Below are 56,794 nucleotides of genomic sequence, written 5' to 3' on the forward strand. Positions count from 1 at the left end.
CCCGCCCGGCCCGCGCCGACACTCCTCGAGCCCCTCGACACCTCCGGCTCACTGCCCCGCATCGACGACGACTCGGAGGATGACGACGCCGAGACGAACAGCCGCGTCTCGACGGGCATCATCGTCGGCCTACTCGCCATCGTGCTCGTCGTCGCCTACTTCGCGATCACCAACATCCTCCAACTCCTGGGCGTGCCCCTCGTGGAGAAGGAGGTGCCCGCCGCGCGCACGGTGCCATCCACCGCCGCCGCCCCCAGCAGTGACGGCCGGGGCGGGAACGCGCCCGGCTCCCAGGCGCCGATCACCATCACCGGCGCGAAGAGCCTGAGTGGCCAGCATCCCGAGCTCGAGGGTCGCCTCGTCGATGGGGACACCTCCAAGGACTGGCACACCCAGTGGGCGAACCAGCCCACGGGACTGGGCAATGTGAGCATCGCCGTCACCCTGAAGCAGGCCGCCCCCGTCTCCGGGATCAGCCTCCAGGGGACCGGCCAGGGCGGTCACGTCCAGATCCGCGCCACCAGCGCGCAGGACCCCCAGGGGGGCACCCTGCTGGCGGAGGGCCCCTTCACCTCGGGGGCCACGTCCTTCTCCTTCGGTGCCACCACGACGGACACGATCGTGATCGTCATCACCGAGTTGCCGGTGGCCCCCGACGACGGCAAGAACAAGGCCACTATCACCGAGATCACCCTTCGATAGGCGAGAGGTCGGGAACAAGCGGTTTTCATCGTTGGTTGCAACAACTACCGCTACTCGATTTCTCGCACACAGGAGAGTCATGATCCACGACGTCGTCATCGTCGGCTCCGGACCTGCCGGTTACACGGCCGCCATCTACACCGCGCGCGCGCAGCTGAGCCCCATCGTGCTCGCAGGCTCCGTGACGGCCGGGGGCGCCCTCATGAACACCACGGAGGTGGAGAACTACCCCGGGTACGACGAGGGCATCATGGGCCCCGAGCTCATGAGCCACATGCAGGAGCAGGCTGAGCGCTTCGGCGCGGACATCCGCTACGAGGACGTCACCGCGCTGGACCTGACCGGTGACATCAAGCGCATCACCACGGACGACGCCGTCTACGAGGCTCGCACCGTCATCATCTCCACGGGCTCGGAGTACCGCAAGCTCGGGATCGATGACGAGGACCGGCTCTCCGGCCACGGCGTCTCCTACTGCGCCACCTGCGACGGTTTCTTCTTCAAGGACAAGCCGATCGTCGTCGTCGGGGGTGGCGACTCCGCGATGGAGGAGGCCACGTTCCTCACCCGCTTCGGCTCCTCCGTCACCGTTGTCCACCGCCGCGACCAGCTGCGGGCGAGCGCCGCCATGGCCGCTCGCGCCGAGGCGGACCCGAAGATCTCCTTCGCCTGGAACTCCAAGGTCGTCGCGCTGGGCGGGCAGGATTCCCTCCAGTCCGTCACCCTGGAGGACACCGTCACCGGCGAGCGCCGCGAGATCCCCGCTGAGGGCCTGTTCGTCGCCATCGGCCAGATCCCGCGCTCCGAGCTCGTCAAGGACGTCCTCGAGCTCGACGACGCCGGCTACATCGTCGTTGACGCGCCCAGCCAGCGCACGGCCATCCCCGGGGTCTTCGCCTGTGGCGACGTCGCCGACGCCACCTACCAGCAGGCCATCACCGCCGCCGGCTCGGGCTGTCGCGCCGCGCTGGACGCTGAGCACTACATCGCTTCGCTCACCGCCTGACCACCTGTTTCCACTCCACTCTCATCGACCATTCATTAGGAGATCTCATGTCCAACGCACTCACCGTCACCGACGCCACCTACGAGGCCGAGGTCGCCTCCTCCGAGCTTCCCGTCCTCATTGACTTCTGGGCGCCCTGGTGCGGCCCTTGCCGCCAGATGGCCCCGGTGGTGGACAAGGTTGCCGATGAGCTCGGAGAGAAGGTCAAGGTCGTCAAGGTCGACATCGACGAGAACCCGTCAATCGCCCAGTCCTTCGGCATCACCTCCATCCCGACGTTCGTCGTCGTCAAGGGCGGTCAGACCGTCCACCAGTTCTCCGGCTCCCGTCCCAAGCCGGCGTTCCTCAAGGAGATCGAGAAGGCCCTCGGCTGACGACTGGCCGCGTAGGAGCGTTCGCCGCTCCGCCCGCGCTGCCTGAGCATCGCGTGATCCCCGTGCCCTCCGCCCCTCGTGGGGTGGGGGGCACGATTCTGCTATCTATACGGAATATCTTTCATCCGCCCAATATTAATCGGCGCCGCCTACTATTTTAAAAGCGTCCTCCTTTTATCGCGGCATGATGTTTCACGTGAAACAGCTTGTGCGCGATGGGCGCTGATACCTCGACGACCACCATCGTCCTACGATGGGAGCGACTCTCATCCCACTTCGACCAGCGAGGCGCAGCATGCAGTTCATCTCCACCCGTGGCCAGGCACCATCGGTCAGTTTCACCGAAGCGCTCCTCATGGGACTTGAACCCGATGGGGGGCTTGCTGTTCCCGCCACGATTCCCACGATCACCGTGGACGTCCTCGAGGACTGGCGCTCTCTTGACTACGCCGCACTGGCAGCGGCCGTCATCGGCCTCTTCGCGACCGACATCCCGAAAGCCGATCTGCGCGCGATCGTCTCGGCAGCCTATGGAGCCGACCGATTCCCGACTCCCGTGGTTCCACTGAAACCGCTCGACGGCGTCGTTCCTGGCCTCACGCTGGTCGGGCTGTCCGAGGGGCCCACGATGGCGTTCAAGGACCTCGCGATGCAGTTCCTGGGTCAGGCGATCCCATACGTGCTCGCGCGCGATGGGAAGGTCCTCAACATCCTCGGTGCGACCAGCGGCGACACCGGCTCGGCCGCCGAGCACGCCTTCCGCGGGCAGGAAGGGGTCTCGGTGTTCATGCTCTCGCCGGTTGGGAGGATGAGCGACGTGCAACGCGCGCAGATGTACTCCCTGGCTGATCCGAATATCCACAATATCGCGGTTGAGGGAGTCTTCGATGACTGTCAGGCGCTCGTCAAGGCCCTCAGCAACGATGCCGCCCTCAAGGCTGAGCACAGCCTCGGCGCTGTCAACTCCATCAACATCGGCCGCATCGTCGCCCAGGCGGTCTACTACGTTTGGGCATGGTTGCGAGCCTCCGACGGCGTTGCGGAAGAGGAGCGGGCACCGTTCCACGTGGACGTAGTAGTTCCGTCTGGAAACTTCGGCAATATCTACGCCGGTCACCTCGCCAAGAGCATGGGCCTCCCAATCCGCCGGCTCATCCTGGCGACGAACGAGAACAACGTCCTCGATGACCTCTTCACCTCCGGCGTCTACCGCCCGCGCTCAGCGGCCGAGACCTTAGCGACCTCAAGCCCCTCGATGGACATCTCACGCGCCTCCAACCTGGAGCGCTTCGTGTGGCAACTCCTCGGACCGGAAGAGTTCGTCTCCCGCTGGGCCTCGCTGGAGGAGACCGGCTCTCTCGATCTCACCGACCGCCTCCGGGACATGCATGAGGAATTCGGCTTCGTCTCCGGAACGTCAACACACAAGGATCGTCTTGCCTCGATCGCGCGCGTCCATGCGGAGGCCGGTGCGCTCATCGATCCTCATACCGCTGACGGCATCACCGTGGCCCTGCGCCACATGGAACAGGGATACCCAACACTCGTCATGGAGACGGCCCTGGCCGCCAAGTTCGCCGAGACCGTGGAGGAGGCTCTCGGTGATGCACCCGAACCACCGATGTTTGTGCGGGAGCTCCTCGGCAAGGAGCAGCACGTCATCGAGATCCCGAACAGCGAGGATGAGCTGCGCGCGCTGATCAGGCGCTCAGCCCTGCATCGGGGCTGAGCCAGGAGACCCCAACTCCAAGGGGCCGTGTTTCACGTGAAACAGCCCGAGGGTGTTTCACGTGAAACACAGCGATTCCGCCGAGTCGATTCGCTATCGAGTACTCAATCCATTGCTCTCTCACTCCGGGGCCGTGTTTCACGTGAAACACGGCCCCGCTGCTCACCCGGAGGAGAGGGGACGAGGCCAACACCGGACGTGGCAGACTTGGAACACAGCAGGGCTGCCCGCCCGGAAAGGACGATGACGTGACTGATCCGCAGCATGTGAAAGGGAACCGGCTCGATCCCTGGCTCGACAACTACGCAGCGCGCGCCCATGGTCTGCGCGCCTCAGAGACACGCTCCTTGTTCGCCGTGGCTGCCCGCCCCGAGGTCGTCTCGCTCGCCGGCGGCATGCCCAATCTGAAAGACCTGCCTCTGGAACGACTCGCTGAGGCCACCGCGACCATGCTGCGCAAAGATGGTGGAAAGGCACTGCAATACGGCAACGGGCAGGGACTGCCCCGTCTTCGGGAGCAGATCCCTGAGGTGATGGCGCTGGAGGGGATCGACGCTGATCCTGAAGACGTCATCATCACCACCGGATCCCAACAGGCCGTCGATATCATCACCGAGCTGTTCATCGATCCGGGAGATGTGGTGCTCGCGGAAGCGCCCACCTATGTCGGCTCCCTGTCCATCTTCTCCACCTACCAGGCGGACGTGCAACAGGTCCCCATCGATGCTGAGGGCGTCATCCCGGAGGCCCTGGAGGAGCGGATTGAGTCACTCAAGCGTCAGGGGCGGACCGTGAAGTTCTTCTACTGCCTCCCCAACTTCCACAACCCCGCGGGAGTCACGCTCTCAGAGGAGAGGCGTCCACAGATCATCGAGATCTGCCGCCGCCACCATGTGCTCATCGTCGAGGACAATCCTTATGGGCTTCTCGGCTTCGAGGGCCAGACCTATACGGCCTTGAAGACGCTCGCCCCGGATGATGTCGTCTACCTTGGCTCTTTCTCGAAGATCTTCGCCCCGGGCTATCGCGTCGGATGGGCGGTGGCCCCGCCAGCGGTCCGGGACAAGATGAAACTCGCCTCAGAGGCAGCGATCCTCTGCCCCTCTTCCATGGGCCAGTACTCGATCTCCACCTATCTCGAGCAGTTCGACTGGCGCGCCCAGATCTCCGAGTTCCGCGGCATGTATCGCCGCCGCAGGGACGCCATGATCTCCGCCCTGGAGGAATACCTTCCCGGTTGCACGTGGAACACTCCCGACGGCGGCTTCTACGTCTGGCTTGGTCTGCCCGAGGGCCTGGATGCGAAGGAGATGCTTCCCAGGGCCGTCACGAATCTCGTCGCCTATGTCTCCGGTACCGCGTTCTTCGCGGGAGGCCGAGCCGGCGAGGATCATCTCAGGCTCTCCTTCTGCTATCCCGAGCCGGAGGAGATCAGAGAGGGGGTCCGCCGGCTCTCGGAAGTCGTGGCCCGCGATCTTGAGCTTGTCCAGTTGTTCGGCCCGGCGCGCTCTGAGCCGCGCCCCGGCGTATCCGCTCCCGCCCCCGACCAGATCTGAGGTAGTTCCATGACAATCGCGACATCGCCCGAGCCCCTGCGCATCGCCGTCCTCGCCGGCGGCCTCAGCCATGAGAGGGACGTATCCCAGCGCTCAGGGAACCGCGTGGCACAAGTCCTCCGTCACCTCGGCCACAGCGTCATCGTCCTCGACGTGGATGCCCGAATGATCTCCTCACTCCGCGCCTTCAGCCCTGATGTTGTGTGGCCGCTGGTTCACGGTGGACACGGGGAGGACGGCGGCCTCCAAAACGTGCTCATCGGCCTTGAGCTTCCCTATGTCGGCACCCACTCCGACGGATGCCAGCGTGCCTCATTCAAACCGACAGCAAAGGCCACTGTCCGCACCGGAGGTGTTCTCACCCCTGACTCGCTCACCCTCCCCAAGGACTACTTCGCCCAGATGGGCGCCCAGGAGGTCCTTGGCATGGTCACCGATCACCTCGGGCTGCCAGTGGTGGTGAAGCCGAATCAGGGCGGCTCGGGGCTCGGCGTCTCCCTGGCCTCGAACGCGGATGATCTCCGCTCAGCGATGGTGGGGTGCTTCGCCTACGACGAGCGGGCGCTTATCGAGAAGTACGTCGCCGGTACGGAGGTCGCGGTATCCGTCGTCGACACCGGTTCAGGTCCACGTGCGCTCCCACCGGTGGAAGTCTTCTCCGAAGGGGCTTACGACTTCGACGCCCGCTACAACCCCGGTAGGTCGGAGTACTTCGTCCCCGCCCGTCTTTCAGAGGCCGCCATTGAGCGGCTCAAGGAGACCGCCATTGTCGTCCACACGACGTTGGGGCTCGGTCACGTCTCCAGGACCGACCTCATCCTCGATGAGACTGGAACCCCCTGGTTCATCGATGTCAATGTCACTCCGGGAATGACCGAGACGAGCCTTTTCCCACTCGCCGCCGAAGCGGATGGCGACCTCCCGAGCCTCTACGACGCACTCGTGCACGCACCGCTGCTCTGACGGCACCCATCTGACACCTGATCGCCCCGACGCGCTTCGACGCGCGTCGGGGCGATCATTTTGCTTCTGTCATCTCAACTCTCCCCGGACCGTTTCACGTGAAACACGTCAACGGCCGCCGCGGCGGCATGGGGCGAAGTGCTCGTGGATCGAGCGGTTTCACGTGAAACCGCCCCCTCCGCCCGTGAAATAGCGGTGTTTCACGTGAAACACCGCTGCTCGGATTCCGGGGTAATACACAATATTGCCCGCCTCGTCCGCTGTTTCACGTGAAACAGTCGCGCCGCCAATCGAGAGGATTGGCGGCGCGATGATTGGGCAGGTGAGGCGGGCGGCCCTTAGACCTCGTCCAGCGAGGTACCCGGCGCGAGGGCCTCGACCAGCCGGGCAAGATCATCCTCACCCGCGAACTCGATAGTGATCTTTCCCTTCTTGGCGCCTCGAACCACCTTCACCCGGGTGTCAAAGGCATCCGAGAGGCGGGTGGAGAGCGCGGGGAGGGGAAGTGAGCGACTGCGCTCAGAACTCGGCTTCGCAGTGGTGCCAGGTTCATCGTGAAGCGCGACGAGCTCCTCCGTGGCTCGCACGGAAAGCCCCTCGGAAACGATCCGCTCGGCGAGGGTCTCCATCGCATCATGGTCCGGCAGCCCAAGGAGGGAGCGGGCATGCCCTGCGCTGAGCACTCCGGCGGCGAGCCGACGCTGCACGGTGCCGGGCAACTTCATGAGGCGCAGGGTGTTGGAAATCTGAGAGCGTGAGCGCGCGATCCTCCGGGAGAGCTCAGCATGAGTGCAGCCAAAGTCCTCCAGGAGTGCCTGATACGCCGCGGCTTCTTCCAGGGGATTCAGTTGAACGCGGTGGAGGTTCTCCAGCAGGGCGTCACGGAGGAGGTCCTGATCGTCGGTGTAGCGGACGATCGCGGGAATCGTCTCGATGCCGGCATGCTTGGAGGCGCGCAGACGGCGCTCACCCATGATGAGCTCGTAGCGCGTGCCGTCCTCATCATCGATGCGTCGAACGACGATGGGCTGGAGGAGTCCGACCTCTTTGATGGATGAGGCGAGTTCCTCGATATCCTCCTCATCGAAGACCTGTCGCGGCTGCCTCGGGTTGGGTGAGATGAGTTCCACGGGAAGCTCCGCGAAGGTCGCCCCTGGGACCGGGACGAGTCCGCTGGGGTCCTCTCCCTGCCCATCACCATTCTCACCTGGCGTCGCCACCGAGCCACCATTCTCGACGGCGACCTCCTCGGTCACCACGTCCTGTGCCTCAGCGCCATGGACATCGCTGGGCTGGGCGTCCGCCACATCAGAGGCCTCGACGGTGGGAGCGCCGGTTTCACGTGAAACCGACTTCTTCCCAGGATCAGAGTCCTTCTGAGCGGTTTCACGTGAAACACCCTCGACGGCTTTCTCCGCCTTCTTCTCGATCTCGCTCGCCGGCCTCTTCGCCGCGACGCTCGCGACCCCCCTCGTGGTCTCCACGGGCTGCCGACTCCGATTACCAGAGCCCTTTCGCCCGTTCTTCGAAGCTCTCTTCGACGGAGCGAGAAGAGTGGCGGCGATATCCGCCGAGGTGTGTGCCGCCTGCCCGGATGCCGTGGCTTCCTCCGCCGCGCCGGGCTGCTTCTCCTCGTTGCCGATCTCCGCCTTCACGCCGTCGTCCGCCTTGGCGGCGCGAGCGGCGCGCCCCTCGGGGAAGAAGACGTCCGTGGGGCGCCTGACGGGGGCCTCCGCCTGGGCCTCCGGAATGAGGGCCTGCAGCCCACGACCGAGTCCGCGCTTCTTCTGCGCCATCTGTGCTCAGGCCTCCTTGGAGTTGTTGTCCGCCGTGCCGGCGTCGTTGCTGTTGACGTTTCCCGTGATCCCCGCGTCCTCGACCTGGGGGTTGTGGGAGCCCTCGGTGGCCTCACGAACCACGCGCCGCGTCTGCCATCCCGCGATGCCGCGGTCGGCGATCTCCCAAGCGAGTCTCTTGTAGGCGATGGCGCCTGAGGCACGTGGATCCCAGAACACCACGGGCGAGCCGAAGGAGGGGGCCTCCGCCACTCGGATCGAGCGCGGGATCTTCGTGTCGAGTGTGGCGTCGGGGAAGTAGGTCCGCACCTCCGCCTCCACGTCCCTGGCGAGGGTGGTGCGCCCATCGAACATGGTCAGGACGATCATGGAGACGGCGAGTGCGGGGTTGTGGATTTTCGCGATCCGCTCGATAGAGCGGCTGAGCAGCGCCAGGCCCTCCAGGGCGTAGTACTCGGCCTGCATCGGGATGAGCACCTCATTGGCGGCCACGAAGGCATTGATCGTCATGATGCCCAGGCTCGGGGGGCAGTCAATGATGATGTAGTCCATTCGGGGCTGCCCGTCCTCATACCGGGAGCGCAGGTAGTCCTCAAGGGCGAGGCGAAGCTTGGATTCACGTGACGAGGTGTTGATGAGCTCGATCTCGACGGCGGCCACGTCAATCGTGGCGGGCAGGCAGTAGAGGGTCGGGGCGAAGCGCGTCTGGACGACGACGTCGTTGAACGGCATGCCATCCACGAGCACGTCGTAGATCGAAGCGTGCTCCTCATCGTGGGGCACGCCGAGGGCGGTGGAGGCATTGCCCTGGGAATCGGCGTCAATGAGCAGCACGTGAAGCCCCGCCTCCGCGAGGGCTGCGGCCACGTTGACGGCGGTCGAGGTCTTTCCCACCCCGCCCTTCTGGTTGGCCACCGCGATCACCCGGGTCTGCTCGGGTGGCTGAAACCCGCCCTCGGCCAACTCGCTCAGTGTCGAGTGATCAGCTCGGACCTGATCGAAGATGGATCCCGGCACGCTGCCCTCCTCCAACGACGGCGCACGGCACCTCAAGGGGCACCGTCTGTCCCGTCAGTCTACGGCAGGAGTACCGCGAGCCACTGGTGGGCGCGAGGCGAACTCAGCGACGTGGGCGCTGAACCTGGACGACTTTCGTCACGTCGTCGCCAGCGGTGACGACTTCATGGACGACAGCGGGCAGGAGCTTCGCCTTCTTAATGACGTACTTGGCGTCGCGGACCTCATCGTCCGCCTTGGCGCCCTTGAGGGCGAGGAGGCTCGCCCCAGGGCGGAGCATTGGCGCCGTGAGCCGGACGAGCTTGGAGAGATTGGCGACGGCGCGCGCGGTCACAGCGTCGTACTTCTCTTTCATCTCCTCGGCCCGGGCGCGGTGAATCGTCACGTTGTCGAGGCCGAGCTCCTCGACGACATCTGATAACCAGACTACGCGGCGCTCCATAGTTTCAATAAGCGAAACTTCTAGATCTGGTCGGATGATCGCGATGATGATCCCGGGAAAACCCGCCCCGGATCCGACGTCGGCCACGGTCCCCCGGGAGGGCAGGAAAGGGCCGACAGCGGCGGAGTTGACGAGGTGGCGGGACCAGAGCCTGGGGAGCTCGCGAGGACCCAGAAGGCCCCGCAACTCGCCCTCGGCGACCAGCATCTGGGCGAAGCGCTCCGCCGCCGGGAAGCCGAGTCCGAAGATCTCGCGCATCTCCTCACTCGGCCGCTCAACCTCGGCGGACTGATCCTCCAGGGCGCTCCCGGCGTCCTCCTGATCCTGCCCCATGCTCAGTCCTGGGCCTGCTCGGCGCTCTCGGCACTGTCAGCGCTGCCGGCGTCGTCGATGCCAGGCTCGTCATCCTCCTCGGGCAGCATGATGACGACGTGGCGGTGCGGCTCGGCGCCCTCGGACTCGGAGACCAGCCCCGCCGCGGCGACGACGTCGTGGCAGACCTTCCGCTCGAAGGGGTTCATCGGCGCCAAGGACACGGTCTCGCCCGAGGCGTGGACCCGGGCGACGGCCTCGGCGGCGATCTTGGTGAGCTCCTCGCGCCGGCCCGCGCGATAGCCGTTGATGTCGAGCATGAGGCGCGAGCGGTTACCGGTGCGCGCCTGAACGGCGAGCCTGGTGAGCTCCTGAACGGCCTCAAGGACCTCGCCGTCGCGGCCAACGAGGTCGGCGAGCTCGCGCTCATCGCCCTCCTCCGAGGCGACGATGGCGATCGAGGCGCGACCGTGATCGACGTCGATGTCGATGTCCCCGCCGAGGTCGGCGATGTCGAGGAGTTCCTCGAGGTAGTCGGCGCCGATCTCACCCTCCTCCTCCAGGCGCTTGACGGTGTTGGAAACGGCCGGGGCCGCTACCGCGTTGTCAGTGTTGTCCGTCACGATCTGTCCGTTCCTTTGCTTCTGAGGGTTCAATGCTGGGTGGGCCGAGGCCTCGCTCAGCGGTTCTTGCGCTGATTCTTCGCCTGGGCCTTGCGCTTGGCGGCCGCCTGCTGGCGGGCGCGGGCCTTGCGCTCGTAACGGCGCCGGGCGATCTCCTGCTCGGTGAGCCCGCCGTGCCTGGCCGAGCCCGACGTCGTCGAAGCCCGCGAGTCATCATCCGACGCGCCTTCGTCGGAGCCCTGCGCGGCATAGGCCTCCTCGACGGTGGCCGGCAGGGACCTCTTCTGGCGGTTCTTACGCACGGGCTGGACGCGCTGCCCCCCGGTCCTGCCGGCGGCCTCGGCCTCGGCGACGCGCTTGGCAGCCTCCTCCTCTTCAAGGGAGGGCAGGCCCTTGGCGGCCCGCTTGGCGTTCTGCTTGGCCCGGTAGTTGCGCTCCGCCTCCGACCCGGGCGCCGGCATCCGGTGGATCGTGTAGAACTGCTGGCCCATGGTCCACAGGTTGGAGACCAGCCAATAAATGAGCACGCCGATCTGGAAGTTGATGCCCGTGATCGCGAACACGATGGGCATCACCGTCGTCATGATCTTCTGGGTCCGCATCATCGGGTTGTCGTCCGTCTTGGACGAGTCCGGCATGTTCTTGATGCTGATCTGCGCCATCGTGTACCACTGGCTCACGGACATGGCGACGATGAGGATCACGGAGACGATCTGGACCGTCAGGTTGCCGTTGGCCTGCATAAAGGACGAGGACAGCGGCGCCCCGAGGAGGGTAGAGTTCTGCACCTGCTCGGCCAGGTCAGCGGTCAGGGGGCCGATCGATCCGCGGGAGTAGGAGCCATCGGCCACCTTCTGCAGGGACGCGAGCACCCGTAACAGGGCAAAGAAGATCGGCATCTGCACGATGATGGGCAGGCAGGAGGCCATGGGGTTGGTCCCGTGCTTGCGGTAGAGGGCCGTCATCTCCTCCTGGAGCCGCTGACGGGAGGCCGGGTCCTTCTTGCCTTTGTACTTCTCCTGGAGGGCCTTGAGCTCGGGCTGCATGAGTTGCATGCCCCGTTGGGCGCGGATCTGCCGCACGAACAGCGGCATCATGAGCAGGCGGACCACGATCGTCAGGCCGACAATCGACAGCACCCAGGCGATGCCCGCCCCGTCGGGCAGGCCGATGGCGACCAGGGCCTTGTGGATGTAGACCATGACCCAGGCGATAGCCACCTTGATCGGCCACAGTATCGTGTCCATCTGCACTCCTTGTATGCGTCTGGCGGGAGGGAACCGCCTGCCGGATAATCCGGCGCTTCCCGCTCAGCCCTTCTCGAGCTCGAAGCGGGGGATGTCGTGTGGGTAGTGGTAGCGCCATCGACCCCGGTCAGGCACATGGTCGACGCCGCCCCTGCTCCAGGGATTGCACCTCAGGACCCGCCAGGCCGCCAGCGCGAGGCCCTTGAGAGCGCCATGCGCGCCCAGCGCCTCGACGGCGTAGGACGAGCAAGTCGGGTAGTAGCGGCACCTGGCGGGGATCGCCGGGGAGATCCAGTGCTGATAGGCGTGCACGCAGGCCGCCATGGCCCGCGCCGGGGGTGAGGGACGGGCACCGGGTGAGTCGATCATCGACGTCGTCCCCTCCCCGCCAGGTCACGGCAGCGGGCCAGCGCGCGATCGAGATCGACGCCGAGCTCAGCGCTCGTGGCGCCGTCGGCCTCGGCGAGCCCTCGGATGACGATCCGCGAGCCGGGCTCGACCCCCCCGATCCGCGCCCGCATGAGGGCCCGGATGCGACGCTTGATGCGATTGCGGTGCGTGGCCCTGGCCACCTGCTTCTTCGGCACCACGACGCCGACGAGTCCGGGAGTGGTGTCCCCGGCCCCGCCGGCGCGGTAGTGAACGACGAGCCTGCGGCTCCCGCTGCGCGCACCGGACTTCACCGCGATCGAGAAATCATCCGATCGCAGCATCCGATGCGCGGCCGGGATCACCTCAGGCGGCGAGACGCGCGCGGCCCTTGCGGCGGCGCGAGGCGAGAACGGCGCGGCCAGCGCGGGTGCTCATGCGCTTGCGGAAACCGTGCACCTTGGCGCGACGGCGGTTGTTCGGCTGGAAGGTCCGCTTGCTCACGGGGATACTCCTGGTCGGAAACTGTGGAACAGCGCGACGCGGATCGCGGCGCTGTCGCTCGCGGTGGCTGCCCCAGGATGGGGGGCGTGACTCCACGCGAACGTCCGCACCACAATACGTTTCGGCGCTCTGACGGGTCAAACCCCGGTGGCGCTCGAGGGTGAGAAACGGGCCACGTCGGCGGAAGGCGCCCCCGCGCGCTAGGCTCGTCGTCCAGATACGTTCATCATCACTCAGGAGAACCACGTGCTCGAGGACGCGGTCACCAAGTGGCACTCGGCTCTTGAGGTCCTCGCGGCCTCGGGCGAGCTCGGCCAGGGCAAGGTGTCCATCATCCGCATGACCGGGGTCATCGACGTCGATGGCACCCTGGTCCTCGTCGCAGGCTCCTCATTCGCCAAGGACATCATCGACAAGTCCCGCGGCCCCATCGGCCGCGCCCTCATGACGGCCTGGGGCAGGGAGGTCCCCTTCGAGGTCATGATCGATACCTCCGGGGACTCCGTGCCCCCGCCCCCGCCGTCGGCCCCGAGCGCCGAGCAGAGTCTTCCCGGCAGCCCCTTCATGCCCCCAGTCCCGCCAGCGCCCATCACGCCATCGGCGGTCCACCCCACCGCCGTGGCCGACCCCGGATCGGCGCCGTCGACCCTCTCCCCGCCGTCGGCGCCGTCGGGCGCCCCCCTTCCCCAGCCGGCGCCGTCGGCCCTCGTGACGGGGCGCGCCGACTTCGCGATAGGCGGGCGCGGGCCCTCGACAGGGGGCACCGGGGCCAATCCCTTCGCGGCCACGGCGCCCACGAGCCCCGACGGCTCCACCCTCAACCCGCGCTATACCTTCGACACCTACGTCACCGGCTCCTCCAACCGCTTCGCGCACGCGGCGTCTATCGCCGTCGCCGAGGCCCCGGCCCGCGCTTACAACCCCCTGTTCATCTACGGGGGCTCCGGGTTGGGCAAGACCCACCTCCTCCACGCCATCGGCCACTACGCGCGCACGCTCGACCCCACGACGCGCATCAAGTACGTCAACTCCGAGGAGTTCACGGCCGACTTCATCGCCGCCGTGCGCGACAACCGCGACAACGGCAGCCTCGACTCCTTCAAGCGCCGCTACCGCGACGTCGACATCCTGCTCGTCGACGACATCCAGTTCCTAGCGGACAAGGAGCAGACCCTCGAGGAGTTCTTCCACACCTTCAACGCCCTCCACTCCGCGGGCAAGCAGGTGGTCCTCACCTCGGACCAGCCGCCCAAGGCCATGAACAACCTCGACGAGCGCCTGCGCTCGCGCTTCGAGTGGGGCCTGCTCGCCGACGTCCAACCGCCGGACCTCGAGACCCGCATGGCGATCCTGTCGCTCAAGGCCCGGGCCGAGGGGCTCGACCTTCCCATGGACGTCCTGGAGTACATCGCCTCCCGGGTGACCACCAACATCCGCGAGCTCGAGGGCGCGCTCATCCGGGTGACCGCCTTCGCCTCGCTCAACCAGCAGACGATCGACCAGACCCTGGCCGAGATGGTCCTGCGGGACATCATCTCCGACCCCGCCGGCGAGGAGATCACCACCTCCCTCATCATGGCGCAGACGGCGGACTACTTCGGCATCACCGTCGACGACCTGTGCAGCGCCAACCGCTCGCGCCTCATCGTCCACGCGCGCCACATCGCCATGTACCTGTGCCGCGAGTTGACCGACCTCTCCCTGCCCAAGATCGGCCGAGAGTTCGGCGGGCGCGACCACACCACCGTCATGAGCGCGGACAAGAAGATCCGCCAGCAGATGGCCGAGCGCCGCTCCACCTTCAACCAGGTCACCGAGATGACCAGCCGCATCAAGCAGGCGGCCCTGGAACAGGCCTGACACCCCCTCGCCGAGACCGGTCGAAAATAGGAGCGAGACCGGTCCTCTATCCACAGGCTCACATGGGGACGAGGGCGCTGAGGCCGTTACCGCGCCCTCTGAACCGGTCTCGATCGTCATTTCGACCGGTCTCGGTTGTAGGGGCGGGCATGAGATTGCCTTGATTTAGCGGGGATTGACACGACTGTGGGGCCCGTGTGACTCATGTGATCCATGGGATGGTTGATTGTGATCCACGCCTGTGGACAAGCCTGTGGACACCGCCGTCGACGCGGTGGACGCCGTTGCCCGGTCTGTGGCGCCCGCCGGGCCAAGTTGTGATTCGGACCCGGGCGCCACTGCGCCTCTCCACCCCTGCCATGCCCCGGGGCACCGAACCACTCCCTTGTAGTTCCACATCCGCATCAAGCCGTGGCCAGCGGGTAATGCCGTTTCCCACAGGATCCACACCTCCTACTACACCTACCAACCCACTACACGAGCCCGAATCACAAGCCCGGCCAACGAGGCGCTCCGCCTCCTAGCCCGGGCGCCCGGAGGATCGACCCCATCGCCGCGCTCGGCTCACGAGGCGCATCGAGCGCAAACCGTCTACACTCGCCGATGTTGTCTGTCCGCACTCTCCTCAGGGGGCCATAGTGAAGCTCAGGGTCGACCGCGATGTCCTCGCGGAGGCTGTCACCTGGACAGCCCGCTCCGTTCCCGCCCGCCCGCCCGTGCCCGTCCTGGCCGGCGTGCGACTGGAGGCCTCCGGATCGACGTTGGTCCTGGCCTCCTTCGACTACGAGGTCTCCGCCCACTGCGAGGTGCCGGCCGACATCGAGGCCGAGGGCGTTGTCCTCGTCTCCGGGCGCCTACTCGCCGACATCGCCAAGGCCCTCCCCGCCAAGCCGGTCGACCTCGAGCTCGAGGGGACCAAGGTGATGGTCACCTGCGGCTCCTCGCGCTTCTCCCTGTCGGCCATGGCCGCCGACGACTACCCGGCGCTGCCCCCCATGCCCCAAGTGGCCGGCACGATCGACGCCCACGACCTCGCCCAGGCGGTCGCCCAGGTCTCCATCGCCGCCTCCCGCGACGAGACCCTGCCGCTGCTCACCTCCATCCAGGTCGACGTCCAGGGCGACGCCCTGACCCTCATGGCCACCGACCGCTACCGGCTCGCCGTGCGCGAGATGACCTGGACGCCGTCGGACTCCTCCTTGGAGACCACCGCCCTGCTCAAGGCGCGCACGCTGTCCGACGTGGCCAAGTCGCTCACCTCCTCCGGAGATGTCACCCTCGCCCTGTCCGACGGCGGCGGGACCTCCTCGGGCCTCATCGGCTTCGAGGCCGGCGGGCGCCGCACGACCTCCTTGCTCACCGACGGCGACTACCCCCCGGTGCTGCGCCTCTTCCCCGAGCAGACCCTCATCCACGCCACCGTCGGACGTGAGGAGCTCATGGCCGCGGTGCGGCGCGTCAGCCTCGTCGCCGAGCGCTCCACCCCGATCCACATGTCGTTCACCCAAGGGACCCTCGCTCTCGAGGCCGGTCAGAGTGATGACGCCCAGGCCTCTGAGAGCATCGTGGCGCACCTAGAGGGCGACGACATCGCGACGGCCTTCAACCCGGGATACCTCCTCGACGGCCTCGGCGCTATCTCCGACCCCTATGTGCGCCTTGACTTCACGCACGCCTCCAAGCCCGCGGTCCTGACCGGCATGAGCGCGATCGGCGGCGAGGAGGACTCCTCCTTCCGTTACCTCATCATGCCGATTCGCTTCGGCGCCTGACCCGGCGCGAGGCCCCGACAACGTTCTCGCGCCATCCTCGCGCGCCGCTCGTGTACGTCTCCGACCTGGCACTCGACGACTTCAGGTCCTATCGGCACCTCGTGGTGGGCCTGGAGCCGGGCATCAGCGCGTTCATCGGCCCCAATGGGCAGGGCAAAACCAACCTCGTCGAGGCGATCGCCTACCTGTCCACGCTGAGCAGCCACCGTGTGGGCGCTGATCGGGCCCTCGTGCGGCGCGCCGACGACGGCGAGCAGCCCGGCGGAGCCGTCGTGCGGGCCAAGGTGGTTCACGGCGAGCGCCCCAGCGTCATCGAGATCGAGATCATCGCGGGCAGGGCTAACCGCGCCCGCCTCAATCGCGGCGCCTGCCGTCCGCGGGACCTCACCGGGATCCTGCGCACCGTCGTCTTCGCGCCAGAGGACCTCGCCCTCGTGCGCGACGAGCCTGGGGTGCGGCGCCGCTTCCTCGACGACCTCGCCGTCATGCTGCGCCCCGCTCTCGCCGGGACGCGCCTCGAGCACGACAAGATCCTCGCCCAGCGCGCGAGCCTCCTGCGCTCGGCGCGCGCCCACCGGGGCCGGGGCTCCTCCTCCATGGAATCGATGATGTCCACCCTGGAGGTCTGGGACGCCCAGCTCGCCGCCGCGGCCTCGCGGCTCATCGCCGCGCGAATCGAAGTCGTCAGGCGCCTGCGCCCCTGGGTCGAGTCCTGCTACGAGGCCGTCTCGGGCAATCAGTCCGAGGCGCGCCTCGCCTACCGCTCCAGCCTCCTGGCTCATGAGGGCGCCATTGAGCCCGAGCCCGGAACGGGGTGGGATGCGGTGGCCACCGCCGAGAGCGGACTCGCCGACGCCCAGGCGGTGGCCGCCCGCCTGGAGGCGGCGATGGGCGGGCTCCACGAGCGTGAGATCGAGCGCGGCGCCAACCTCGTGGGCGCCCACCGCGATGACCTCTCCCTCTTCCTGGGATCCCTGCCAGCCAAGGGCTTCGCCTCCCACGGCGAGCAGTGGTCGCTGGCGCTGGCACTGCGCCTGGCCTCCTACGAGATGCTCCGGCACGACGTCGATGCCTACGGGGGCGACGGCGAGCCGGTCCTCATCCTCGATGATGTGTTCGCCTCACTCGATGACAGGCGCCGTCAGGCGTTGGCTTCCATGGTGGTCGGCGCTCAGCAGGTGCTGGTCACGGCCGCTGTCGACGCCGACGTGCCGGATGGCCTGGCCGGAGCGCGCTTCCGGGTGGCCGGATCGGAGGTGACCCGTGACTGAGGACCAGCCGGGGGCTGAGGGCGCGGGCGTCGACCACCCCTGCGATCGTGAGGCGGGCGCCGCCGGGGACGGCGCGAGCCTCGCCTCGCGAGCACTGTCCCGCGTGCGGGCCTCCGCGTTCGAGCGCGGCCACATGCGAGGGCCCGCGCGTTCCAGCGGGCGCCCGGGGGCGGATGACCCCGCGCCCTGGGACGCTCCCCGGCGTCGCGTCGGCGTCAACGGCGAGGGGGGCGGCGATCCCGAGAGTGAGGACTGGACGGATCGCGCGCCCGGGCTTGCCACTGATCGCGGCCGCCCCGGCCCCAGCCGTTTCGACCCGAGGACCGCGAAGAAGGACCTCGCCCGCATGGTCGACCGCAAGGGATGGGCGGGGATGCTCGCAGTGGCCGGCGTCGCCGCCCGCTGGGAGGAGATCGTGGGCAGGTCTGTCGCCGAGCACTCGCGCGTGGAGTCCTTTGAGCCCGGGCGGATCACCATCCGGGCGTCCTCCTCCAGTTGGGCGCAGCAGTTGCGGCTCATGATGCCCACCATCTTGCGGCGCATCAGCGAGGAGGTCGGGGGCGCCGGGGTCGATGTCCATGTGCTGGGCCCGGCCGGGCCCAGCTGGCGCCATGGACGCTTCCCCGTGCGCGGCGGGCGCGGCCCCCGCGACACCTACGGCTGAGGCGCGGCGCCGTGGTCGGAGCGCGGGGAACGGAGGTGACGCCCGGCACGCTCCGCCAGGCCCTTCGAGGTCGGGCTCCCGGAAGGTTTCGCGATAGGATCGCCTCGGACAAGCCCATGGCGCGTCGAAGGCATTGAAGGCGCTGACGCGTACCCCTCCCCATGGAAGGGTCCTGCCTCCCAGGAGCGCCCTGTGAGAGTGGAACGCCGACGACCGTCCCGGGCGACGCGGCGGGGACACCGCCCCGCACCGCCCGGCCCGCCCGCACCGCGGGCGCGAGAACTGAGGAGCAGCAAGCACGTGCCCGACCAGGACGCCTCTGAGAACCCCGTGCCCGAATTCACCTCCGCCGACGTGGCATCTCCCCAGGTGGAGGCCCATCCGGTGACGCCCGCCTCGCCCGCGGCCGCGGGCTCCGCGGACTACGGTGCCTCCGACATCACTGTCCTGGAGGGGCTGGAGGCCGTGCGCAAACGCCCGGGCATGTACATCGGCTCCACCGGTGAGCGGGGCCTGCACCACCTCGTCTACGAGGTCGTCGACAACTCCGTCGACGAGGCCCTCGCCGGCTACTGCGATCACATCCAGGTCACGATCCTCGCCGACGGCGGGGTGCGCGTCGTCGACAACGGCCGCGGCATCCCCGTGGACATCCACCCCACCGAGGGCAAGCCCACCGTCGAGGTCGTCATGACGATCCTGCACGCCGGCGGCAAGTTCGGCGGCGGCGGCTACGCCGTCTCCGGCGGCCTGCACGGCGTGGGCATCTCCGTGGTCAACGCCCTGTCCACCCGCGTGGACACCGAGATCCGCCGCCAGGGACACGTGTGGCGCATGTCCTTCGCCGACGGCGGCCGGCCCATCACCGAGCTCGTCCGGGGTGAGGAGACCGAGGCCACCGGCACCACCCAGACCTTCTACCCCGACCCGCGGATCTTCGAGACGGTCGACTTCGACTACGAGACGCTGCGCCGCCGCTTCCAGCAGATGGCCTTCCTCAACAAGGGACTGCGGATCACCCTGACCGATGAGCGCCCCAGCGCCGTCGAGGAGGGCGATGAGATCGCCGGAGACGAGGGCGGGCCGGGAGCCGAGGCGCCGGTGCCGGCCAAGGGGCACCGCTCCGACACCTTCCGCTACGAGCACGGGCTGCGCGACTACGTCGCCTTCCTCAACAAGTCCAAGAAGGCCGAGCTCATCCACCCCGAGATCATCGACTTCGAGGCCGAGACCGCCCTGGAGGGCAGCCGCTCCATCAGCCTCGAGATCGCCATGCAGTGGACCAGCGCCTACTCCGAGTCCGTCCACACCTATGCCAACACCATCAACACCACCGAGGGAGGCAGCCACGAGGAGGGCTTCCGCACCGCGCTGACCACCCTGGTCAACAAGTACGCCCGCGACAAGGGCCTGCTCAAGGACAAGGACGACAACCTCACTGGTGACGATATCCGTGAGGGCCTGACCGCGGTCATCTCGGTCAAGCTCTCCGAGCCGCAGTTCGAGGGCCAGACCAAGACCAAGCTCGGAAACACCGAGGCCCGCACCTTCGTCCAGCAGACCGTCTACTCCCAACTCGGCGACTGGCTCGACTCCCACCCCGCGGACGCCAAGTCCGTCATCTCTAAGGCCTCGCAGGCCGCCGCCGCTCGCCTGGCCGCCCGCAAGGCCCGCGAGGCCACGCGCCGCAAGGGCGTCCTGGAGTCCGCCTCCATGCCCGGCAAGTTGCGCGACTGCTCCTCGCGCGACGCCTCCGTGTGCGAGATCTTCATCGTCGAGGGGGACTCCGCGGGAGGCTCCGCCGTCGGCGGGCGCGACCCCGAGCACCAGGCCATCATGCCGATCCGCGGCAAGATCCTGAACGTGGAGAAGGCCCGCCTGGACCGCGCCCTGTCATCCGACACGATCCGCAGCCTCATCACGGCCTTCGGCACCGGCATCGGCGAGGACTTCGACCTGACCAAGCTGCGCTACGGCAAGATCGTCATCATGGCCGACGCCGATGTCGACGGTCAGCACATCGCCACCCTCCTGCTCACGCTCCTGTTCCGCTACATGCGCCCCCTCATCGAGCACGGGCACACCTACATCGCGATGCCGCCCCTGTACCGCCTCAAGTGGTCCAACGCGGACCACGAGTTCGCCTACTCCGACGCCGAGCGCGACAAGCTCCTCGTCGCGGGCGCTGACGCCGGTCGCCGCCTGCCCAAGGAGGGCGGCATCCAGCGCTACAAGGGACTGGGCGAGATGAACGACCACGAGCTGTGGGAGACCACCATGGACCCCTCCTCCCGCATCCTCAAGCAGGTCACTCTCGATGAGGCCGCGAACGCCGATGAGACCTTCGCGATCCTCATGGGCGACGACGTCGAGCAGCGCCGCTCCTTCATCCAGCGCAACGCGACCGACGTCCGCTTCCTCGACATCTGACCCACCGGCCGCCGTCGGCCCCACGCCACCGCCTGGCAAGGCACTCAAGGCACTGAAGGACACTGAAGGATCCACGTGAGCGACGAGACCACCACCCCCACCGGCACCCAGGAGCACGACCGCATCCAGCCGGTTGACCTCCAGATGGAGATGCAGCGCTCCTACCTGGACTACGCGATGAGCGTCATCGTCGGGCGCGCCCTGCCGGACGTGCGCGACGGCCTCAAGCCCGTCCACCGCCGAGTCCTGTACGCCATGTACGACGGCGGGTACCGCCCCAATTCCTCCTTCTCCAAGTCCTCCCGCGTGGTGGGCGAGGTCATGGGCAACTATCACCCCCACGGTGACGCCGCCATCTACGACGCCCTCGCGCGCCTCGTGCAGTGGTGGTCCCTGCGCTACCCGCTGGTGGCCGGGCAGGGCAACTTCGGCACTCCCGGCAACCTGGGGCCGGCCGCCCCCAGGTACACCGAGTGCAAGATGGCCCCGCTGGCCATGGAGATGGTCCGGGACATCGACGAGGAGAGCGTCGACTTCCAGGACAACTACGACGGCAGGAACCAGGAGCCGACGATCCTGCCGGCCCGCTTCCCCAACCTGCTCGTCAACGGCTCCGAGGGCATCGCGGTGGGCATGGCCACCCGCATCCCCCCGCACAACCTGCGCGAGGTCGCCCGCGGCGTCCAGTGGTTCCTCGACCACCCCGACGCCACCCGCGAGGAGCTTCTTGAGGCTCTCCTCGAGATCATCCCCGGCCCCGACTTCCCCACCGGCGCCACCATCCTGGGCCGGCGCGGCATCGAGGACGCCTACCGCACCGGGCGAGGCTCCATCACCCAGCGGGCCGTCGTCAACGTCGAGGAGATCCAGGGCCGCCAGTGCCTCGTCGTCACCGAGCTGCCCTACCAGGTCAACCCGGACAACCTCGCCGACAAGATCGCCCAACTCGTGCGCGACGGGCAGGTGGGCGGCATCGCCGACATCCGCGACGAGACGTCCGGCCGCACGGGCCAACGGCTCGTCATCGTCCTCAAGCGCGACGCCGTCGCCAAGGTGGTCCTCAACAACCTCTACAAGCGCACCCCGCTGCAGGACAACTTCCCCGCCAACATGCTCGCCCTGGTGGACGGGGTGCCCCGCACGCTCAGCATCGACGGCTTCGTACGCCACTGGGTGGACCACCAGATCGACGTCATCGTGCGCCGCTCCCGCTACCGCCTGCGCAAGGCCGAGGAGCGCCTGCACATCTTGGAGGGCCTGCTCAAGGCCATCGACGCCCTCGACGCCGTCATCGCCCTCATCCGGCGCTCGCCGACCACTGAGGAGGCCCGCACCGGCCTCATGGGGCTGCTCGGTGTCGACGAGGCCCAGGCCGAGGCGATCCTGTCCCTCCAGTTGCGCCGCCTAGCCGCCCTGGAGCGCCTCAAGATCCAGACCGAGGCCGAGGAGCTCAAGGCCAAGGTCGCCGACCTTCGCGACATCATCGCCTCCCCGCAGCGTCAGCGCGACATCGTTTCCACCGAGCTCGCCGAGATCGTCGACAAGTTCGGCGATGAGCGCCGCACGAGGATCGTCCCCTTCGACGGCGAGATGAGCATGGAGGACCTCATCCCCGAGGAGGACGTCGTCGTCACCATCACCCGCTCCGGCTACGCCAAGCGCACCCGCACCGACGCCTACCGCTCCCAGCACCGCGGCGGCAAGGGCGTGCGCGGCGCCACCCTGCGCGAGGACGACATCGTCCAGCACTTCGGGGTGACCACCACGCACCGCTGGCTGCTGTTCTTCACCAACCTCGGCCGGGTCTACCGCGCCAAGGCCTACGAGCTGCCCGAGGGCGGCCGCGACTCCAAGGGCCAGCATGTGGCCAACCTGCTCGCCTTCCAGCCCGGCGAGGAGATCGCCCAGGTCATGGATCTCGGCGCCTACGACCAGGCCGACTACCTCGTGCTGGCCACGCGTCGCGGCCTGGTGAAGAAGACCCGCCTGAGCGAGTACGACTCCAACCGCTCGGGCGGCATCATCGCCATTAACCTGCGCGATGACGAGGATGGCAACCCCGATGAGCTTATCTCCGCCTCGCTCCTGTCGGCCGGCCAGGACCTGCTGCTCGTCTCCCGCCACGGCCAGTCCCTGCGCTTCCACGCCGATGACGCCACCCTGCGCCCCACAGGGCGAGCCACGAGCGGCGTGACCGGGATGCGCTTCCGGGGGGAGGACTCCCTGCTCGCCATGGGAGTCATCGACCCCTCCTGGGACAACGCCGACCTGTTCGTCGTCACCGAGGGCGGCTTCGCCAAGCGCACCAACGTGCGCGACTACCCGGTCAAGGGACGCGGCGGCCTGGGCGTCAAGGTCGCCAATCTCGTCGAGGAGCGGGGCGATCTCGTGGGCGCGCTCGTGACCGCCCCCGGTGATGAGGTGATGTGCATCATGGCGTCTGGCAAGGTGGTTCGCTCCGCCATCGCCGAGGTGTCCGTGACCGGCCGCGCCACACAGGGTGTGACCTTCGCGAAGCCCGACGACGGCGACCGCATCATCGCGGTGGCCCGGAACGCCGAGCGCGACCTCGATGCTGATGACTCTGCACAGGTCCCCGCCGACACGGTAGCGTTGAGCGAGGACGAGAGTGAGGACCAATGAGCCAGCCCGACGCCGCCCAGCCCATGAACGCATCCATCGCGACGAACCCGCCCGCGGTCGGCGCGGCCAACCCCGGTAAGGGCGGCAAGCAGTCCGCGCTGGGTAGCCCGCGCCGCGTGCGGCTCGTGGTCAACCGAATCGACCCCTGGTCCGTCCTCAAGGTGTCACTGCTGCTCAACGTGGCGATCGGCATCATGATGGTGGTCGGCGCGGCCGTCGTGTGGTTCATGCTCGACTCGCTGCACGTGTTCTCCCAGATCCAGGACCTCGTGAGCTCGGTGGTGGAGACCAACTCCAACGCCTTCACCGGCGTCGTGGAGTACATGAAGTTCTCGCGGGCCATCTCGCTGTCCACGATCATCGCGGTCGTCAATCTCATCCTGAGCACCGCCTTGTGCACGCTCGCGGCCCTCTTGTACAACATCATCGCCTCTCTCGTGGGCGGGATTCATCTCACACTGGCGGATGACTGATCGATTTGGTTGTCCCAGACCCGATGGGATAATCTCATCCGGTCTCAAGGGCCTATAGCTCAGTTGGTTAGAGCGCATCCCTGATAAGGATGAGGTCGCTGGTTCGAGTCCAGCTAGGCCCACGGCACCGCAGCGCGACGGCGAGGAGGCTCCACATGAGGAACCGGACAGCCCTGAACGCTGCGGTTTTCTCGTGCGTGGGCGCGATCGCGTACGCGGCCTGGCTCACGTATGAGGCCGCTCGCAAGGAGCGGGCCGCCTGGGCCGAGGTCACGGACCCGGTCGAGGAGATCTGACCCTCCCGCCGAGGGGCCATGGCGCAATTGGTAGCGCACCTGCTTTGCAAGCAGGGGGTTACGGGTTCGAGTCCCGTTGGCTCCACTCCTGCCTCCCGCGATGGCGCGGCGCGCGCATCCACAGTGCTCCTCGACGGCGTGAGCGGGTCCCGAGAGCCTCGGGGCGCCCCAGCGCCTCAGGATGGCCTGGGAAGGGGACGGCCGGCGATCGTCTCCACCAGCTCGAAGGCCTCCTCAAGAGTCGTCTCGATCCCCAGATAGGTGAGGCGGTACAGGACCGTGCCGATCACCATGTCGATGCTGAGAACCGCCTCAGGGCCGTCCCACTGCCCCGCCTTGATCGCGCGGGAGACGGCATCGATCGCCCCGTCCCGCAGGGGCGCGATCACCCGCTGCCGATAAGACGCGGCAGCCTCGGGGCGCCCCAGCAACTCGTGGGCGATCTGGATGACGGCCGGCCCGAGGGGCGGTGTCGCCAGGATCGTGTGCGCCCGCTGAACATGCGTGGCGAGATCCGCCAGGGGCTCCTCCGTCGCGGGTAGGCGCCGTGGCCCGAGCGCCGCGTCCACCGCGTCGACCGCGAGTTCCAGGAGGGTCCCCCACCGCCGGTAGATCGTCGACTTGGGGACGCCCGCCGCGGTCGCCAGGGCATCGGCCCGCAGCGCGCCGAGCCCGCCCGAGGCCATGAGGCGCGCGGCCGCGGTGAGAATTCGCCCGTCGATCCGCGGATCGCGCGGGCGCCCACCGCCTCGTGGCGCGCTCGACTCCATGGCGACCTCCTCCCATCCCGCGTGGAGCGCCGTGCCGGCCCCGCAGCGGATTCTTCCAAATGCGCCCGAACAGCGCTATCCTAGTTACGCAACTAATAGTCGTGAAATCGGGAGGAGCCATGGACCGCGTCGACCTAGCCACCGCCGGCCTGTTCTTCTCATGGGCTGCCCACGACCTCGAGGAGTACGTGACGATGCCCTCGGCCTCACGCGAGCTGGCGGAGCGCATCCCCTGGCTCCCCGAGGAGCTGCGCCGCGATGGCGTATCGCGTGAGCATGTCAGGGTGGCGATGGGCATCATGGCGGTGCTCTTCGCCGTCGGGTCCATCCAGGGGCAGCGCAGCCGCGGCCAATCCTGGCTCTATCAGGCGCTCCTGCACGGCTACGGGCTGCACGGCTTCAGCCATCTGGGATCCGCGGCTCTGGCCCGGGGCTACACCTGCGGCTGTGCGACGGCCCTGCCCATCGTCCTGTCGTCCTGGTTCTGGGCGCGGCGCGTGCTGCGCGAGGAGGGAATCGAGGTTCGCCCCAACTGGTGGGTCATCCCAGCCTTCCCCATCGTTACTGGCATCGCCCACGGCGCCGCCCACCTCGTGACGAGGGGGCGCCAGGGCGGATCTAGTGGCTCCTGAGCGCTGACGGAACTGGGCGCGCGACCACCCCGCCATCACAGCCGGGCGCGCTTGCCCACAGGTTGCGAAGATGCTCGGCCACTAGCCCTGTGGATGCCTGTGGACAGTTGAGGGACTGTAATTCCAGGCTTTCCCCATCTGGGGACAGCGCTGTGGAAAACCACAGCGCTGTTCTTCCACATGGTTATCCCCAACTGTGGATGAACCACACCGATGTGATTCGTTGGCGAGAAGTCCCTCAGAGGCTCGCGAGGCGCAGCGCCACGAGGCCCACCAGCGCCAGCGCCACGGCGGCGGTGCCAGCCGCTGAGAGCGCTCCCCGGCGCTCGCGAGGCGCCCAGGCGTAGACCGCGGCGACGACGCCCCCGGTGATGAGACCCCCCAGGTGCCCCTGCCAGGAAATCCCGGCAGCGGTGAAGGAGAAGACCAGGTTGAGCACGAGGATCCCCACGATGCCCGTGGTGTCCCGCCCGAAGCGCCGCTGGATGACGAACATCGCGGCGAACAGGCCGAAGACCGCGCCGGAGGCACCCACCGTCCCGGTGAACCAGTCCCGCGATCCCGGTGCGGACAGCCAGTACACGGCTGTTGACCCGCCCAGGGCGCTCAGCGCCATGAGCGCGCTGTAGCGCCAGCGGCCGAGCAGGGGTTCCAGGGCCTCGCCCAGTACCCACAGGGCCCACATGTTGAAGGCCAGGTGCATGATCGAGCCGTGCAGGAGCGCGCTGGTCAGCAGGCGCCACGGCTCAGCGCTCACAAAGACCGGCACGAGAGCGAGCTCCCTGATGACGTTCAGCCCCATCGCCGTCGAAGCGGGGAGCTTCTGGGCGATGAAGATGACGACGCACACGGCGATGAGCGCCTTGGTGATGAGCGTGGAGCCGTCGGAGAGCCGGCCGCCGAGGGCCGTCGTCGGGGCCCGGCGCCCGGCGCTGGCGCGAGCGGTGCAGTCCACGCAGTGCACGCCGACAGCGCTGGGCACCTGGCAGGCCGGGCACACCGGGTGGCCGCAGCGCTGGCAGCGCACGTAGGCCACCCGATCGGGGTGGCGCGGGCAGACCGGCGCGCCTGGGGTACCCGGGCCGCCCACCGCCGTCACTGGACGACGCTCACCGAGGTGATGGTGACCTCCTTGAGAGGACGGTCCGTGCGATCCGTCGGCGTCGCCGAGATCGCATCCACGACAGCCTTCGACTCGTCGTCGGCGACGGCTCCGAAGATCGTGTGCTTGCCGTGCAGCCAGGCCGTGGGCGCGGTGGTGATGAAGAACTGCGAGCCGTTGGTGCCCTTGCCCATGTGACGGCCGGCGTTGGCCATGGCCAGGACGTAGGGGGCGTCGAAGGTGAGGCTCGGGTCGATCTCGTCGTCGAAGGTGTAGCCGGGGCCACCGCGGCCGGTGCCCAGCGGGTCCCCGCCCTGGATCATGAAGTTCGGGATGACCCGGTGGAAGACGACGTCCTTGTACAGGGGCGCGTTGGTCTCCTCACCAGTGCGCGGATCTGTCCAGGTCCGCGACCCGGTGGCGAGCCCGACGAAGTTCTCAACGGTCACGGGCGCCTGCTCCGGGAAGAGGGTCAGGCGGATGTCTCCGAGGGTGGTGTGAAGAGTCGCTTCCATGCACCCATGGTCCCATGGGCGGGCGGGCGGGAGCCTCTTCGCCCAAGGGTGGCGGAGCGTGTTCACCCCAGGCAAAACGCCGCCATCAAGAGCCCCCGCCCGGGCGGGAACAGTGCCACCATGGGTCTCAGTTCGCCTCACGCCGCCCTGGCATCCCGCGACACGACCATTTGAACTCCCCAGGAGGAGAGCGCCATGCCTTGCAAGACCGCCGACAAGAGGATCGACTCCGACCACCTCCGTCAGGAGGCCGCCAATCTCGCCGAGGCCATCGCCGAGCGCGCCGAGCGCGCCGCCGAGTGGGCCGCCCCGCGCGTCGCGCGCGCCGGGGAGAACGTCTCGCGCGCCGCCAAGGAGGCGCAGACGCGCATCGAGCCCGCTTACAGCGAGGCCCGCGCCCGCGTCGTCGACGACTACCTGCCGCGCGCCCAGCGCGCCGCCGAGGCCGCCCGTGCCGCGATCGCCGAGGCCCCTGCGCCCGTCGTCGCCCCCAAGAAGCGCCGCTGCCGTCGCGGCCTCAAGGCTCTCGCCTGGGCCACCGTGGTCACCGCCGCCGCCGGCGCCGCCTACATCGCCTGGCGCCGCAGCCAGCCCGTCGAGGACCCGTGGGCCGAGGAGTACTGGGCCGACTCTGCCGAGGAGGGCGCCGAGCTCCTTGAGGAGGTCACCGGGGCCTGAGCCCACCGGCGGATCGCGCCCGTGACCGCATGACGACGACGGCGCCCCCGACCTGCGATGGTGGGGGCGCCGTCGTCGATTATCGCCCGTGCGCGGCGCTGGCCGCGGGGCCGCAGAGGCCGTTGCGGGGGCCTACTTCCAACGCAGCAGGCCGAGGAAGCCGACCATCATGATGATGAAGCCGATGTAGAGGTTCCCATTGGACAGCCAGTCGGCGGCGTGGTGGTGGAGGAAGTACGGCAATGGGTACTTCCCCTTGAACAGGTAGGTCACCACGACCCACAGGAGACCGATGACCATGAGCACGACCATCGACGGCGCGTACCAACTGGGGCTGCCGGTGCGCACCACCTTCTGGGGCACGCGCGACACGCGATTGGCCGCCGCGCGCGACTCCTCCTCGGCGGCCTTCGCCGCCTTGGCCGGGTTGCCGGAGCGCTTGGCTCTGCGCTTCGCGTGGTCATCAGAGTTCTTGAGCTTGTTCAGCAGGGCCACGCGGGCCTCCTCCTAGCATGACGAGCCTGGGGAAGGGCTCGTGCGCGGGCACTAAAACGCTCCTAGCCTAGGGCATGCGCGGCGTCGGGCGAGAGGTGGGACTGTGATCACGCTTGCCGTTACAAGCAGGGCCGACGCCCTAGACTGGCAGCCGAGCGATGGGCAGGCCATCAGTCCCGCCACGCCCCTGAGGAAAGTCCTGCGGAAGACGGAGTGCGGATGACCAGCATGAGGCACGGCGGAGCGGCGGAGCGCAAGAAGCGCTCGGCGCTCGACATCATGATCACCAGTGTCGGCGAGATCCTCATCACCGTGGGCCTCGTCATCGCCCTCTTCCTCACCTGGCAGCTGTGGTGGACGAGTCTGGACGCCCAGGAGAAGGCCGCCGCCACGCGCGCCGCCTTCGAGAGTCAGCAGGTCGACTCCCCCAAGACCGAGGGAGTCAAGCACTATGACGCCCCGCCCGCCGTCTCCCCCGTCGGCAGCGGGGAGACCATCGGCATGCTCATCGTCCCCAAGTGGTACGGCAAGACGAACAACAACATGCCCATCCTGGAGGGCACCGCCGCGAACATCCTCGACTCCGCCGTCGCCGGCCACTACACCGAGACCCAGCAGGTGGGCGATATCGGCAACTTCGCCCTCGCCGGCCACCGGCGCACCTCCGGAAACTCCTTCCGGCGCATCGATCTCCTCGAGTCCGGCGACGAGGTGGTGGTGGCCACCAAGGACACCTGGTACGTCTACACCGTCACCGAGCACGAGATTGTGAACCCGAACGCCGTCGAGGTCATCGCGCCGGTGCCCCACCATCCCGAGATCGCGGCCACTGATCGCATGCTCACCCTGACCACCTGCCACTCGCTGACAGTCGGCGAGTGGGGCAATGACCACCGGTGGATCACCTACGCGAAGCTCTCCTACTGGATGCCCCGCTCCGAGGGCCGCCCGGCCTCGGTCCTCAACGACCCGGAGGTCAACTGATGTACGGATGGATCTGGCGCCACCTGCCCGGACCGGTGTGGCTGCGCCTCATTGAGGCGCTCGTCCTCGCCGCGCTCGTGGTCCTCGGGCTGTTCGAGTTCGTCTTCCCGTGGGCCAACGAGACCTTCCACCTCTCCGGCGAGGCCACCGTCTGACCGGGCATCCGCCCGCGGCCTCGCGCCCGCCATCCCCCACCCCTCCCCACACGCGAGACCGGTCGAAAATACGAGCGAGACCGGTCGAAATGAGGATCGAGACCGGTTCGGTGGGGTGAATGCTGGCGCTGTGGGGGCGCGTGCTGAGCGCGGATGAGGGGGCTGCTCACTTAAGGGGCGCGCCTGAGCACGGAGGGGCGCCCGGCGGACTGAGAGTCGTGCTCCCAGCGCACCTCTCGGTGCGCGAGCCACCCGTTGGTGCGCGAGGCGCCCGTCGACGGGGACGATGCTCGGCGGGAGCGCGGCCGGCTCACTATCGTGCTGTGCTGATCGACCGGTCTCGATCGTATTTTCGACCGGTCTCGCTCGTGATATCGACCGGTCTCGGCGGTGAGAGGAGGGGAGGGTCAGTTGGAGGTGGCGCCCGTCGACGGGGACGACGATGGATTATTCGGGTCACCCGATTTATTGGCCTTCGGGGAGGTCGTCGTGGGCGCGGGCTGGAAATCGTACTTCTTGTAGTCGATGGTCACCTGCCCCCCGGCGTCCAGGGAGGCCCCGGCGACGGGGCTCGTGCCCGTGACCTCGGTGGTGTCTTTCTTGGCCGGGTCGGAGGTCTTCTCCGTGGTCGGGCTGTTGACGTTGTAGGTCAGGCCCGCGTCCTGCAGCGCCGTCTGCGCCGCCTCCAGGGTCATGCCCTTGATGTCCGGCACGGTGACCCTCCCCGTGGACAGCACGAGCGCCACCGAGCTCCCCCGCTGCACGGTCGTGTTCGCCGTGGGCTTGGTGCGGATGACCTTGTCCTTGCCGACCTCCGCGGAGTCCTCCGAGGTGGAGGTCCCCACCTTGAGGCCCGCCTTCTCCAGGGCGTCGCGCGCCTCCTCCTGGGTCTTGCCCGACACGTCGGGAACCTCGACCATGGCGGTGCCCAGGGAGTACTGGACCGTCACCGTGGAGCCAGGAGCTGCGCCCGTGCCCACAGCCGGGTCGGTGGAGACCGCCCGGCCCGGGGGGATCGTGTTGGAGGCGACGCCGTCGCCCTTGGCGTAGACCAGGCCGACGGACTCGATCGCGGCCTTGGCCTCCTGCTCCGACTTGCCCGTGACATCCGGGACGGCGACGGTCGTCGGCGTCGGTGAGGCGGTGGGCTTGGGATCGGCCCCGCCGAACTTCCCAGAGCTGACCGCCCACGCGCCCAGCGCCACCGCGACGAGGAGCGCCGCGATGAGCAGCCACAGTCCGAGGCGGTTCTTGGACGCGCGCTCATCATCCTGCTCAGTGGGCATGATCAGGGGCTGCTGGGTCACCGGGGGCGGTGGTGCGGGCGTCTCGGGGCGGGCGGGGCTGAAGGCGTCAGCCTGCTGCGGGAGCGTCGTCGTCGGGGCGGAGGCCCAGGTGGAGGTCGCGGGCGCGGACACGGCATTGCCCTGCTGCGCGGCCAGGAGGTCGGTGCGCATGTGGGCGGCATCCCCATAGCGGTCGTCGCGGCGCTTGGCCAGCGCCTTGAGGACGACTCGGTCGATCGCCTCCGGGATATCGGCGGCGATCGACGACGGCGGCTTGGGCACCTCCCGCACATGCTGGTAGGCGATGGCCACGGCGGAGTCGCCTGTGAACGGCGGATGGCCGGTGAGGAGCTCGTAGAGGAGGCAGCCGGTGGAGTAGAGGTCCGAGCGGGTGTCCACGACTTCCCCGCGGGCCTGCTCCGGGGACAGGTACTGGGCGGTTCCGACGACGGCGTGCTGCTGGGTGACGGTCGCCGCGGAGTCCTCAATGGCGCGGGCGATGCCGAAATCCATGACCTTCACCGCGCCGGTGGAGGTGATCATGATGTTCCCGGGCTTGATGTCCCGGTGGACGATGCCGGCGCGGTGGGAGTACTCCAGGGCGTCGAGCACGCCGGTGACGATCTCGACCGCCTCGGGGATCGGCACGGCCTCGCCGTCGCCCAGGAGCTCGCGGACCGTATGACCCTCCACGTACTCCATGACGATGTACGGGACGGTGCGGCTCGTCCCGTCCGGCTGGACGAGGGTCTCCTCGCCGGAGTCGTAAACGGCAACGATCGAGGGATGGTTGAGCGCGGCGGCGGACTGGGCCTCGCGCTGGAAGCGGGTCTGGAACGTGGAGTCGCTGGCCAGGTCCGAGCGCAGGAGCTTGATGGCGATGACGCGGTTGAGGCGCCGATCGTACCCGAGGCGCACCTCCGCCATGCCGCCACGGCCGATGAGGTCACGGATCTCGTAGCGTTCGGCCAGGATCGCGGGGAACGTGTCGGTCACGGTGCCTCCTTGACTGAGGTGACGGGCACTGGGGCGGGCAATCCGGAGGCCTGCGCGATCAGCTCTGAGCCTGCTTCGCTCAGGGATCCGGTGGTGGTAGGCGATTGAGGGGCGGCGTCCGTCGTGCCCGGTTGCGCTGAGGCTAGGGTACTCATGAGCGCCACGACGGCGGCAATGAGGATGAGCACTGCTCCGGCGAGCATGAGCAGGGCCGGCGCGGATAGGCTGCTCAGGAGCGGCAGGCCGAGGCGGCCCCGCCCCGAGCTGCGGCGGGGGCGACGAGCATCACGCGCGCGATGGGATACCGGCAGGGCCCGCGCGCGCGAGCCATACGCGCCCCGGCGGGCGCTGTGGATCTTGGAGCGGCGCTCGGGCCAGCGCTCGGGCGCGGTCTCGACGATCGCGGCGGCCCACTGCGCGGCGCTCGCCGAGGCTCGTGGGCGCTCGGCAGCCCTCGATGGCTTCGAGGACGCCGGCGCGGCGCTCTCCTCGTCAGTGGCGGCATTGGCCGCCGAGGAGCTGGTCGGCGAGGAGGCCCGGCCCATCCCCGCTGCGCCGCCACCGCCGGCAGTGGAGGCGGCGCCAGGTCCCTGGGCGGCCCTGCCCGTGGAGGCCCAGGCGAGGTTGTCCTCGGGGTCCCAGTGCTCCTCCGGCAGGTGGATGACGATCCGATCGAGGCGCCGGGCGAGCTCGCGAGCCGAGGACGGCCGATCGGCGGGCTTCTTGGCCAGCAGCTCCATAACGACCTGGCGGACCTCGGGGGGCACGCTCTTGGGCATCTGAGGCACGGGCTCGTTGACATGCGCGAAGGCGATGTCCACCTGAGTGGACCCGGTGAAGGGGCGGCGGCCCACGAGAGCCTCGTAGGCGATGATCCCCAGGGCGTAGAGGTCGCCAGAGGGCTGGGCGGCGTTGCCCATCGCCTGCTCGGGCGCCAGGTACTGGGCGGTGCCCATGACCATGCCGGTGGCGGTCATGGGCCGCTGGTGGGGGCCGGTGGAGATGCCGAAGTCGGTGAGTTTGGCCAGGCCCTCCCGGTTGATGAGGATGTTGGAGGGCTTGACATCGCGGTGGACGACGCCGGAGTCGTGGACCACCTGGAGGGCGCGGGCCACCTGCGCGAGGATCGGCAGGATCTCCGCGGGCGCCATCGTTCCCTTCTCCTCCAGGATCTCGGACAGGGGGCGGCCCTGCACGAGCTCCATGATGATCCAGCCCGAGCCCTTGCGCTCCCCGAAGTCCAGGACGACGGCGAGGTTGGGGTGGCGCAGTCCCCGGGAGTTGGCGGCCTCCGCCCGCAGGCGCGACAGGAAGATCTCATCCCCGGTCAGTTCGGGGCGGAGGATCTTGGCGGCGACGATCCGACCTGAGTTGAGATCGGTGGCGCGCCAGACCTCCCCCATGCCGCCCAGGGCGATGCGCTCCAGGAGCTGGTAGCGGCCCTGGAGCTCGAACCCCACCTGTGGGATCACTGGTTCACCGCCGCGTCGATGACGGCGGCCGCGATCGGGCCCGCCTCCGAGCCACCGGTGGCGGTGGGTGAGGTCTGCTGGCCGCCGTCGAGCACCACAGCCAGGGCGATGGACGGCTTGTTGATGTCCGTGCCAGCGAAGCCGACGAACCAGGTGACAGGGCCGCCCTCGTCGGAGCCGGTCTCTGCGGTGCCGGTCTTGCCGGCCACCTGCACGCCGGCGACCTGCGCGGTGGTCCCGGTTCCGGAGGAGACGGCCTCCTGCATGAGGCCGGTGAGGGTCTTGGCGGTCTTGGCGTCGATCGGGGTGCGGGCGACCTCGGGGCTCGTCGTCGAGACGACGGACAGATCGGCGTCCAGGGTGCGGGCGACCAGGTACGGCTTCATCTGCTTGCCCTGATTGGCGACCGTGGCGGCCACCTGCGCCATTTGAAGGGGGGTGACGCGCACGGACTGCTGGCCGATCCCCGCCATGGCGGTCTCCGCGGCGGAGGAGTTGGCCGGGTAGGTGGAGGCGGTCACCGGGAGGGAGAAGTCGTCCTTCGTGCCGAAGCCCCAGGCCTCGGCCTCCTTGGCCAAGGCGTCATCGCCCACGTCCATGGCGAGACGGGCGAAGGGCGTGTTGCAGGACTGCGCGAAGGCCGCGGACAGGGTGGCGGTGCCGTTGCCGCAGGACTCGCCCCGGTAGTTGGACAGCGAGTGGTTCGTGCCGGGAAGCGTGATCGAGTCGGGGGCGTCGAGGGTGGTGGAGGCGGTGACCTTGCCGGCGCGCAGCGCGGCCGAGGTGGTGAGGATCTTGAAGGTCGAGCCCGGGGGGTAGAGGTCGCCGCCGGTCGCCCGGTTGACCAGTGGCTGGCCGGGATCGGCGGAGTACTGCTCCCAGGCGGCCGATACGGCGGCGGCGTCATGGGAGGCCAGGACGTTGGGGTCGAAGGAGGGGGAGGAGACGAGCGCCAGGACCGCCCCGGTGGACGGGTCGAGCGCGACGACCGCGCCGCGCCTGCCGCCCAGCGCGTTCGCGGCGGCCTGCTGGGCCTGGGCGTTGAGGGTCAGGTCCACCGACCCCCCCTCCTGGGAGGCGCCGGTGATGAGGGCCTTCACCCGCGAGGAGAACAAGGAGGGATCATCCCCGTTGAGCACCTTGTTCTCGGACTGCTCCATGCCGGTCAACTCGGAGCGGATCGGCGAGGAGTAGCCGGTCACCTGCGCGTAGAGCGAACCGGAGGAGTAGACGCGCTGGTAGGAGTAGACGTCGTCGGAGGGCTGCGAGGAGGCCACGGGGGAACCGGACACGAGGATCTGGCCGCGATGGGCCCCGAAGGCGGCGAAGGCCGCGCGCTGGTTGCGCCGGTCGGTGGTCAGACTGCCCTCGGAGGACTCCGACTGCCACAGCGCGGGGCGCGCGAAGCCCTGCACGCTGGTCACGGACACGGCCAGTGCGAGGAACATGATGGTCACGAGCACGGCCACCTGGTGGATCTGGCGGTTCATGGCTGGACTCCCTCCACTCTTGGCGTTCCCTGGGGGGCCGTACCGGTCGGGGCGCTGCCCTGCTGCTTGCTCACGCCGTCGGGCGGAGTGTCGATCGTGATGTCCGGATCCTCGTCGAAGGAGCGCCCCGTGCCCGACGGCGTGCCGGCCGGGCCGTCCGCGCCGTGCATCTCATCGAAGTCGAAATCGGGGTCGAGGACGAGCTTGCGCAGGCCCGCGGGCAACTCGGCGGTGTCGATGATGCGCGGCGCCGTCGATGGCGGTCGGCGGGCGGCATCGGATAAGCGCACGAGGAGCGCGAGGATCACCCAGTTCGCCACCAGGGAGGATCCGCCGTAGGCCAGGAACGGCATCGTCAGCCCCGTCAGCGGGATGAGGCGGGTCACGCCACCGACGACGACGAAGACCTGCAGCGCGATCGTGAAGGACAGACCGGTGGCCAGGAGCTTGCCGAAGCCGTCGCGCAGGCTCATGGCGGTGCGCAGACCGCGCTCGATGAGCACGATGTACAGCACGAGGATCGCCAGGATGCCGGTCAGACCCAGTTCCTCGCCAATGGAGGAGACGATGAAGTCGGAGTTCGCGAAGGGCACGAGCGTGGGGTAGCCCTTGCCCCAGCCCGAGCCCGTCAGCCCGCCCGAGGCCATCCCGAACAGGGCGTCGGGCAACTGGCGCGACGAGTTCTCATAGACGTCTCGGTCCATGGCGTGCAGCCAGTTTTGGATGCGCGCCTGCACGTGGGCCAGGTGCGTGGCGGCGAACCAGGCGGCGGGCACGAACAGGCCGGCGCCGATGATCAGCCAGGAGGGCCGGTCCGTGGCCACGTACAGGGTGACGACGAACAGGCCGAATAGGAGCAGGGAGGTGCCCAGGTCGCTCTGGGCGACGAGCACCATGATGCTCACCCCCCACACGATGAGCAGCGGCACGAGGTGGCGGGCCCGGGGCAGGTTCATCCCCATGACCCGGCGCCCCGCCAGGGCGAGGTTGTCGCGGTTTGCCACAAGGAAGGAGGCGAAGAAGACCGCGAGGAGCACCTTGGTGAGCTCGGCCGGCTGGAAGGACATGGGGCCGAGCCGGATCCAGATCCTCGCGCCATTGATCTGCACGCCCAGGAATGGGATGAACGGCAGGATGAGGAAGATCAGGCCCGCGACCATCGCCGACCAGTCCCACCGGCGCAGGACGCGGTAGTCGGGGATCATGAGCACCCCGCAGAACAGGGCGATGCCCAGGCCGGTCCAGATCGCCTGGCGCGGTCCGACGTAGTACTGCCAGGCCTCGAGGATCTTGTAGGACATGTCGAGGCGGGAGATCATCGCCAGGCCGATGCCGTTGAGCGCGATGGCGGTGGGCAGGATGACGGGGTCCGCCCAGGGGGCCTTCCACCGCACCCACAGGTGCACGACGATGCCGATGAGCACGAGGGCCCCGCCGAGCAGGAGGGATTGGGCCGGTGAGGCGCCGGTGCGGTTGAGGGCGGTGAAGACGAAGCCGCTCAGGCCGATGATGACGGCGACGACGATGAGCGCGGCCTCCGCCCAGCGTCCCGTGGTGCGGTGCGCGCCTAGGGGGCTGGCAGGGGGCGCGCTCATCGGTTGGCTCTCGGGCCCGCGGGATCGGAAGCGCACGTGATCACCCTTGCGCGGTCGCCGATGGCGTGGGCTGGGTGGGGGGCGTGGCGGCGGGGGCGGGCGTTGCGGTGCCGGCGGGGGTGGGGGCCGGCGTCGTCGGGAGGATGGTCGCGGCGGACACCGTCTGGGAGACGTAGGCGCGGGCCTCCTCAAGCGAGCCCTTGGCAACCGTGTCGGCGAGCCGGGATCGCATCTCGGCGGTGAGGGCGTCCACCGGTGGAGCGTCATAGGTCTCGACGACGTGGCTCAGGCGGATGAGGCCCACGGACTGCGGGATCCCCTGGTAGATGGCGATCCGCTCCTGACCGTTGGCCAGGGTGGTGGTCACGTAGTACTGCCGCTGCGTCCACATGTACCCCAGGCCGAGGGCCGCGGCCAGGGCGGTCAGAAGGATGAGTGAGGCGACCAGTGAGCGGCGGCCGCGACGGCGCTGGGTCTCGGCGCGCTCGGCCTGCTTGGCTGCCTCCTCGGCGACGAGCTCGCGCTCGGAACGGCTGGCCTCCTTACCGGCCTTAGGATCAAGGCCCGCCACCAGGGCGGCGGCCTTGGCGGCCGGGGTGTCAGCCGCGCCCGGCGCGGGGCTCGCCGCGCCATCGGCGCCCTCGTCCTCCTGGCCCTCCTCCCCGGGCTCGGCGTCGGCCGGGGTTCCGGCGCTCTTGGCGCGGGCCGCGGCGGCCAGGGCGCGCCGGTTGGCGGCCGAGCCGACGACCTGGGCGTCGGACTGGGGCGACTCGTCGTCGTCGACGATGTCGACGATGACGACGGTGACATTGTCCGGGCCGCCGGCGCGCAGGGCCAGGTCGATGAGCTGGTCGGCGGCCATCTCCGGCTCGGGGATCGAGGTGAGGACCTCGCCGATCGTCTCAGCGGTGACCGGGCCGCACAGGCCGTCGGAGCACAGGAGCCAGCGGTCCCCGGGGACCGCCTCGCGGATCGACTCGTCGAGCTGGACGTCGCCCTCGGCGTCGCCCAGGACGCGCAGCAGGACGGAGCGCTGTGGGTGCCGGCGCGCCTGCTCGCGGGTGAGGCGGCCGGACTCCACGAGGTACTCCACGAAGGTGTGGTCGGTGGTGACCTGGGTGAACTCCCCGTCGCGCAGGAGGTAGGCGCGTGAGTCACCGACGTGGACCATGGCGAGCTTGTTGCCGGAGCGCATGAGGCCCACGCAGGTGGTGCCCAGTCCTGACAGTTCGGGGTCGGAGGCCGAGCGGTTGATGAGTTCGGCATGGGCGTCCTGCACCGCCGAGCGCAGGAGGCTGAGGAGTTCGCCGGCCTGGTGGGAGTCGGCGTCGAGGGGCGCCAGGTGCTCGATGGCGACCGCCGAGGCGATGTCACCGCCGGCGGGGCCGCCCATGCCGTCGCACAGGACGCACAGGTGGGGGCCCGCGTAGGCGGAGTCCTGGTTGGACTGCCTCACGAGTCCGATGTCGCTCCGGGCGGCGTAGCGCAGGGAGATCGTCATGGGCGCAGCTCCAAGGTGGTCTGACCGATCTTCACGGGCACGCCGATTGGCAGCTCGACGGCCCCGTGCACTGAGCGCCCGCCCAGCATGGTTCCGTTCGTGGAGCCCAGGTCCTCCAGCCACCAGGACCCGTCCTTGGGGAAGACGCGGGCGTGGCGGGAGGAGGCGTAGGAGTCATCGAGCACGAGGGTTGATGACGGCGATCGGCCGATGATGATCGACGATGGGGAGAGTGGGACGGTGGAGCCGGCAAGCGGCCCCTCGGTGATGATGAGACGGCGGGCGTCGTTGCGCCTGGGCGGCGCGGGCGGGGCCTGAGGGGCGGCCTGGCCCTGCCCCCGCTGCGCGCGGGGAGCGGAGGGGAGCGCGCGCCCGGGGCGCCCGATCGGGATATCGGCCATGTCGCGCTTCAGGACGCGAATGACGAGATAGACGAAGACCCACAGCAGGACGATGAACCCCAGCCGCAGAGCAGTGAAGGCCAGTTGGCTCAAGTGGCCGCTCCTACGGGTGACGGCGCCTGGTTGGCGCTCTGAGACCCGTCCCAGAACATGATCCGGGTGCGGCCGATCGTCAGCGTGTTGCCGTCCAGGAGGGTGGCGGCGTCGACCCTGTGGCCCTCGACGAAGGTGCCGTTGGTCGAACCGAGATCGGTGGCGATGGCATGGCCCTGGGTCAGGCGGATCTCCAGGTGGCGGCGGGAAACGCCGGAGTCATCGACGATGATGTCCGCCTCGCTGCCGCGGCCGATGACCGTGACCTGCCCGGTGAGCAAGTAGCGCTGGCCGTCGATGTCGAGGATCGGCTGGGTCGGCGACGGCGTGGCGACCTGGGTGGAGGCGCCCCGGCGCGTGGAGGAGTCGACCTCGATGGCCGAGGCCGCGAGGGTGGAGTCGGAGGCGAACACGACCTCCACGGGCCCGACGAAGGAGTAGCCCTGCTCGGCGGCGTGGGATGTGGCGACGTCGATGAGCTGGTGGACCATCTCCTCCTCGCCCCAGGCGCGGACTCGCTCGATGGCGGTGGCTGGGAGCCGGACGCGGAAGTGGTTGGGCACCACGGAGCGGTCGCGCGCGAATGAGGCGGCCCGCTTGTCCATCGTCTCGCGGATCTTGGAGGCGATCTCGATCGGCTCGATGTCGTCCCCCAGCCGTGACATGGCACGGCTGGTGACGCTCCCAACGCCCTTCTCGAGCTTGTCCAGGAAACCCATGGACTCAACCTCCCTGTGTGGGGACTGCTCCCGGCCGCATGAGGCCGGATTCTCTCCGCGCCCATCGTAACCGCTGATCCGGTGCGAGCCGAGTGGGGCGCGTTGCAAGACGGTCGATATTCGCGGGGCGGCGCCCTCGCGGGGGGATCCGGGTGACTGGTGTCACTGCCCGAGGGGAGGTGCTCAATTGGACTCCGGGGGCCTCCAACGGCTATCGTCTCTCTCGCTTCTCGCGCGAGTGGCGGAATTGGTAGACGCGCACGGTTCAGGTCCGTGTGATCTAACGATCATGGGGGTTCGAGTCCCCCCTCGCGCACCGAGTACGGTGTGGGCCCGGTCCAGATGGACCGGGCCTTCGTCGTCGTCCCGATGATCCCGGTTGCCCGGCCCGCCCCGACCGCTGGCCGCGCGGCGCGCCGGCGGGGGGCGGGCGCGGCTCAGGCGCGGCGTCGGCGCTCGACGAGGCGGGCGACCATCTGGCCGACGGCCGCCCCGCACCAGGAGCCGACGGCGTTCTGGGCGATGTTGGCCAGGCTCGGCCTGCGCTCAAGGGAGGGGATGAACTCCTGGGCGACCTCCGCGCCCGCTCCGATGAGGCAGCCCAGCAGCGCCCACGCCCACCAGGGCACCCGCGGCCAGGCCAGCGTGAGGATCGCCGTCAGGGGCGCCAGCATGACGAGGTTGAGGGCGACATCCTTGCCCTCCTCGCTCAGGAAGGGCGGGCCGAGGAAACTCTTCATGGAGGCGACATCGCCTCCCGAGGGCCAGAGCACCGCCATGAGCACTGCGATCCCGTAGAGGAACGCCAGGGCCCTCGCCGTTCTCCGGCGGGGGCCGGGCCGGTGGGCGTGCCGTGGCGTGGTCAGCCGATCAGGCCCGAGGTGGGGGAGCCCCTCGGTGGAGTCCGGATCGATGTTGCTGGGCGCTCCGACACGGGAGGAGCGCGAGATCATGGGAACGGGCACGCCTCTCAGCGTAGGTGTGGGAAGGGATGGGTTTCGAGACCGTGGAGGCTCGAAATGGTCACGAGACCGGTCGATCGGGGCGAGACCGGTCGATATTAGGAGCGAGACCGGTCCGCCATCCACAGGCCCTCCTAGCCCTTGTGGGGGCGGGAAGGGCCTGTGGAGGACCAACCGGTCTCGATCGTCATTTCGACCGGTCTCGATGCTGTTTTCGACCGGTCTCGGCGCGGAGGGGGGTGGGGATCAGCAGCAGCCGGTCTCGATGCTCTGCTCGGCGAGCTCGCGGCGGGCGCGCCAGTACTCCCGCTCGCTCATCGGCTCGTGATCCGGATGCTCGCGCCGGTGACGGGCGACGTAGCGCTCGTACCCGGATTCGCCGGTGAAGTCCCGCCACATGGCGCGCGCCTGGCGCAAGCCGTCGCGCAGGCCGTTGGGAAGCCCCGTCAGGGCGCGAGTCATCCGAATCATCTCCTTCTCGAGCCGGCTGTCAGTGAGCGCCGTGGGGCGCCTGGCCGGGGATGAGCGCCGGGTCGCCCACGGCCTCGTACTCCTTGACGAGCTTCTTCTGCAGCGGCGAGGCGAGCATCGTGCTCGGCGCGTAGAAGTTGGACTCCTGGTAGGGGTCCTCGGAGTTCGAGGTGTCGTGCGCGCGGATCGCCTTGATGACCCGCAGGAGCGCCATGATCATGACGAAGGCCACCATGGCCACGAACACGACAGACAGGGTTCCCTGGATCATCGTGTTGCGCACGACTGCCCGGGTGTCGGCGATCGCCGTGGCGTCGGTGAGCGTGGGCAGGAGCTTCTTGGCGTCGCGCCACTGCTGGAAGTAGCCCACGCGCGGATCGGTGGAGAAGATCTTGTGCCACGACGCCGTGAAGGTGACCACCGTGTCGAACACCAGCGGGATCATCGGGATCCACACGTACTTCGTGTAGCCCTTGCGCACCACCATGACCGTGCACACCAGCAGCGCGACGGCCGCGATGAGCTGGTTGGCGATGCCGAAGAGCGGGTAGAGGGTCTGGATCCCTCCTCGGGGATCGGTCACACCCATGAGCAGCAGCGATCCCCAGGCCGTCACGACGACGGCGGTGGTCGCCCAGGCGCCCACGTGCCAGGAGGGGTCGCGGAACTTGGGCCAGATGTTGCCCAGCGCGTCGGAGAGTTGGAAGCGCGCCACGCGGGTGACGGCGTCGACGGCCGAGAGGATGAACAGGGCCTCGAACATGATGGCGAAGTGGTACCAGAATCCCATCATGGCCCGGCCGCCGCCGATCTGGTGGAGGATGTGCGACATCCCGACGCTGAGGGTCGGCGCCCCACCGGTGCGCGAGACGATGCTGGGCTCGCCGACGTCGGAGGCCACCTGCTTGAGCGCCTCGGCGCCCGTAAAGGTCTTGGGGTTGCCCGCCTCGTCCCAGGAGTCCCAGGTGGGCTCCATCCGATTGCCGTGGGCGTCAGTGACGTTGAGGTTCTCGACGGCGGCGTCGGCGATCTCGGCGCGCGCGGCGGCCTTGTCATTGCCGTTGGCGGCGTTGGCCGAGGCGACGACGCTGGGGCCGGCGAGCTTGTCCATCGAGGCCGGGGAGGTGTTCATCGAGAAGTAGATGCCGGGGCTGAGCGAGACGGCCGCCGCCAGGGCCATGATCGCCACGAAGGACTCCATGAGCATGCCGGCGTAGCCGATCATGCGGACCTGCGACTCCTTCTGGATCATCTTGGGGCTGGTGCCCGAGGAGACCATGGCGTGCATGCCGGATAGGGCGCCGCAGGCGATGGTGATGAACAGGAACGGGAAGATGGCGCCGGCGAAGACCGGACCCTCGGTGTTGCTGGCGAACTCGGAGACGGCGGCCATCTCGACGACGGGGCGCACGATGATGATCCCGATGGCCAGGATCGCGATGGTGCCGACCTTCATGAAGGTCGAGAGGTAGTCGCGCGGGGTGAGCAGCACCCACACCGGCAGGACGGCGGCGAGGAAGCCGTAGATGACCATGGCCCACACGAGCGTCGTGGGGGACAGGTGCAGGAACTTGCCGAGGGAGGACTCGGCCACCCACCGGCCGCCGATGATGACGCCGATGAGGATGGCGAAGCCGACAATGGAGACCTGCGTGATGTTGCCGGGCTGGACGTAGCGCAGCCACAGGCCCATGCCGATGGCGATCGGGATGGTCATGCCGACACTGAAGACGCCCCAGGGGGACTCGGCCAGGGCGTTGACGCAGACCATCGCGAGGACCGCCAGGACGATCATGAGCATGACGAAGACGACGATCGTGGCGACCGTGCCGCCGATCTTGCCGATCTCATCGGTGGCCATCTGGCCCAGGGACCGCCCGCCGCGGCGCATGGAGAAGAACAGGACGAGCATGTCCTGCACAGCCCCGGCCACGACGACGCCCAGGATGATCCACAGCGTTCCCGGCAGATAGCCCATCTGGGCGGCGAGGACCGGCCCGACCAGGGGGCCAGCGCCGGCGATGGCGGCGAAGTGGTGGCCGTAGAGGACCACGCGGTGCGTCGGGTCGAAGTCGCGGCCGTTGTTGATGCGCTCGGCCGGGGTCGCGTTGGTGTCATCGGGGCGCATGATCCTGCGCTGGATGAACAGGCCGTAGAAGCGGTAGCCGATGGCGTAGGTGCAGATGGCGGTCACCACGAACCAGATCGTGTTGACCCTCTCCCCGCGCGCCACTGCCAGCATCCACCAGCCCAGCACTCCCAGGGCGGTGATGACCACCCAGGTCGCGATGCGCTTGGGGGTCCAGGTGGTGTCCATCCTGGTGCCGACGGGCACGCCAGCTTTGTTCCTGATGATGAGGCGCTCCTCCTGGGGGGTGTAGGAGGGCAGATCCTTCTGGTCTTGGGAGTTCATAGATTCCCTTCTCGGCACTGAGAGAGAGCGTTGCGGGGTGGGACATGAGGCGCGCCTGTGATGACGGCCTCGCAGAGCCTACTCATTGTCTCAGGGATTGGCCACGTTGACTACGCCAGTGTCAGTAAAACGCGGCGCAGGGGTGTCAAGTGTGGACAGACGGCGCGGGAGCGGAGCGGGTCCGCCCTGAACCGGTCTCGATGCTGATAACGACCGGTCTCGGTGGTGATAACTACCGGTCTCGGCGAGGGGGCTGGGGGGCGTGGGGGCCGAGGGAGTCCGGGGTGATGACGGGCAGGACCGACCAGGGGAAGTTGATCCACTTGTCGGTCTCCTTCCAGCAGTAGTCCGGGGTGAAGACGGAGCGGGGCTTGCGGTAGATGACGGCGCTGCGCGCGTCGACCGGCACCGTCTCATCGCCCAACTCCAGGCCCTGACTGCGCAGGAGGTCCATGACCAGCTTGAGGGTCTTGCCCGAGTCCGCGACGTCGTCGACCACGAGGACTTTCTTGCCCGGCAGCTCGGAGGCGTCCATGAGCGGGGGCAGGATAACCGGCTCCTCCAGCGTCTCGCCGATGCCGGTGTAGAACTCGACGTTCATCGCGCCCATCGCCTTGATCCCGATGGCGTAGCCGATCGCGCCGGCCGGGATGAGGCCGCCGCGGGCGATGGCGATGATGAGGTCCGGCATCCAGCCCGAGGCGACGATCTGCGCGCTCAACTCGCGCTCGGCGACGCCGAAGAGCTCCCAGGTGAGGTTCTCACGGTCCGGGTGGTCGGCGGTGGAGGCGCCGTCGTCGAAGGCCGCGCCGGGGGCGGTGGGAGAGGTCTGGCTGGGGCTGTTCGCGTTGCTCACGTCGGCATCCTGGGATCGGGACAAAGCGGTTGCGTGTGAATCGTAGTCGGAGGCGCGCGCCGAGGCGAGGCGCCCGGATCGGCCGCGCGCCGCCGGCCGGGCGTCGCCGTCGGCGTCGTGCTCCTGGGGACGGGCCCGGGGGCACGGGCTTGTCCCTGAGAGCATGAGCCCGGCGCCGCGGGAGGGGATGGGCCTCAGCAGGGCGCGTCGTCGAGGTGCGCGACGAGGGAGGCCGCCAGCCCCGTGTAGGTCGCGGGCGTGAGGGCCAGGAGGCGCGCCTCCACCTCGGCGGGCATGCCCAGGCCGGCGATGAACTCCCGCATCCCCTCGGCGCTCACCGCGCGGCCGCGGGTCAGCTCCTTGAGGCGCTCATAGGGGTCGGCCATGCCCGTGGCCCCGGCCACCGACGCCGCCCGCATCGCCTGCTGCACCGGCTCTCCCAGCACCTCCCACGTCGCGTCCAGGTCCTCAGCGAGCCGCGCGGCATCGACGTCGAGTCCGGCCAGGCCCCGGCGGATGTTGTCGATGGCCAGCAGGCAGTGGCCCAGGCCGACGCCGATGTTGCGCTGCGTCGTCGAATCGGTGAGGTCGCGCTGGAGGCGGGAGGTCACCAGCGTGGCGGCGAGCGTGTCCAGCAGCGCCCCCGAGACCTCCAGGTTCGCCTCGGCGTTCTCGAAGCGGATCGGGTTGACCTTGTGCGGCATCGTCGACGAGCCCGTGGAGCCCTGCGCGCTCAGGCGCTGGCGGAAGTAGCCCAGGGAGATGTAGGTCCAGGCGTCCGTGGCCAGGTTGTGGGCGATCCGCCCGAAGCGCGCCACGTCGGCGTAGAGCTCGGCCTGCCAGTCGTGGGACTCGATCTGCGTGGTCAGCGGGTTCCAGGTCAGGCCCAGGTGCTCCACGAAGTCGCGCGCCACCGCCTCCCAGTCGGCCCCCGGCACGGCGACGACGTGCGCCCCGTAGGTGCCGGTGGCGCCGTTGATCTTGCCCAAGTACTCGGCGGCCTCGACGCGGCGCGCCTGGCGGCCCAGCCGATGGGCGAGCACGGCGAGCTCCTTGCCCAGCGTGGTGGGCGTGGCGGGCTGGCCGTGCGTGCGCGACAGCATCGCGGCGCCGGCGTGCTCGCGCGCCATCGCGCCCAGATCGGCGACGAGCCCGCGGGCTGCCGGGAGCCACACCTCCTGGATCGCTGAGCGGATGGTCAGGGCGTAGGCGAGGTTGTTGATGTCCTCGGAGGTGCAGAGGATGTGGACGATCTCGCCCATGCCCGGCAGGACAGTGGCCCCGCCGTCGGCGCCCGTGACCCCGGGGGCCTGGGCCGCGGCGGCGAGGCGGCGCTTGAGCAGGTACTCCACGGCCTTGACGTCGTGGCGGGTCTCGGCCTCGATGGCGGCGAGCTCGGCGATCTCGTCCGGTCCGAAGGCCTCCACGAGCCCGCGCAGGTAGGCGGTCTCAGCCTCGGTCAGGACGGGCGCCCCGGGGAGCACGCGGTTGGCGGTGAGGTGGATGAGCCACTCGACCTCCACGTGCAGGCGGGCCCGATTGAGGGCGGCCTCGGAGAGGTGGTTGGTCAGCGGGGCGACGACGGCGCGGTAGCGGCCATCGAGCGGACCCAGAGCGATGGGGGGAGTCACGGTGGCGAGGTCGACCATGCGCTCATTGTGGCAGGCGCTGGGCGTCCCGCGCGCTGGGCGCCCAGCGGGATGGTGGTCAGTCCCGCTTCCGGTGGAGGGCGGCGACGACGACCGCCGAGACGACCGAGGTGATGAGCGCGGCCGGGATCGCCCCGGACCAGCCGTTCACCATCAGCCCCACGGCCAGGCGGTCACCGGCGGCGCCGCTGAGGAGCTCCTCCGTGATCCAGCCCGTCAGTCGCAGCATCGCGCCGTTGACCACGAGGGCGAACAGCCCGAAGGTGAGGAGGTACAGGGGGAAGGTCAGCACCTTCGCGACGGGCTTGACCACTGAGTTCACGGCGGCCAGCACCGCGCCGATGATGAGGAGGTTGACGATCGCCAGCAGCGTCGTCGCGTTGGCGGGCAGGGACACTGAGGCGGGGAGGAGGCGCGAGGCCAGCCACAGCCCGGCGGCGTTCCCAACGATCCTGATGGCCAGTTCCATGCCTCTATCCTGCCAGCCCCCGCGCGGGCCGCGCAGTGACGGGGCTGCGAGGAGGGTGCGGAGGCGCCCGGGAGGATGGCTGGACCGTGGGCCGCTCTCGCTACGCTCATCCCATGACGTACGACGCCTCGCGCCCCACCGCCGTCGAGCGCCCCACCGCCGAGGCCGGGCGCCGCTCCGACGCCCTCACCCGCCCGCGCCGCCCGGAGGCGGGATGAGCGAGCCGTCGGGCGGCCGGGCGCCAGGGCCGCCCGAGCCCCCTGCCTGGATCGCCGAGCTCGTGCCCGTGGCCGATCGCGCCCGAGCGCCCCTGACCACCGCCCTTCCCTGGATCGGCGCCGGAGCCCTCGTCGCGGCGGCCGCTGGCGCCTGGGCGGCCCGCCTCTCCCCGCGCGACCTGCCCGTGGCGCCCTGGCATGCCGCCCTGCTCCTCCTCGCCGCCGGCGCTGTCCTCGCCCTCGACCGTGACCTGCCCGCGGACCGCCGTCTGCCCGCGGGCGTGGTCACCGGCACCCGGGTGCTCCTCGTCGACCTCACCGTGAGCGCCCTGTCCCTCGGGCTGTGGATCGGGCTGCGCCTGTCCGGCGCCCCGCGCGCCCTCCTGACCGCCGCGACCTGCGCGGGAGCGGCTGTGGTCATCGGCAACCTCGGGGCCTGGTTGCGCGCGGGCCTCGGCGCCCGGGCGCGCCGGGCGGCGGCAGCGCTGGCCGTGGTGAGCGCGCTGGCCGTCGTCGTGGCGGGACTCGTGGTGGGCATGGCCGAGGGGCCGCGACTGCCGGGCGCCTCCTGGTGGTGGGTGGGCGCGCTGGCCGTCGTCGCCGATGTCGAGGCGGCGCTCGCCGTGCGCCGTGAGCGCGGGGCGCGACGCCGGGGCGCGGCCGCCTGAGGCTCCCCCGCCCCTGGTGGGGGACGCCTGCGGCGCTCCGGCCTCGCACGGCCCCGCCCCTTCCCCGTGAACCACAGGCGTCCTCATGCATGACCTGTGACGGCCTCTGGGGACGCCTCGCCCAGGGTGCTCCGGGGCCGACCTACCGTCGAGACATGGCACAACTCGACATCGCGTCGGCCGACACCGAGGTCGACGCCGCATCCGTCCCCTCCGCCGTCCCCGCCAGTTGGACGGGGCTGGCCGCCAACCAGTGCCAGAGCGCCCTGGACTCGGCCGTCCTGCTCATCCCGGCCCTCCACCCACTCATCGATGCCGCTGCCAGCGCCGCCAAGGACTTCGACGCGATGCGAGGAGGCTCGTCATGACGCCCGTGGCCGCCACGCTGCTCAGAGCGGACCCCGTCCTGCCGCCCAGCCCCCCGCCGACGGGCCGGGCCCACCGCGCTGAGCCCTCGGCGAATCCCCGTCCCTCGCCCTCACCCACCCAGGCGCCGAGCCCCGTGCCGACCGCCCAGGCGCGACCCGCCCCGGTGCCGCCCCCAGGGGCGCCGGTCATCTCCGGTCACAGGTGGGGGATGACCCAGGGCCGCCCGCTCGTCCTCGTGGCCGGGGGGTCATCCATCTCAGTGAACACGGCGGACCTGGATGCCCTCGCGGCCTCGCTCACCACCGCCGCCAGCCATCTCGACACCGCGGCGAAGCATGTGCGCAGCGCCAAGACCGACGCCGAGAACGCGCCCGTCCCGGCGGACATCATCGCCCAGGACCCCAGTTACAACACGGTGACCGGCGCTCAGACCGGCAGTTCCCTCCTGCCCGACGCCGATTCATCATTCGTCGCGAACCTCGTCGAGCTCCCCGTTGCCGCCTTCGAGCGCAAGCGCAGCGCCCTCATCTCCGCTTGCGACGCCCTGCTCACGGGCACCGGCTCGCTCAGCGCCGCCTCGAGAGCCCTCACCTTGCTGGCGGCGGACGTGTCGGCCTGCTCGCTCATGTACACCGACGCCGAGCACGGCGCTACGGTGCGCACGGATGCCGACGTCGGCGCCCGCGTCCACGGCCCGTCCCCGGAGGCCCTCGTGGCCGGCGTGGCCATTGGGAGCGGGCTGGCGTTCACCGCCGGCGTCTGGCTGCCCACAGCCATCCTCGTCGACATCTTCACCACCTACGGCCTCATGCCCGAGGACGCCCAGGTGGTCCTGGAGGACCTGCAGCTCCTGCTCAAGAGCGATGTCACCTCGGAGTGGGCCCTGAGCAACATCATCGGGCTGGCCTGCCTCGGCGCCTGGGCGAGGAAGGGGGAGACCGGCCGGGAGGGAGCCACCATCGAGGAGTTCCTGCGGGTCTCCGCGAGTCGGCTCGACGCCAAGGCGACGGCGGAGCTCCCCGCTGAGGTGCAGGTGGGCAGTCGGAAGGTGCCCACATCCTCCCTCACGCCGATGCAGCGCGTCGCCTACGCCCTGGCGCTCGAATCGGAGAGGGCCGGGGTCATCCGCCACGGTGAGCCGACCGGCCTGCTCATCGCTCCGCACAACAAGAAAGGCGCCACGGGCACGGCGGTCCGCGTCCCGCCCGGCCCTCAGGACCCCTTCGGCCTGGGCACCGGCATCGCCGTCCAGGACCTCACCGGCAGTCGGATCGACTCCCCGCCATCCACAGCCTCCGAGCTCCTCGACCACGCCCAGACCATCAAGGGCCAGGCCCGGGGCGACGGCGCCGGCGCCATCTCGATCCTGCGCACGGACCACGCCGACGGCACGCGCAGCTGGGTGGTCGTCGTGCCCGGAACCACCGAGTGGACCAGCGGGGATTCCAACCCCCAGGACCTCCAGACCAACCTCCAGGCCGTCTCCGGGCGCCCCACGGACATGGAGGCCGCCGTCGTCACGGCGATGAGGCAGTCAGGGATCCAGCCGGGCGAGGAGGTTGGGATCTACGGGCACTCCCAGGGCGCGATAACGGCGGTCAACATCGCCTCCGACCCCGCCCTCACCGAGCGCTACACGATCACGAGCATCCTGACCGCGGGCGGCCCCACCTCCGGGGTGGCCCTGCCGGACGGCGTGCGCGCCCTCCACCTGGAGTCCACCAGCGACGTCGTGCCCGGGCTGGACGCCTCCACCAACCCGGTCTCCCCCAACCGGGCCACCGCCTACGTCGACACCCGCGGGGGAAGCGCTCACACCGAGTCGGTGTACGCCGACGCTGTGCGCGGCGCCGAGAGCGGTGAGCGGGCCTTCGCTGACTACTCCAAGGACCTCTCCCGCCTCACCGGGGCGCGGGAGCGGGGGGCCACCACCACCGAGGTGGTCTTTGACGTCACCCGCGAGTCCTGACAGCTTCCGGGAGAGCCGGGGCGCGGGCAGCCGGGCGTCGGGCGGTCGGGGGCGGAAGACGGGGCGCGGCAGGGCCCCTTGGTGGGAGGATGCGGCAATGAGCAGCACGAGCACGTCCGCCACGGGCGCCGTAGCGCCTGTTTCCGCTCCCCCGGCCGTCCCGTTGCGCCGCGGCATCGCGGCCCTGCCGGCCTATGTGCCCGGCGCCCGCCCCCAGGGCGCGGGGATCGCCAAGCTCTCCTCCAACGAGCTGCCCTACCCGGTCCAGGACTCCGTCCTCGCCGCCCTCACCGACGCCGCCGCGGGTGTCAATCGCTACCCGGAGATGACCGGGCAGTCGCTGGCCGAGGCCCTGGCCGCCAGTCACGCCGAGCACGGGATCGACCCCCGGCAGATCGTGCTCGGCAATGGCTCAGTGGCCCTCATCCAGCACCTGCTTGACACGGTCTGCGAACCGGGTGACGAGGTCGTCATCCCCTGGCGGTCCTTCGAGGCCTACCCGATCTGCGTCGCGGTGGCCGGGGCGCGGGCCGTGCGCGTCCCCGTCACCGCCGAGGGCCGCCACGACGTGCCCGCCATGCTCGCCGCCTGCGGGCCAGCCACCCGGGTCATCATGGCCTGCACTCCGAACAACCCGACCGGCCCCGCCCTCACTGCCGCCGAACTGGAGGCGCTGGTGGATGGCGCCCCCGATGATGTGCTCGTGCTCGTCGACGAGGCCTACCTCGACTTCGTCACCGATCCGGCGGTCGGCAATGCCCTCGACCTGCTCGCTGACCACCCCGGCCTCGTGGTCTGCCGGACCTTCTCCAAGGCTCACGCCCTGGCCGGCATGAGGGTGGGCTACCTCGTGGCAGAGCCGGCGCTGGCCGCGGCGATCCGCTCCGTGACCACGCCTTTCGGGGTGAGCCTGCCCGCGCAGGCCGCTGCCGCTGCCGCCATCGCCCCGCCGGCCCTGGCCGAGACGGCCAGGCGTGCGCGCGCCGTCGCCGTCGAGCGGGACCGGGTCCTCGCCGCGCTGCGCGATCAGGGCTGGTCGGTTCCGGACGCCCAGGGCAACTTCCTGTGGCTGCCCGTGGGCGGGGACGCCGCCGCCCTAGCCGCGCACTTCGAGGCGGCCGGCATCCTCGTGCGGCCCTTCGACGGCGACGGCGCGCGCGTCAGCATCGGGACGCCAGCGGAGAACGACCGCGTCCTGGCCGCGGCGGCCTCCTGGCCTGGCGAGCGCGCCTGACTGAGCCGCCTCGCCCTCATACCGCCCCCGCTCAGGCGATCGTGACGAGGAACAGGGCGCAGAAGACCATCTCCACGATCCCCATCGTCCCCGGCCGCAGGGGCCGGTGCTTGAGGCGCACCTGGCGCCACTGGAGGGTCGGCATGACCCAGGCGCGGATCGCCAGCACCACCCACAGGATCGCGTGCGCCCACGGGACATATCCCCCGGCCGCCGCCCAGACGGCGAGCGCGGCGACGACGGCGTGGGCCGCCGTGCACCCCACGAGCAGGCGGGTGTTGAAGCGCTCGCGGATCATCGACTTGATGTACGGGACCGTCCCCCCGAAATAGGCGGCGATGAGCGCGGTGGCCATCCAGGACCACGGCCATCCCGTGAGTTCGCCATTGGGGCTCGCCCCGGCGAGCGCCGTTGCCCCCTCGCCGGTGCCGAGGAAGCCGCCCCGACCCTGGACCGCCAGGTGGTAGGTGATGCCGGCCATGAGGCTGGCGGCGGTCGTCGTGGACAGCCCGGAGGCCAGTGAGCGCTCACGGCCGCGCCACACCTCGTGAGCGGCGATGCCCAGCAGTGGCAGCATCGGGATGGCCCATTGCAGCAGGTAGGGGGCCAGGAGGATCGTCAGCAGCCCCAGCCCCGCGGTGAGCGACGTGTAGGTGGCCATCGGGGGGATGAGGAGGGCGCGCTTGCGGGCCGAGCGCGTGCGCAGCCACTGCGACCAAGCCCAGTAGGTGAGGTAGCCGTTCCACCAGGCCGGCAGGAGCAGGAGGTTGAGCCAACTCCAGCCGCCGACCACCCAGCCGACCATCGGCGGGACGATGAGCATCGCCCACGCCCCGTGCTGGTTGGGAACCCAGGCTCGGCGGCCCGGCTGGCGGCGGATCTGCTCCTGCGTGGGACGGGGCGCGCGGCCGGGCCGACGGGGAGCCCGCTTCGACGGCGCGGGGGGACGGGTCTGCGTCATGTGAGCCAGCGTACGGGCCCGCTCATCTGCGCGTCAGCACTGTCATCTCCCGGGAGTCGCGCCGGGGGGCCTGGGATCGGGCAGAGGGGCGGTGGCGCCGGTGAGGGGGCCGGCCCGACGAAGCGGCGCCACCGCCCAGGTGGTCCGTCAGCTCTTAAGAGCGGAGGCGACGACCTTCTTGGCCTCCTCCTGGACGAGGGCGAGGTGCGCCTCGCCCTTGAAGGACTCAGCGTAGATCTTGTAGACGTCCTCCGTGCCGGACGGGCGGGCCGCGAACCAGGCGCTCTCGGTGGTCACCTTCAGGCCGCCGATCGGCTGGCCGTTGCCGGGGGCCTTGACGAGGCGCGCGGTGATGGGCTCACCGGCGAGTTCGGTGGCCGTGACGTCCTCGGGGGACAGGGCGGCGAGCTTGGCCTTCTCCTCCTTGGAGGCGGCGGCGTCGATGCGCGCGTAGGCGGAGGCGCCGAAGCGCTCGACCTGCTCGTCGTGGAGCTGGGAGGGCGACTTGCCGGTGACGGCGATGATCTCGCTGGCCAGGAGGGCCAGGATGATGCCGTCCTTGTCCGTGGACCACACGGTGCCGTCCTTGCGCAGGAAGGAGGCGCCGGCGCTCTCCTCACCGCCGAAGCCCACCGAGCCGTCGAGCAGGCCGGGCACGAAGTGCTTGAAGCCGACGGGCACCTCGACGAGCTCGCGGCCCATCGCGGCCACGACCCGGTCGATGAGGGAGGAGGAGACGAGGGTCTTGCCGACCTTCGCGTCGGATCGCCAGCCGGGGCGGTGCGTGAAGAGGTACTCGATGGCGACGGCCAGGTAGTGGTTGGGGTTCATGAGCCCGTCGGGGGTCACGATGCCGTGGCGATCGGAGTCGGCGTCGTTCCCGGTGGCGACGTCGTAGGGGGTGTTGCCCTCGGCGTCGGGGGTCATGGCGGCGCGCAGGGAGGCCATGGCGTTGGGGGAGGAGCAGTCCATGCGGATCTTGCCGTCCCAGTCCAGCGTCATGAAGGACCAGGCGGGGTCCACGTTCGGGTTGACGACCGTGAGCTCAAGGCCGTAGCGCTCCCCGATGGCGCCCCAGTAGTCCACGGAGGCCCCGCCCAGCGGGTCGGCGCCGATGCGCACGCCGGCGGCGCGGATGGCCTCCATGTCGATGACGCTCTCGAGGTCGGAGACGTAGGTCTCCAGGTAGTCGTGCTTGACGATGTGGGGCCCCTCAAGGGCCTCGGCGATGGGCACGCGCGGCACGTCCCGCCAGCCGGAGGCGAGCAGTTCGTTGGCCCGGGCGGCGATCCAGCTCGTGGCGTCGGAGTCGGCGGGGCCGCCGTGCGGCGGGTTGTACTTGAAGCCGCCGTCGCGCGGCGGGTTGTGGGAGGGGGTGACGACGATGCCGTCGGCCAGGCCGGGGCCGCCGTCGCGCGGGCCGGCCTCGGTGCCCGCGCCGTTGGCCAGGAGGATGGAGTGCGAGACGGCAGGGGTGGGCGTGTAGGAGCCGCGGGCGTCGATGGCGGTGGTGACGCCGGCGCCCACGAGCACCTCGATGGCGGTGCGCCAGGCGGGCTCGGACAGGGCGTGCGTGTCACGGCCGATGTAGAGGACGCCGTCGGTGCCCTGGGAGCGGCGGTACTCGACGATCGCCGCGGTGGTGGCGACGATATGGGCCTCGTTGAAGGCGGTGTCGAGGGAGGAGCCGCGGTGCCCGGAGGTGCCGAAGACCACCTGCTGGGCGGGGTTGGCGGGGTCGGGGACGAGCTCGTAGTAGGCGGATGTGACCTCGTCGACGTCGATGAGGTCCTCGGGATGGGCAACTGTTCCTGCGCGTGGGTGCATGGGGGCAGTGTGTCATGCGCCACCGCTGCGGCCGAGCATGTCCACCGGGCGGACGGAATCAGCATGGCTAGCGGGACGCTCTCGCCTCCAGGCTCAGATCACCGAGATGCTGGCGGCGAGCGCGTCGGCGATGCCCGGGCGGCTCTGAGGGGCCGCCAGAGCCACCGCCCCGCCCCGGCGCTCTACAGTGTGTGGCAGCGCACCATCGGCGCCCCGCGCCCCGCCCCGGAAGGATCGCCCATGCCCACCCGCATCGCCACCACCCAGGCTCCCGCCGCCGTCGGCCCCTACTCCCAGGGCGTGAGCGCCTCCGACGCGCCCGGCTCCCTCGTCTTCGTCTCCGGCCAGGTGCCGCTCGACCCCGCCACCGGCGCGCTCGTCGACGGCGGCATCGCGGCCCAGGCCGAGCGGTCCCTGAGGAACGTGGGCGCGATCCTCGCCGAGGCCGGCCTGGGCTACGAGCACGTCGTCAAGACCACGGTCCTGCTCGCCGACATCGCCGACTTCGCGGTCGTCAACGAGGTCTACGCCCGCTACTTCACCGGCGAGGTCCTGCCCGCCCGGGCCGCCTTTGCCGTGGCCGCCCTGCCGCTGGGGGCGCGCGTGGAGATCGAGGCCATCGCCGTTCGCCCCTGAGGGGGTTGAGCCGCGGCCGCCCCTTGGAGCCCCTGAAACGTTGGGATTCCTGGCTTGCTAGCCTGCCGCTATGACTTCCCCGCCTCCGCGATCCTCCGGCGGTCGTGTCCCTCCCGCGCTCGTCACCGACGGCGTCATCGCAGCGATCTTCTTCGCCATCCCTCTGGCCCTCATCATCATGCTGGACCTCGATCTGGAGGGCTGGTTCATCGTCGTCGCGCTGGCGGCCCTCGGCGTTCTGATCGTGGAGCACGAGATCGTCGCCCCGCCGCGGCGCGGCCGCCGGATGCTCCTCAAGGCGCAGGAGTCCTACGCGCGGGCCGAGGCTGGCGCCGGGGTCACGAGCGCCGACGCCGCCCGCATCCCCACTGGCGATGCCCATGGCGCCCAGGTCCTCAAGCGCCTGCGCTGGTACGAGGGGAGGAAGCGCGAGACCGGCGAGGTCCTCGCGGACGTCGGACGGATGCGATGGATCGACTGGCACGATCCCGCCCTGAGCGAGGCTGCCGCCAAGCTGAGCGACGACGTCTCCGGCCTGAGCGCCATCAACGACGCCGTCCGCAACGCCGCCACCCTCCTCACCCGGGCCCCGGGCTGGGAGGACGCCTGGGAGAACGAGTGCGGGCCGTTGCGCGAGGACCTGGACATCTTCCGTGAGCTCTGCCAGGAGGTGGGCGACGAGGCCCCGGCCGCCCCCATCGCCGACTCCGAGCTCGGCTGGGCCCGCGCCTGTGGCGCCCGGCTCACCGCCCTGCGCGCCCAGCTCGCCTCCGGGGCACTGGCCCCGGGCGCCGCCCTCGATGAGCTCGATGCGATGGCGGCGGAGATCCGCGCCCGCGCCGACGCCCTGGTCCGGCGCGCCCTCGCCGCCGAGGCCCTGCCCGGAGAGGAGGCGGGGCTCGCGCACTACCGCGAGTACATCGGCACCTGGAAGCTTCCCGATGATGATGACCGCTACGAGTACTCCGGAACCTGGCAGGGCGACGAGACCGGCGTCAGCCCAACCGCCGGCGAGGACGGGGAGCGGGCGGCGGTCTCCTACAACCCCGCAGCGACCATTCGCCTTCACGACTACTCCCCGGGCATTCGGGCCGCGGGCATCCGCTGGCAGGGCCTGGCGACGGCGTCGCAGTACTCCAGCCCGATCGAGCGCATCCTGGACGCGTACCTTGAATCGAGGGGCACGGGTAAGAAGTAGTTGCCGGGGAGCCGCGTCGTGAGTCGAGCCGCGCGGCCGCGCCGACCCCGACGGCGCCCGTGGGGCGGCCGCACGGGCGCCCGGTAGTCTTGCCCGCATGTCGAAGAAGAAGCGCCAGCGCCGTCAGCCCGACGCCGCCAAGGCCCCCAAGAAGCAGCAGGTCCCCTTCGTCGCCCGCCCCTTCGAGGGCCTGGCGGACGAGGAGGACCTCGTCGCCATGATGCAACTCATCCCGGCCGCCACCCTCACCGCCCGCCTCACCGAGGAGCATGGCGGCACCGAGATCACTTTCGTGAGCCTCCTGCCCGAGCTCGCCCAGGGCCTCAAGCGCGCCGATGGCGCGGTCCTCATCGCCCTGCAGACCTCCCTCCACTCCGGGGACGCCTCCCGCGACGTCGCCGCCGCCCTCCAGACCACCCTCGGCCTCGCGCCCGGAACGGGCCTGACCGCCAACGCCCTGCCCGAGCCCGGCCCGCGCCTGCAGGACATGCTCGACCCCTCCTTCGACTCCGAGTTCACCGTTCACGAGTCCTTCGGCTTCTGGCTCACCGACGAGCAGCGCGAGGACCCGGACACGGTGCGCGTCATCGAGGAGGCTAAGGGGGACGTCGCGCCCACCGAGCCCGTGCCCGGGGTACCGCACGCCTACTGGTGCCGCATGAACGGCAAGGAGTTCGTGCGTTGGGTGCGCGGGGAGGACGAGGATGAGTTCTTCAACGCCTTCGCCCGCGTCCACGCCGCCCGCCAGTCCGACCTCGCCGAGGGGGTGCGCTTCATCGGCGCCTTCCGCGCCTGCGGCCTGGCGATCCCCGTGTGGGAGCTCCTCCCCGGCACGACGGCGGCCGACCTCACCGAGCCCATGCGGGCCATGGCCGAGCGCCTCGACGCCGCGCTCGCGGACGACTCGCCGCTCGACGCTGCCGCCCGCCGCGCCAAGGCCGGCATCATCTCCCGCCAGGTGAACCTCTGAGCCGCTGACAGGCGCCGTCCGCCCCGACAGGTGCCGTCCGCCCCGACAGGTGCGGTGACAACGCGCCTGTCGGCGCTGAGCGCACTTGTCGGGGCGGAACGCACCGGTCGGCGCGCGGCGCGCTGAGCATGAGCTCGGCATGAGCCCGGCGTGAGTTCGTCACGCCTCGCTAGCGCGCCGCGGATCGCCCTCCTCGGTCCTCATTGGCCGCCGTCGGCGGTCGCCTCGGGGAGCACCCAGGCGCGGGAGGCCTCGATGTCGACCATGACATCGTCGCCCTCGGAGTGGACGGAGGCGGGCTCAGGATCGGACTCCACGCACAGGATCGTGCCGGCCTCCGTCTCAACCTCGTACTCGACGTGATCGCCGTAGAACACGGAGGACAGCACCCGGCCGTGCGCGCCGATAAGCTCGCTGCCGGCCGCGCCGCCAGCGGTCCCGCACGGGCTCAGGCGCACCGACTCGGGCCGCACGATCACCGTAACGCCGCCGCCGGAGGACACGTCCTCATGGCAGGCCGCCTGGATCGTCGCGCCGAGCACCCGCACCGAGCAGCGCCCGGCGGCGACATCCCGGGCGGTGGCCGCCAGGAAGTTGGCCCGGCCGATGAAGTCGGCGACGAACGTGCTGGCCGGCCTCCGGTAGATCTCCTCGGGCGTGGCCACCTGCTCGATCCGGCCGGCGTTCATCACCACGATCCGATCCGACATCGTCATGGCCTCGGCCTGGTCGTGCGTGACGTAGATCGAGGTGATGCCCATGCGCTGCTGGAGGCGGCGGATCTCCAGGCGCATGCGCACGCGCAACTTCGCGTCCAGGTTGGACAGCGGCTCGTCGAAGAGCAGGACCTTGGGGCGCATGACCATGGCGCGGGCCAGGGCCACGCGCTGCTGCTGCCCGCCGGAGAGCTCGTTCGGCGCGCGATCCGCCAGGGAGTTCAGGTTCATGGAGGTCAGCGCCACCTCCACCTGCTCGCGAATCTCCTCGGGCT

52 protein-coding genes, 3 tRNA genes and 1 pseudogene (1 of these 56 cut by a window edge) are annotated in these 56,794 nt (G+C 69.6%); 28 read left to right on the forward strand and 28 right to left on the reverse strand.

Translation table 11 applies throughout. From position 1 onward, the window contains the following. The 6 genes and pseudogenes from GVV75_RS04900 to GVV75_RS04925 form a co-directional block, all read left to right on the forward strand. Nucleotides 1–702: pseudogene (locus tag GVV75_RS04900) on the forward strand (hypothetical protein); the annotation flags it as partial. A 79-nt stretch (nt 703–781) separates the two neighbouring features. Beyond that, on the forward strand, nt 782–1,708 hold the full coding sequence (gene trxB / locus GVV75_RS04905) for a thioredoxin-disulfide reductase (RefSeq protein WP_159624273.1): 927 nt from the start codon (nt 782–784) through the stop codon (nt 1,706–1,708). Nucleotides 1,709–1,755: 47 nt separating this feature from the next. Then, nucleotides 1,756–2,082, forward strand: coding sequence for a thioredoxin (gene trxA / locus GVV75_RS04910; protein ID WP_159624275.1), 327 nt, complete (start codon nt 1,756–1,758; stop codon nt 2,080–2,082). Nucleotides 2,083–2,377: 295 nt separating this feature from the next. Continuing rightward, nucleotides 2,378–3,811, forward strand: coding sequence for a threonine synthase (gene thrC / locus GVV75_RS04915; protein WP_159813767.1), 1,434 nt, complete (start codon nt 2,378–2,380; stop codon nt 3,809–3,811). A 248-nt stretch (nt 3,812–4,059) separates the two neighbouring features. After that, a complete protein-coding gene (locus tag GVV75_RS04920; RefSeq protein ID WP_159813769.1) occupies nt 4,060–5,367 on the forward strand; it encodes an aminotransferase-like domain-containing protein in 1,308 nt (435 codons plus the stop codon). 9 nt (nt 5,368–5,376) lie between these two features. Continuing rightward, a complete protein-coding gene (locus GVV75_RS04925; RefSeq protein ID WP_159813771.1) occupies nt 5,377–6,330 on the forward strand; it encodes a D-alanine--D-alanine ligase family protein in 954 nt (317 codons plus the stop codon). Nucleotides 6,331–6,668: 338 nt separating this feature from the next. On the opposite strand, the gene GVV75_RS04930 is transcribed toward GVV75_RS04925, so the two are convergent. The 8 genes from GVV75_RS04930 to rpmH form a co-directional block, all read right to left on the reverse strand. Then, a complete protein-coding gene (locus GVV75_RS04930; RefSeq protein WP_159813773.1) occupies nt 6,669–8,126 on the reverse strand; it encodes a ParB/RepB/Spo0J family partition protein in 1,458 nt (485 codons plus the stop codon). A 6-nt stretch (nt 8,127–8,132) separates the two neighbouring features. Next, the gene (locus GVV75_RS04935; RefSeq protein ID WP_159624285.1) at nt 8,133–9,143 is read right to left on the reverse strand and encodes a ParA family protein; all 1,011 of its coding nucleotides are present in this window, start codon (nt 9,141–9,143) and stop codon (nt 8,133–8,135) included. Between the two features lie 103 nt (nt 9,144–9,246). After that, on the reverse strand, nt 9,247–9,918 hold the full coding sequence (gene rsmG / locus GVV75_RS04940) for a 16S rRNA (guanine(527)-N(7))-methyltransferase RsmG (protein ID WP_159624287.1): 672 nt from the start codon (nt 9,916–9,918) through the stop codon (nt 9,247–9,249). Nucleotides 9,919–9,920: 2 nt separating this feature from the next. Then, on the reverse strand, nt 9,921–10,520 hold the full coding sequence (locus GVV75_RS04945; RefSeq protein WP_159813775.1) for a Jag family protein: 600 nt from the start codon (nt 10,518–10,520) through the stop codon (nt 9,921–9,923). A 56-nt stretch (nt 10,521–10,576) separates the two neighbouring features. Further along, complete coding sequence (yidC, locus tag GVV75_RS04950) at nt 10,577–11,767, reverse strand: membrane protein insertase YidC (RefSeq protein ID WP_159624291.1); 1,191 nt, start codon at nt 11,765–11,767, stop codon at nt 10,577–10,579. Nucleotides 11,768–11,830: 63 nt separating this feature from the next. Continuing rightward, complete coding sequence (yidD, locus tag GVV75_RS04955) at nt 11,831–12,136, reverse strand: membrane protein insertion efficiency factor YidD (RefSeq protein ID WP_159624293.1); 306 nt, start codon at nt 12,134–12,136, stop codon at nt 11,831–11,833. After that, nucleotides 12,133–12,498 (reverse strand): ribonuclease P protein component, encoded by a 366-nt coding sequence (gene rnpA / locus GVV75_RS04960; RefSeq protein WP_268891760.1) that lies wholly within the window; start codon nt 12,496–12,498, stop codon nt 12,133–12,135. Before rnpA ends, yidD begins: the two co-directional genes overlap by 4 nt. A gap of 4 nt (nt 12,499–12,502) precedes the next feature. After that, nucleotides 12,503–12,640, reverse strand: coding sequence for a 50S ribosomal protein L34 (rpmH, locus tag GVV75_RS04965; protein WP_017177846.1), 138 nt, complete (start codon nt 12,638–12,640; stop codon nt 12,503–12,505). Between the two features lie 246 nt (nt 12,641–12,886). Between rpmH and dnaA the strand changes: the two genes are divergently transcribed. The 10 genes from dnaA to GVV75_RS05010 all read left to right on the forward strand — a co-directional run bounded on the left by dnaA (nt 12,887) and on the right by GVV75_RS05010 (nt 24,134). Further along, on the forward strand, nt 12,887–14,500 hold the full coding sequence (gene dnaA / locus GVV75_RS04970) for a chromosomal replication initiator protein DnaA (protein WP_159624297.1): 1,614 nt from the start codon (nt 12,887–12,889) through the stop codon (nt 14,498–14,500). A gap of 638 nt (nt 14,501–15,138) precedes the next feature. Beyond that, nucleotides 15,139–16,272 (forward strand): DNA polymerase III subunit beta, encoded by a 1,134-nt coding sequence (gene dnaN, locus GVV75_RS04975; protein WP_159624299.1) that lies wholly within the window; start codon nt 15,139–15,141, stop codon nt 16,270–16,272. Nucleotides 16,273–16,322: 50 nt separating this feature from the next. Next, complete coding sequence (recF, locus tag GVV75_RS04980; protein ID WP_159624301.1) at nt 16,323–17,543, forward strand: DNA replication/repair protein RecF; 1,221 nt, start codon at nt 16,323–16,325, stop codon at nt 17,541–17,543. After that, the gene (locus GVV75_RS04985; protein ID WP_235925233.1) at nt 17,536–18,207 is read left to right on the forward strand and encodes a DUF721 domain-containing protein; all 672 of its coding nucleotides are present in this window, start codon (nt 17,536–17,538) and stop codon (nt 18,205–18,207) included. Before recF ends, GVV75_RS04985 begins: the two co-directional genes overlap by 8 nt. 384 nt (nt 18,208–18,591) lie before the next feature. Continuing rightward, the gene (gyrB, locus tag GVV75_RS04990; protein ID WP_159624675.1) at nt 18,592–20,637 is read left to right on the forward strand and encodes a DNA topoisomerase (ATP-hydrolyzing) subunit B; all 2,046 of its coding nucleotides are present in this window, start codon (nt 18,592–18,594) and stop codon (nt 20,635–20,637) included. Between the two features lie 75 nt (nt 20,638–20,712). Then, nucleotides 20,713–23,280: a DNA gyrase subunit A gene (gyrA, locus tag GVV75_RS04995; RefSeq protein ID WP_159624303.1), complete on the forward strand. Its 2,568-nt coding sequence runs from the start codon at nt 20,713–20,715 to the stop codon at nt 23,278–23,280. Continuing rightward, on the forward strand, nt 23,277–23,753 hold the full coding sequence (locus GVV75_RS05000; protein WP_159624305.1) for a DUF3566 domain-containing protein: 477 nt from the start codon (nt 23,277–23,279) through the stop codon (nt 23,751–23,753). Before gyrA ends, GVV75_RS05000 begins: the two co-directional genes overlap by 4 nt. A 48-nt stretch (nt 23,754–23,801) precedes the next feature. Then, nucleotides 23,802–23,875, forward strand: a tRNA-Ile gene (locus tag GVV75_RS05005). A 33-nt stretch (nt 23,876–23,908) separates the two neighbouring features. Then, nucleotides 23,909–24,049, forward strand: a complete 141-nt coding sequence (locus GVV75_RS10115) for a DLW-39 family protein (RefSeq protein ID WP_175993947.1) — start codon at nt 23,909–23,911, stop codon at nt 24,047–24,049. 12 nt (nt 24,050–24,061) lie between these two features. Beyond that, a tRNA-Ala gene (locus GVV75_RS05010) sits at nt 24,062–24,134 on the forward strand. A 91-nt stretch (nt 24,135–24,225) separates the two neighbouring features. Here GVV75_RS05010 and GVV75_RS05015 read toward each other — a convergent pair. After that, nucleotides 24,226–24,819, reverse strand: a complete 594-nt coding sequence (locus GVV75_RS05015; protein WP_159624307.1) for a TetR/AcrR family transcriptional regulator — start codon at nt 24,817–24,819, stop codon at nt 24,226–24,228. 119 nt (nt 24,820–24,938) lie between these two features. On the opposite strand from GVV75_RS05015, the gene GVV75_RS05020 reads away from it, so the two are divergent. Beyond that, nucleotides 24,939–25,451 carry an HXXEE domain-containing protein gene (locus tag GVV75_RS05020; RefSeq protein WP_159624309.1) on the forward strand — a complete coding sequence of 171 codons (513 nt, stop codon included), beginning with the start codon at nt 24,939–24,941 and terminating at the stop codon, nt 25,449–25,451. Between the two features lie 238 nt (nt 25,452–25,689). Here GVV75_RS05020 and GVV75_RS05025 read toward each other — a convergent pair whose 3' ends face one another. Together GVV75_RS05025 and GVV75_RS05030 are read right to left on the reverse strand one after the other, a co-directional pair. Continuing rightward, nucleotides 25,690–26,487, reverse strand: coding sequence for a rhomboid family intramembrane serine protease (locus tag GVV75_RS05025; protein ID WP_159624311.1), 798 nt, complete (start codon nt 26,485–26,487; stop codon nt 25,690–25,692). A 59-nt stretch (nt 26,488–26,546) separates the two neighbouring features. Next, nucleotides 26,547–27,068, reverse strand: coding sequence for a peptidylprolyl isomerase (locus tag GVV75_RS05030; protein WP_159624313.1), 522 nt, complete (start codon nt 27,066–27,068; stop codon nt 26,547–26,549). Nucleotides 27,069–27,263: 195 nt separating this feature from the next. On the opposite strand from GVV75_RS05030, the gene GVV75_RS05035 reads away from it, so the two are divergent. Continuing rightward, nucleotides 27,264–27,746: a hypothetical protein gene (locus tag GVV75_RS05035; protein ID WP_159813777.1), complete on the forward strand. Its 483-nt coding sequence runs from the start codon at nt 27,264–27,266 to the stop codon at nt 27,744–27,746. 132 nt (nt 27,747–27,878) lie between these two features. On the opposite strand, the gene GVV75_RS05040 is transcribed toward GVV75_RS05035, so the two are convergent. After that, nucleotides 27,879–28,241 (reverse strand): cell division protein CrgA, encoded by a 363-nt coding sequence (locus GVV75_RS05040; protein WP_159624318.1) that lies wholly within the window; start codon nt 28,239–28,241, stop codon nt 27,879–27,881. A gap of 219 nt (nt 28,242–28,460) precedes the next feature. Between GVV75_RS05040 and GVV75_RS05045 the strand changes: the two genes are divergently transcribed. Further along, nucleotides 28,461–29,225, forward strand: coding sequence for a class E sortase (locus GVV75_RS05045; RefSeq protein ID WP_175993952.1), 765 nt, complete (start codon nt 28,461–28,463; stop codon nt 29,223–29,225). Further along, nucleotides 29,225–29,380 (forward strand): hypothetical protein, encoded by a 156-nt coding sequence (locus tag GVV75_RS10120; RefSeq protein WP_175993953.1) that lies wholly within the window; start codon nt 29,225–29,227, stop codon nt 29,378–29,380. Before GVV75_RS05045 ends, GVV75_RS10120 begins: the two co-directional genes overlap by 1 nt. Nucleotides 29,381–29,787: 407 nt before the next feature. Here GVV75_RS10120 and pknB read toward each other — a convergent pair whose 3' ends face one another. Genes pknB through GVV75_RS05080 form a run of 7 tightly spaced genes read right to left on the reverse strand, consistent with a single transcriptional unit; the run spans nt 29,788 to nt 38,933 of the window. Then, complete coding sequence (gene pknB, locus GVV75_RS05050) at nt 29,788–31,662, reverse strand: Stk1 family PASTA domain-containing Ser/Thr kinase (protein ID WP_159813779.1); 1,875 nt, start codon at nt 31,660–31,662, stop codon at nt 29,788–29,790. Further along, nucleotides 31,659–33,122 (reverse strand): serine/threonine-protein kinase, encoded by a 1,464-nt coding sequence (locus GVV75_RS05055; RefSeq protein ID WP_235925235.1) that lies wholly within the window; start codon nt 33,120–33,122, stop codon nt 31,659–31,661. Before GVV75_RS05055 ends, pknB begins: the two co-directional genes overlap by 4 nt. Nucleotides 33,123–33,130: 8 nt before the next feature. Beyond that, the gene (locus GVV75_RS05060; protein WP_159624324.1) at nt 33,131–34,624 is read right to left on the reverse strand and encodes a peptidoglycan D,D-transpeptidase FtsI family protein; all 1,494 of its coding nucleotides are present in this window, start codon (nt 34,622–34,624) and stop codon (nt 33,131–33,133) included. Beyond that, nucleotides 34,621–36,219, reverse strand: a complete 1,599-nt coding sequence (locus GVV75_RS05065; RefSeq protein WP_159624326.1) for an FtsW/RodA/SpoVE family cell cycle protein — start codon at nt 36,217–36,219, stop codon at nt 34,621–34,623. The genes GVV75_RS05060 and GVV75_RS05065 overlap by 4 nt, the downstream gene beginning before the upstream one ends. Before the next feature lie 40 nt (nt 36,220–36,259). Then, entirely contained in the window at nt 36,260–37,720 is a 1,461-nt protein-coding gene (locus GVV75_RS05070) for a PP2C family protein-serine/threonine phosphatase (protein WP_159813781.1), read from the reverse strand. Beyond that, a complete protein-coding gene (locus GVV75_RS05075; RefSeq protein WP_159624330.1) occupies nt 37,717–38,214 on the reverse strand; it encodes an FHA domain-containing protein FhaB/FipA in 498 nt (165 codons plus the stop codon). The genes GVV75_RS05070 and GVV75_RS05075 overlap by 4 nt, the downstream gene beginning before the upstream one ends. Further along, complete coding sequence (locus tag GVV75_RS05080) at nt 38,211–38,933, reverse strand: FhaA domain-containing protein (protein WP_159717934.1); 723 nt, start codon at nt 38,931–38,933, stop codon at nt 38,211–38,213. Before GVV75_RS05080 ends, GVV75_RS05075 begins: the two co-directional genes overlap by 4 nt. Before the next feature lie 232 nt (nt 38,934–39,165). On the opposite strand from GVV75_RS05080, the gene GVV75_RS05085 reads away from it, so the two are divergent. Next, nucleotides 39,166–39,249: transfer RNA gene (locus tag GVV75_RS05085), tRNA-Leu, on the forward strand. Nucleotides 39,250–39,370: 121 nt separating this feature from the next. Here GVV75_RS05085 and GVV75_RS10285 read toward each other — a convergent pair. From GVV75_RS10285 to GVV75_RS05115, 6 genes are all read right to left on the reverse strand, one after another. Further along, nucleotides 39,371–39,898: a VanZ family protein gene (locus tag GVV75_RS10285; RefSeq protein WP_236266066.1), complete on the reverse strand. Its 528-nt coding sequence runs from the start codon at nt 39,896–39,898 to the stop codon at nt 39,371–39,373. Between the two features lie 243 nt (nt 39,899–40,141). Beyond that, complete coding sequence (locus GVV75_RS05095) at nt 40,142–40,357, reverse strand: YbdD/YjiX family protein (protein ID WP_159624334.1); 216 nt, start codon at nt 40,355–40,357, stop codon at nt 40,142–40,144. A gap of 28 nt (nt 40,358–40,385) precedes the next feature. Further along, nucleotides 40,386–42,779: a carbon starvation CstA family protein gene (locus GVV75_RS05100; protein WP_159624336.1), complete on the reverse strand. Its 2,394-nt coding sequence runs from the start codon at nt 42,777–42,779 to the stop codon at nt 40,386–40,388. A gap of 232 nt (nt 42,780–43,011) precedes the next feature. Then, nucleotides 43,012–43,635, reverse strand: coding sequence for a phosphoribosyltransferase (locus GVV75_RS05105; protein WP_159717936.1), 624 nt, complete (start codon nt 43,633–43,635; stop codon nt 43,012–43,014). A gap of 194 nt (nt 43,636–43,829) precedes the next feature. Continuing rightward, a complete protein-coding gene (purB, locus tag GVV75_RS05110) occupies nt 43,830–45,284 on the reverse strand; it encodes an adenylosuccinate lyase (protein WP_159717938.1) in 1,455 nt (484 codons plus the stop codon). 58 nt (nt 45,285–45,342) lie between these two features. After that, a complete protein-coding gene (locus tag GVV75_RS05115) occupies nt 45,343–45,753 on the reverse strand; it encodes a phage holin family protein (RefSeq protein WP_159624342.1) in 411 nt (136 codons plus the stop codon). Nucleotides 45,754–45,967: 214 nt separating this feature from the next. Here GVV75_RS05115 and GVV75_RS05120 point away from each other — a divergent pair, with 214 nt between their 5' ends. The 4 genes from GVV75_RS05120 (at nt 45,968) to hisC (ending at nt 50,211) form a co-directional block, all read left to right on the forward strand. Continuing rightward, nucleotides 45,968–46,639: a hypothetical protein gene (locus GVV75_RS05120; protein ID WP_159717940.1), complete on the forward strand. Its 672-nt coding sequence runs from the start codon at nt 45,968–45,970 to the stop codon at nt 46,637–46,639. Nucleotides 46,640–46,794: 155 nt separating this feature from the next. Beyond that, nucleotides 46,795–47,007 carry a hypothetical protein gene (locus GVV75_RS05125; RefSeq protein WP_159624346.1) on the forward strand — a complete coding sequence of 71 codons (213 nt, stop codon included), beginning with the start codon at nt 46,795–46,797 and terminating at the stop codon, nt 47,005–47,007. Next, nucleotides 47,004–48,977, forward strand: coding sequence for a hypothetical protein (locus tag GVV75_RS05130; RefSeq protein ID WP_159717942.1), 1,974 nt, complete (start codon nt 47,004–47,006; stop codon nt 48,975–48,977). Before GVV75_RS05125 ends, GVV75_RS05130 begins: the two co-directional genes overlap by 4 nt. Nucleotides 48,978–49,074: 97 nt before the next feature. Beyond that, nucleotides 49,075–50,211: a histidinol-phosphate transaminase gene (hisC, locus tag GVV75_RS05135; protein ID WP_159717944.1), complete on the forward strand. Its 1,137-nt coding sequence runs from the start codon at nt 49,075–49,077 to the stop codon at nt 50,209–50,211. A 31-nt stretch (nt 50,212–50,242) separates the two neighbouring features. On the opposite strand, the gene GVV75_RS05140 is transcribed toward hisC, so the two are convergent. Next, nucleotides 50,243–51,172 (reverse strand): YwiC-like family protein, encoded by a 930-nt coding sequence (locus tag GVV75_RS05140; RefSeq protein ID WP_235925237.1) that lies wholly within the window; start codon nt 51,170–51,172, stop codon nt 50,243–50,245. 147 nt (nt 51,173–51,319) lie between these two features. Next, nucleotides 51,320–52,999: a phosphoglucomutase (alpha-D-glucose-1,6-bisphosphate-dependent) gene (gene pgm, locus GVV75_RS05145; RefSeq protein WP_159717946.1), complete on the reverse strand. Its 1,680-nt coding sequence runs from the start codon at nt 52,997–52,999 to the stop codon at nt 51,320–51,322. 240 nt (nt 53,000–53,239) lie between these two features. On the opposite strand from pgm, the gene GVV75_RS05150 reads away from it, so the two are divergent. The 3 genes from GVV75_RS05150 (at nt 53,240) to GVV75_RS05160 (ending at nt 55,803) form a co-directional block, all read left to right on the forward strand. After that, on the forward strand, nt 53,240–53,635 hold the full coding sequence (locus tag GVV75_RS05150; RefSeq protein ID WP_159624354.1) for a Rid family detoxifying hydrolase: 396 nt from the start codon (nt 53,240–53,242) through the stop codon (nt 53,633–53,635). 70 nt (nt 53,636–53,705) lie between these two features. Further along, nucleotides 53,706–54,833 (forward strand): DUF5129 domain-containing protein, encoded by a 1,128-nt coding sequence (locus GVV75_RS05155; protein WP_159624356.1) that lies wholly within the window; start codon nt 53,706–53,708, stop codon nt 54,831–54,833. A 97-nt stretch (nt 54,834–54,930) separates the two neighbouring features. Then, nucleotides 54,931–55,803, forward strand: coding sequence for a DUF5926 family protein (locus GVV75_RS05160; RefSeq protein ID WP_159813783.1), 873 nt, complete (start codon nt 54,931–54,933; stop codon nt 55,801–55,803). Nucleotides 55,804–56,003: 200 nt separating this feature from the next. Here GVV75_RS05160 and GVV75_RS05165 read toward each other — a convergent pair whose 3' ends face one another. After that, nucleotides 56,004–56,794, reverse strand: partial view of an ABC transporter ATP-binding protein gene (locus GVV75_RS05165; RefSeq protein ID WP_159717948.1) — the 3' portion only. It continues 382 nt past the right edge of the window; 791 of the gene's 1,173 nt are visible here — the last part of the coding sequence; its start codon lies beyond the right edge, outside the window; the stop codon is at nt 56,004–56,006.

It is taken from the genome of Actinomyces sp. zg328, from assembly GCF_009829635.1.
In the GTDB taxonomy this organism is placed as follows: domain Bacteria; phylum Actinomycetota; class Actinomycetes; order Actinomycetales; family Actinomycetaceae; genus Actinomyces; species Actinomyces marmotae.

Bases quoted from the DNA above. Each gene is read 5' to 3' on its own strand.
- GVV75_RS04925 (WP_159813771.1), top strand. From the start codon at position 5,377: ATGACAATCGCGACATCGCCCGAGCCCCTGCGCATCGCCGTCCTCGCC.
- GVV75_RS05080 (WP_159717934.1), bottom strand. From the start codon at position 38,933: ATGGGTTTCCTGGACAAGCTCGAGAAGGGCGTTGGGAGCGTCACCAGC.
- GVV75_RS05125 (WP_159624346.1), top strand. From the start codon at position 46,795: ATGGCACAACTCGACATCGCGTCGGCCGACACCGAGGTCGACGCCGCA.
- GVV75_RS05100 (WP_159624336.1), bottom strand. From the start codon at position 42,779: ATGAACTCCCAAGACCAGAAGGATCTGCCCTCCTACACCCCCCAGGAG.
- GVV75_RS05130 (WP_159717942.1), top strand. From the start codon at position 47,004: ATGACGCCCGTGGCCGCCACGCTGCTCAGAGCGGACCCCGTCCTGCCG.
- GVV75_RS05065 (WP_159624326.1), bottom strand. From the start codon at position 36,219: ATGAGCGCGCCCCCTGCCAGCCCCCTAGGCGCGCACCGCACCACGGGA.
- trxA (WP_159624275.1), top strand. From the start codon at position 1,756: ATGTCCAACGCACTCACCGTCACCGACGCCACCTACGAGGCCGAGGTC.
- GVV75_RS05015 (WP_159624307.1), bottom strand. From the start codon at position 24,819: ATGGAGTCGAGCGCGCCACGAGGCGGTGGGCGCCCGCGCGATCCGCGG.
- GVV75_RS05150 (WP_159624354.1), top strand. From the start codon at position 53,240: ATGCCCACCCGCATCGCCACCACCCAGGCTCCCGCCGCCGTCGGCCCC.
- GVV75_RS05020 (WP_159624309.1), top strand. From the start codon at position 24,939: ATGGACCGCGTCGACCTAGCCACCGCCGGCCTGTTCTTCTCATGGGCT.
- GVV75_RS05000 (WP_159624305.1), top strand. From the start codon at position 23,277: ATGAGCCAGCCCGACGCCGCCCAGCCCATGAACGCATCCATCGCGACG.
- GVV75_RS05115 (WP_159624342.1), bottom strand. From the start codon at position 45,753: ATGGAACTGGCCATCAGGATCGTTGGGAACGCCGCCGGGCTGTGGCTG.
- yidC (WP_159624291.1), bottom strand. From the start codon at position 11,767: ATGGACACGATACTGTGGCCGATCAAGGTGGCTATCGCCTGGGTCATG.
- GVV75_RS05095 (WP_159624334.1), bottom strand. From the start codon at position 40,357: ATGACTCGCGCCCTGACGGGGCTTCCCAACGGCCTGCGCGACGGCTTG.
- GVV75_RS05070 (WP_159813781.1), bottom strand. From the start codon at position 37,720: ATGACGATCTCCCTGCGCTACGCCGCCCGGAGCGACATCGGACTCGTG.
- pgm (WP_159717946.1), bottom strand. From the start codon at position 52,999: ATGCACCCACGCGCAGGAACAGTTGCCCATCCCGAGGACCTCATCGAC.
- trxB (WP_159624273.1), top strand. From the start codon at position 782: ATGATCCACGACGTCGTCATCGTCGGCTCCGGACCTGCCGGTTACACG.
- GVV75_RS05140 (WP_235925237.1), bottom strand. From the start codon at position 51,172: ATGACGCAGACCCGTCCCCCCGCGCCGTCGAAGCGGGCTCCCCGTCGG.
- hisC (WP_159717944.1), top strand. From the start codon at position 49,075: ATGAGCAGCACGAGCACGTCCGCCACGGGCGCCGTAGCGCCTGTTTCC.
- rsmG (WP_159624287.1), bottom strand. From the start codon at position 9,918: ATGGGGCAGGATCAGGAGGACGCCGGGAGCGCCCTGGAGGATCAGTCC.
- yidD (WP_159624293.1), bottom strand. From the start codon at position 12,136: ATGATCGACTCACCCGGTGCCCGTCCCTCACCCCCGGCGCGGGCCATG.
- GVV75_RS05035 (WP_159813777.1), top strand. From the start codon at position 27,264: ATGCCTTGCAAGACCGCCGACAAGAGGATCGACTCCGACCACCTCCGT.
- GVV75_RS05030 (WP_159624313.1), bottom strand. From the start codon at position 27,068: ATGGAAGCGACTCTTCACACCACCCTCGGAGACATCCGCCTGACCCTC.
- GVV75_RS04930 (WP_159813773.1), bottom strand. From the start codon at position 8,126: ATGGCGCAGAAGAAGCGCGGACTCGGTCGTGGGCTGCAGGCCCTCATT.
- GVV75_RS05160 (WP_159813783.1), top strand. From the start codon at position 54,931: ATGTCGAAGAAGAAGCGCCAGCGCCGTCAGCCCGACGCCGCCAAGGCC.
- GVV75_RS10115 (WP_175993947.1), top strand. From the start codon at position 23,909: ATGAGGAACCGGACAGCCCTGAACGCTGCGGTTTTCTCGTGCGTGGGC.
- GVV75_RS05120 (WP_159717940.1), top strand. From the start codon at position 45,968: ATGAGCGAGCCGTCGGGCGGCCGGGCGCCAGGGCCGCCCGAGCCCCCT.
- GVV75_RS05060 (WP_159624324.1), bottom strand. From the start codon at position 34,624: ATGAACCGCCAGATCCACCAGGTGGCCGTGCTCGTGACCATCATGTTC.
- purB (WP_159717938.1), bottom strand. From the start codon at position 45,284: ATGGTCGACCTCGCCACCGTGACTCCCCCCATCGCTCTGGGTCCGCTC.
- GVV75_RS05155 (WP_159624356.1), top strand. From the start codon at position 53,706: ATGACTTCCCCGCCTCCGCGATCCTCCGGCGGTCGTGTCCCTCCCGCG.
- GVV75_RS05045 (WP_175993952.1), top strand. From the start codon at position 28,461: ATGACCAGCATGAGGCACGGCGGAGCGGCGGAGCGCAAGAAGCGCTCG.
- thrC (WP_159813767.1), top strand. From the start codon at position 2,378: ATGCAGTTCATCTCCACCCGTGGCCAGGCACCATCGGTCAGTTTCACC.
- GVV75_RS10120 (WP_175993953.1), top strand. From the start codon at position 29,225: ATGTACGGATGGATCTGGCGCCACCTGCCCGGACCGGTGTGGCTGCGC.